The organism is Candidatus Gastranaerophilales bacterium (assembly GCA_028696075.1).
Lineage (GTDB): Bacteria > Cyanobacteriota > Vampirovibrionia > Gastranaerophilales > JAILCC01 > JAQVHS01.
Genome location: JAQVHS010000003.1, coordinates 57,672 through 115,342, shown reverse-complemented (window position 1 = coordinate 115,342; position 57,671 = coordinate 57,672). Strand labels below are relative to the sequence as shown.

General features: G+C 35.9%; 57 protein-coding genes (2 of these 57 cut by a window edge). 35 read left to right on the top strand and 22 right to left on the bottom strand.

Annotation, left to right across the window (positions count from 1 at the left end):
• From PHX18_03170 to PHX18_03130, 9 genes are all read right to left on the bottom strand, one after another.
• Positions 1 to 1,308, bottom strand: the 5' portion of a protein-coding gene (locus tag PHX18_03170) for an MlaD family protein (protein ID MDD3593609.1). 72 nt of this gene lie to the left of the window's left edge; the window shows 1,308 of its 1,380 coding nt (coding positions 1–1,308); the start codon lies at positions 1,306 to 1,308; its stop codon lies beyond the left edge, outside the window.
• A 17-nt stretch (positions 1,309 to 1,325) separates the two neighbouring features.
• Positions 1,326 to 2,048: an ATP-binding cassette domain-containing protein gene (locus tag PHX18_03165; protein MDD3593608.1), complete on the bottom strand. Its 723-nt coding sequence runs from the start codon at positions 2,046 to 2,048 to the stop codon at positions 1,326 to 1,328.
• Positions 2,049 to 2,057: 9 nt separating this feature from the next.
• Entirely contained in the window at positions 2,058 to 2,873 is an 816-nt protein-coding gene (locus tag PHX18_03160) for an ABC transporter permease (GenBank protein MDD3593607.1), read from the bottom strand.
• 92 nt (positions 2,874 to 2,965) lie between these two features.
• Positions 2,966 to 3,319: a 50S ribosomal protein L20 gene (gene rplT, locus PHX18_03155; GenBank protein MDD3593606.1), complete on the bottom strand. Its 354-nt coding sequence runs from the start codon at positions 3,317 to 3,319 to the stop codon at positions 2,966 to 2,968.
• Positions 3,320 to 3,328: 9 nt separating this feature from the next.
• Positions 3,329 to 3,538: a 50S ribosomal protein L35 gene (gene rpmI / locus PHX18_03150; GenBank protein MDD3593605.1), complete on the bottom strand. Its 210-nt coding sequence runs from the start codon at positions 3,536 to 3,538 to the stop codon at positions 3,329 to 3,331.
• 30 nt (positions 3,539 to 3,568) lie between these two features.
• Positions 3,569 to 4,066, bottom strand: a complete 498-nt coding sequence (gene infC / locus PHX18_03145) for a translation initiation factor IF-3 (GenBank protein MDD3593604.1) — start codon at positions 4,064 to 4,066, stop codon at positions 3,569 to 3,571.
• A 99-nt stretch (positions 4,067 to 4,165) separates the two neighbouring features.
• On the bottom strand, positions 4,166 to 5,665 hold the full coding sequence (gene purH, locus PHX18_03140; protein ID MDD3593603.1) for a bifunctional phosphoribosylaminoimidazolecarboxamide formyltransferase/IMP cyclohydrolase: 1,500 nt from the start codon (positions 5,663 to 5,665) through the stop codon (positions 4,166 to 4,168).
• A gap of 59 nt (positions 5,666 to 5,724) precedes the next feature.
• Positions 5,725 to 9,609, bottom strand: a complete 3,885-nt coding sequence (locus PHX18_03135; protein MDD3593602.1) for an ATP-dependent helicase — start codon at positions 9,607 to 9,609, stop codon at positions 5,725 to 5,727.
• Positions 9,610 to 9,652: 43 nt separating this feature from the next.
• On the bottom strand, positions 9,653 to 11,962 hold the full coding sequence (locus tag PHX18_03130) for a DEAD/DEAH box helicase (GenBank protein MDD3593601.1): 2,310 nt from the start codon (positions 11,960 to 11,962) through the stop codon (positions 9,653 to 9,655).
• A 190-nt stretch (positions 11,963 to 12,152) separates the two neighbouring features.
• Between PHX18_03130 and der the strand changes: the two genes are divergently transcribed.
• The 19 genes from der (at position 12,153) to eno (ending at position 31,720) form a co-directional block, all read left to right on the top strand.
• On the top strand, positions 12,153 to 13,490 hold the full coding sequence (der, locus tag PHX18_03125; GenBank protein MDD3593600.1) for a ribosome biogenesis GTPase Der: 1,338 nt from the start codon (positions 12,153 to 12,155) through the stop codon (positions 13,488 to 13,490).
• Between the two features lie 7 nt (positions 13,491 to 13,497).
• Complete coding sequence (gene plsY, locus PHX18_03120) at positions 13,498 to 14,121, top strand: glycerol-3-phosphate 1-O-acyltransferase PlsY (GenBank protein ID MDD3593599.1); 624 nt, start codon at positions 13,498 to 13,500, stop codon at positions 14,119 to 14,121.
• 16 nt (positions 14,122 to 14,137) lie between these two features.
• Positions 14,138 to 15,142, top strand: a complete 1,005-nt coding sequence (locus PHX18_03115; GenBank protein ID MDD3593598.1) for an NAD(P)-dependent glycerol-3-phosphate dehydrogenase — start codon at positions 14,138 to 14,140, stop codon at positions 15,140 to 15,142.
• An 11-nt stretch (positions 15,143 to 15,153) separates the two neighbouring features.
• The gene (locus tag PHX18_03110; protein MDD3593597.1) at positions 15,154 to 17,748 is read left to right on the top strand and encodes a TIGR03960 family B12-binding radical SAM protein; all 2,595 of its coding nucleotides are present in this window, start codon (positions 15,154 to 15,156) and stop codon (positions 17,746 to 17,748) included.
• 33 nt (positions 17,749 to 17,781) lie between these two features.
• Positions 17,782 to 19,593, top strand: coding sequence for an Rne/Rng family ribonuclease (locus tag PHX18_03105; protein MDD3593596.1), 1,812 nt, complete (start codon positions 17,782 to 17,784; stop codon positions 19,591 to 19,593).
• Between the two features lie 14 nt (positions 19,594 to 19,607).
• A complete protein-coding gene (locus tag PHX18_03100) occupies positions 19,608 to 20,012 on the top strand; it encodes a hypothetical protein (protein ID MDD3593595.1) in 405 nt (134 codons plus the stop codon).
• 2 nt (positions 20,013 to 20,014) lie between these two features.
• Complete coding sequence (locus PHX18_03095; GenBank protein ID MDD3593594.1) at positions 20,015 to 20,947, top strand: glycosyltransferase family 2 protein; 933 nt, start codon at positions 20,015 to 20,017, stop codon at positions 20,945 to 20,947.
• A gap of 35 nt (positions 20,948 to 20,982) precedes the next feature.
• Entirely contained in the window at positions 20,983 to 21,387 is a 405-nt protein-coding gene (locus PHX18_03090) for a hypothetical protein (GenBank protein ID MDD3593593.1), read from the top strand.
• Entirely contained in the window at positions 21,377 to 22,567 is a 1,191-nt protein-coding gene (gene coaBC, locus PHX18_03085) for a bifunctional phosphopantothenoylcysteine decarboxylase/phosphopantothenate--cysteine ligase CoaBC (protein MDD3593592.1), read from the top strand. The genes PHX18_03090 and coaBC overlap by 11 nt, the downstream gene beginning before the upstream one ends.
• Complete coding sequence (locus PHX18_03080; protein MDD3593591.1) at positions 22,564 to 23,310, top strand: Nif3-like dinuclear metal center hexameric protein; 747 nt, start codon at positions 22,564 to 22,566, stop codon at positions 23,308 to 23,310. The genes coaBC and PHX18_03080 overlap by 4 nt, the downstream gene beginning before the upstream one ends.
• The gene (locus PHX18_03075) at positions 23,295 to 24,263 is read left to right on the top strand and encodes an ROK family protein (GenBank protein ID MDD3593590.1); all 969 of its coding nucleotides are present in this window, start codon (positions 23,295 to 23,297) and stop codon (positions 24,261 to 24,263) included. Before PHX18_03080 ends, PHX18_03075 begins: the two co-directional genes overlap by 16 nt.
• 129 nt (positions 24,264 to 24,392) lie before the next feature.
• Entirely contained in the window at positions 24,393 to 24,932 is a 540-nt protein-coding gene (locus tag PHX18_03070) for a LysM domain-containing protein (protein MDD3593589.1), read from the top strand.
• Between the two features lie 8 nt (positions 24,933 to 24,940).
• Positions 24,941 to 26,722, top strand: a complete 1,782-nt coding sequence (locus PHX18_03065; protein MDD3593588.1) for a diguanylate cyclase — start codon at positions 24,941 to 24,943, stop codon at positions 26,720 to 26,722.
• 73 nt (positions 26,723 to 26,795) lie between these two features.
• Complete coding sequence (locus PHX18_03060; GenBank protein MDD3593587.1) at positions 26,796 to 27,044, top strand: hypothetical protein; 249 nt, start codon at positions 26,796 to 26,798, stop codon at positions 27,042 to 27,044.
• A gap of 87 nt (positions 27,045 to 27,131) precedes the next feature.
• Positions 27,132 to 28,280 (top strand): class A beta-lactamase-related serine hydrolase, encoded by a 1,149-nt coding sequence (locus PHX18_03055; protein ID MDD3593586.1) that lies wholly within the window; start codon positions 27,132 to 27,134, stop codon positions 28,278 to 28,280.
• Between the two features lie 14 nt (positions 28,281 to 28,294).
• Positions 28,295 to 29,707 carry a mannose-1-phosphate guanylyltransferase/mannose-6-phosphate isomerase gene (locus PHX18_03050; GenBank protein MDD3593585.1) on the top strand — a complete coding sequence of 471 codons (1,413 nt, stop codon included), beginning with the start codon at positions 28,295 to 28,297 and terminating at the stop codon, positions 29,705 to 29,707.
• Between the two features lie 81 nt (positions 29,708 to 29,788).
• The gene (gene raiA, locus PHX18_03045; protein ID MDD3593584.1) at positions 29,789 to 30,172 is read left to right on the top strand and encodes a ribosome-associated translation inhibitor RaiA; all 384 of its coding nucleotides are present in this window, start codon (positions 29,789 to 29,791) and stop codon (positions 30,170 to 30,172) included.
• 3 nt (positions 30,173 to 30,175) lie between these two features.
• Positions 30,176 to 30,439, top strand: a complete 264-nt coding sequence (locus PHX18_03040; GenBank protein ID MDD3593583.1) for an RNA-binding S4 domain-containing protein — start codon at positions 30,176 to 30,178, stop codon at positions 30,437 to 30,439.
• A 9-nt stretch (positions 30,440 to 30,448) separates the two neighbouring features.
• On the top strand, positions 30,449 to 31,720 hold the full coding sequence (gene eno, locus PHX18_03035) for a phosphopyruvate hydratase (protein MDD3593582.1): 1,272 nt from the start codon (positions 30,449 to 30,451) through the stop codon (positions 31,718 to 31,720).
• 7 nt (positions 31,721 to 31,727) lie between these two features.
• On the opposite strand, the gene PHX18_03030 is transcribed toward eno, so the two are convergent.
• From PHX18_03030 to PHX18_03020, 3 genes are read right to left on the bottom strand one after another with little or no spacing between them, the layout of a single operon-like run.
• Positions 31,728 to 31,991, bottom strand: coding sequence for a YtxH domain-containing protein (locus tag PHX18_03030; GenBank protein MDD3593581.1), 264 nt, complete (start codon positions 31,989 to 31,991; stop codon positions 31,728 to 31,730).
• Between the two features lie 29 nt (positions 31,992 to 32,020).
• Positions 32,021 to 32,377, bottom strand: coding sequence for a DUF948 domain-containing protein (locus PHX18_03025; GenBank protein MDD3593580.1), 357 nt, complete (start codon positions 32,375 to 32,377; stop codon positions 32,021 to 32,023).
• A gap of 19 nt (positions 32,378 to 32,396) precedes the next feature.
• Entirely contained in the window at positions 32,397 to 32,714 is a 318-nt protein-coding gene (locus PHX18_03020; GenBank protein MDD3593579.1) for a YtxH domain-containing protein, read from the bottom strand.
• Positions 32,715 to 32,866: 152 nt separating this feature from the next.
• Between PHX18_03020 and PHX18_03015 the strand changes: the two genes are divergently transcribed.
• Both PHX18_03015 and PHX18_03010 read left to right on the top strand, forming a co-directional pair.
• A complete protein-coding gene (locus tag PHX18_03015) occupies positions 32,867 to 36,349 on the top strand; it encodes a DEAD/DEAH box helicase (GenBank protein ID MDD3593578.1) in 3,483 nt (1,160 codons plus the stop codon).
• A gap of 142 nt (positions 36,350 to 36,491) precedes the next feature.
• Positions 36,492 to 38,024, top strand: coding sequence for a hypothetical protein (locus tag PHX18_03010; GenBank protein MDD3593577.1), 1,533 nt, complete (start codon positions 36,492 to 36,494; stop codon positions 38,022 to 38,024).
• Positions 38,025 to 38,178: 154 nt separating this feature from the next.
• On the opposite strand, the gene PHX18_03005 is transcribed toward PHX18_03010, so the two are convergent.
• Together PHX18_03005 and PHX18_03000 are read right to left on the bottom strand one after the other, a co-directional pair.
• A complete protein-coding gene (locus PHX18_03005) occupies positions 38,179 to 38,835 on the bottom strand; it encodes a response regulator transcription factor (GenBank protein ID MDD3593576.1) in 657 nt (218 codons plus the stop codon).
• 252 nt (positions 38,836 to 39,087) lie between these two features.
• Positions 39,088 to 39,390 carry a hypothetical protein gene (locus PHX18_03000; GenBank protein MDD3593575.1) on the bottom strand — a complete coding sequence of 101 codons (303 nt, stop codon included), beginning with the start codon at positions 39,388 to 39,390 and terminating at the stop codon, positions 39,088 to 39,090.
• A gap of 93 nt (positions 39,391 to 39,483) precedes the next feature.
• Here PHX18_03000 and gmk point away from each other — a divergent pair, with 93 nt between their 5' ends.
• Together gmk and PHX18_02990 are read left to right on the top strand one after the other, a co-directional pair.
• Complete coding sequence (gmk, locus tag PHX18_02995) at positions 39,484 to 40,041, top strand: guanylate kinase (GenBank protein ID MDD3593574.1); 558 nt, start codon at positions 39,484 to 39,486, stop codon at positions 40,039 to 40,041.
• Between the two features lie 59 nt (positions 40,042 to 40,100).
• Positions 40,101 to 40,358: a hypothetical protein gene (locus PHX18_02990; protein MDD3593573.1), complete on the top strand. Its 258-nt coding sequence runs from the start codon at positions 40,101 to 40,103 to the stop codon at positions 40,356 to 40,358.
• A gap of 305 nt (positions 40,359 to 40,663) precedes the next feature.
• On the opposite strand, the gene PHX18_02985 is transcribed toward PHX18_02990, so the two are convergent.
• On the bottom strand, positions 40,664 to 40,897 hold the full coding sequence (locus PHX18_02985) for a DUF5320 domain-containing protein (GenBank protein ID MDD3593572.1): 234 nt from the start codon (positions 40,895 to 40,897) through the stop codon (positions 40,664 to 40,666).
• Positions 40,898 to 41,048: 151 nt separating this feature from the next.
• On the opposite strand from PHX18_02985, the gene PHX18_02980 reads away from it, so the two are divergent.
• The 7 genes from PHX18_02980 to PHX18_02950 all read left to right on the top strand — a co-directional run bounded on the left by PHX18_02980 (position 41,049) and on the right by PHX18_02950 (position 48,000).
• Complete coding sequence (locus PHX18_02980; GenBank protein MDD3593571.1) at positions 41,049 to 41,429, top strand: MerR family transcriptional regulator; 381 nt, start codon at positions 41,049 to 41,051, stop codon at positions 41,427 to 41,429.
• An 86-nt stretch (positions 41,430 to 41,515) separates the two neighbouring features.
• Positions 41,516 to 41,836 carry a thioredoxin gene (gene trxA, locus PHX18_02975; GenBank protein ID MDD3593570.1) on the top strand — a complete coding sequence of 107 codons (321 nt, stop codon included), beginning with the start codon at positions 41,516 to 41,518 and terminating at the stop codon, positions 41,834 to 41,836.
• Positions 41,837 to 41,844: 8 nt separating this feature from the next.
• Positions 41,845 to 42,123 (top strand): metalloregulator ArsR/SmtB family transcription factor, encoded by a 279-nt coding sequence (locus PHX18_02970; GenBank protein MDD3593569.1) that lies wholly within the window; start codon positions 41,845 to 41,847, stop codon positions 42,121 to 42,123.
• A 12-nt stretch (positions 42,124 to 42,135) separates the two neighbouring features.
• Positions 42,136 to 43,500, top strand: a complete 1,365-nt coding sequence (locus PHX18_02965) for a TolC family protein (GenBank protein MDD3593568.1) — start codon at positions 42,136 to 42,138, stop codon at positions 43,498 to 43,500.
• A gap of 14 nt (positions 43,501 to 43,514) precedes the next feature.
• On the top strand, positions 43,515 to 44,597 hold the full coding sequence (locus tag PHX18_02960; protein ID MDD3593567.1) for an efflux RND transporter periplasmic adaptor subunit: 1,083 nt from the start codon (positions 43,515 to 43,517) through the stop codon (positions 44,595 to 44,597).
• Positions 44,587 to 47,775, top strand: coding sequence for an efflux RND transporter permease subunit (locus tag PHX18_02955; GenBank protein MDD3593566.1), 3,189 nt, complete (start codon positions 44,587 to 44,589; stop codon positions 47,773 to 47,775). The genes PHX18_02960 and PHX18_02955 overlap by 11 nt, the downstream gene beginning before the upstream one ends.
• Before the next feature lie 3 nt (positions 47,776 to 47,778).
• Entirely contained in the window at positions 47,779 to 48,000 is a 222-nt protein-coding gene (locus PHX18_02950; GenBank protein ID MDD3593565.1) for a DUF2892 domain-containing protein, read from the top strand.
• A 58-nt stretch (positions 48,001 to 48,058) separates the two neighbouring features.
• On the opposite strand, the gene PHX18_02945 is transcribed toward PHX18_02950, so the two are convergent.
• Together PHX18_02945 and PHX18_02940 are read right to left on the bottom strand one after the other, a co-directional pair.
• Positions 48,059 to 48,808: a peroxiredoxin gene (locus PHX18_02945; protein ID MDD3593564.1), complete on the bottom strand. Its 750-nt coding sequence runs from the start codon at positions 48,806 to 48,808 to the stop codon at positions 48,059 to 48,061.
• 15 nt (positions 48,809 to 48,823) lie between these two features.
• Positions 48,824 to 49,105 carry a metalloregulator ArsR/SmtB family transcription factor gene (locus tag PHX18_02940; protein MDD3593563.1) on the bottom strand — a complete coding sequence of 94 codons (282 nt, stop codon included), beginning with the start codon at positions 49,103 to 49,105 and terminating at the stop codon, positions 48,824 to 48,826.
• 84 nt (positions 49,106 to 49,189) lie between these two features.
• Here PHX18_02940 and PHX18_02935 point away from each other — a divergent pair, with 84 nt between their 5' ends.
• Entirely contained in the window at positions 49,190 to 51,565 is a 2,376-nt protein-coding gene (locus PHX18_02935) for an FAD-dependent oxidoreductase (protein ID MDD3593562.1), read from the top strand.
• A gap of 8 nt (positions 51,566 to 51,573) precedes the next feature.
• Here the strand turns inward: PHX18_02935 and PHX18_02930 are convergent, their stop codons facing one another.
• From PHX18_02930 to PHX18_02920, 3 genes are all read right to left on the bottom strand, one after another.
• A complete protein-coding gene (locus tag PHX18_02930; GenBank protein ID MDD3593561.1) occupies positions 51,574 to 51,777 on the bottom strand; it encodes a hypothetical protein in 204 nt (67 codons plus the stop codon).
• Between the two features lie 99 nt (positions 51,778 to 51,876).
• Entirely contained in the window at positions 51,877 to 52,278 is a 402-nt protein-coding gene (locus PHX18_02925) for a bacteriohemerythrin (protein MDD3593560.1), read from the bottom strand.
• A gap of 76 nt (positions 52,279 to 52,354) precedes the next feature.
• Positions 52,355 to 52,762 carry a hemerythrin family protein gene (locus tag PHX18_02920; protein ID MDD3593559.1) on the bottom strand — a complete coding sequence of 136 codons (408 nt, stop codon included), beginning with the start codon at positions 52,760 to 52,762 and terminating at the stop codon, positions 52,355 to 52,357.
• Positions 52,763 to 52,924: 162 nt separating this feature from the next.
• Between PHX18_02920 and PHX18_02915 the strand changes: the two genes are divergently transcribed.
• Complete coding sequence (locus tag PHX18_02915) at positions 52,925 to 53,488, top strand: DUF308 domain-containing protein (protein ID MDD3593558.1); 564 nt, start codon at positions 52,925 to 52,927, stop codon at positions 53,486 to 53,488.
• Between the two features lie 2 nt (positions 53,489 to 53,490).
• On the opposite strand, the gene PHX18_02910 is transcribed toward PHX18_02915, so the two are convergent.
• Positions 53,491 to 54,768, bottom strand: coding sequence for a LicD family protein (locus PHX18_02910; protein MDD3593557.1), 1,278 nt, complete (start codon positions 54,766 to 54,768; stop codon positions 53,491 to 53,493).
• A 120-nt stretch (positions 54,769 to 54,888) separates the two neighbouring features.
• Between PHX18_02910 and PHX18_02905 the strand changes: the two genes are divergently transcribed.
• Genes PHX18_02905 through PHX18_02895 form a run of 3 tightly spaced genes read left to right on the top strand, consistent with a single transcriptional unit; the run spans position 54,889 to position 57,578 of the window.
• A complete protein-coding gene (locus PHX18_02905; GenBank protein ID MDD3593556.1) occupies positions 54,889 to 55,293 on the top strand; it encodes a hypothetical protein in 405 nt (134 codons plus the stop codon).
• Entirely contained in the window at positions 55,294 to 56,583 is a 1,290-nt protein-coding gene (locus PHX18_02900) for a CDP-glycerol glycerophosphotransferase family protein (GenBank protein ID MDD3593555.1), read from the top strand. It abuts the gene before it with no gap.
• Positions 56,580 to 57,578, top strand: a complete 999-nt coding sequence (locus tag PHX18_02895) for a glycosyltransferase family 2 protein (GenBank protein ID MDD3593554.1) — start codon at positions 56,580 to 56,582, stop codon at positions 57,576 to 57,578. The genes PHX18_02900 and PHX18_02895 overlap by 4 nt, the downstream gene beginning before the upstream one ends.
• Positions 57,579 to 57,617: 39 nt before the next feature.
• On the opposite strand, the gene PHX18_02890 is transcribed toward PHX18_02895, so the two are convergent.
• A protein-coding gene (locus PHX18_02890) for an FkbM family methyltransferase (GenBank protein ID MDD3593553.1) crosses the window boundary here: on the bottom strand, positions 57,618 to 57,671 show its 3' end. The gene runs 1,095 nt beyond the window's last position; 54 of the gene's 1,149 nt are visible here — the last part of the coding sequence; the start codon falls outside the window, past its right edge; it ends in the stop codon at positions 57,618 to 57,620.

Here is a 57,671-nt window from a genome sequence, read left to right as displayed (position 1 = left end):
ATCTTTTGTATCATCTATTATACTTTTAATTTTTGCCTGGTCTTCACAGGACATATTGTCTACTTTTGCAAGGACGCTTGATAAAGATGACATTGATTTATTCATATTATCAACCGTAAGGTTCACTTTTTTCTTGATATCGTCGTCTTTTGAAAGCTCATTAACTGTAGCTGAAATTTCAGATAAGTTCTTGGCGGTTTCGTTTAAGTAATCAAGAGTTTGTTGGGTTTTATCATCTTTTAAGAGCTTGCAAATTTGTTTTGACGACTCGTTTACTGATTTTGTTGTTTCGATAACTGATTTTTTAAATTCAGGGTCGCCTGCTATAGAATTAACATTATTTGCAAGAATAGCAAGTTCTTCCGAGAGCTTGTTAGCCATTTTTAAGAGTTTGTCTATATCGTTCCTTGAACCCTCTACAAGAATTGTTGTTTTATCAATAAGTTCAGAGGTTTTAAGCGATATATCTTTAACGTTGCTTAATGCAATTCTCACGTCGTTAACAACTTCATCGCTTAAAATAGAATTTATTTTGTTATTTGTTTCGTTCAAGGCTCTTGCAGCTTCAATCTGCATATCTAAAAATTCTTTTATTCTCACAGGCTCAATAACAGTAAATTGTTGGCCGGTTTCTTCATAATAAATGCTTTTTGAGTAAGTGTTCAAAAGCAATTTGTTTACATTACTATGATAAGCAACAGACGGAGTAAGGTTCTCAGGTAATGTCAGCCCGGGCGTTGTTACAATATAAGAGATTTTATACAATGTTTTGCAGCAAAACTGTTTCTGAAGAGAAATAGGTAACAACCTTATATCAATCATTTCTATTGCTTTTATATTACCTATATCCTTTAATACCACTTTATCATCGATATTAGCATATATTTGTACGGCATCGCCTTTAGAAATGGGTAATTTTCCGTTTTTAAGGTCTGATAGCGGAATATAAGCTTCTCTCAGCACAGGAGGAGTTATCTCAATAAATTTTTCACCTATAATCCCTGATTGCTGTATGGAAATTTCCGCACCCAAAGGCACTTCTACCCCGGGTTCTGTTATTACAAATTTTACTTTTACATAGCTTAAATCGGTAGAAATAAAAGGAGTAATTTCTTCTACCTGCCCGACACGAAGCCCCATTATTTGAACGCCCGAACCTGCTCTCATACCGTCAACGTCTTTAAAAATAACGTCAATCCGATTAGCGCCTGTCAAAGCCCGTCCTTTTAACCACATAATAGACATTATTAATATCATTAAAGATAGTATCGTTATTATTCCTACTTTTAGTGCCGGTGTAAATTTCATATATTATAACTCCTTGATTATATCCCTGCTGCGGTTCTCATCGGACCTTCTTTTTCCGCTTTTACGAACTGCTTTGTGTAAGGTGAATTGCAAAGCAGCATTTCCTGGGGTGTTCCCTCCCAAACTATATTTGCGTTATATAACATTATTACTCTGTCAGCCGTTCTTGTAATTGTTGACATCTGGTGTGTTACAACAATTGAGGCGGCTTTTAGTTCCTGTTTCAATACTACCATATAATCTTCTATAACGGTTGAAGAAATAGGGTCTAGCCCTGAAGTAGGTTCATCGTATAAAATTATTTTCGGGTTTGTAATAATGGCACGTGCAAAGCTTATACGTTTCTGCATTCCGCCCGATAATTCGCTCGGCATATCATCTTCAATCCCAGATAACCCTACAATTTTTAGTTTTTCTTTTACCAAATTTTCTATTTGTTCTTTTTTATAAAGCGTTTTGTATTTATCGCTTTCATTCAGAGCAAAGGCAATATTTTCAGAAATATCCAAACTGTCAAATAATGCGGAATATTGAAAAATCATCGCTAAATTATGGTCCGATAAAATAATTTTGCCTTTATCGGGAGCTAATAACCCGCTTATTATATTAAGTATTGTACTTTTGCCTGAACCGCTAAAGCCGACTATTGCAAGGGTTTCCCCCTCATTAACAGCGAAGGAGATATTTTTGAGTACCTCTTTGTCATCAAATTTTTTGTATATATTTTTTACTTCAATCATCGAAATTTCCTAGTCTATAAATATTGCCGAAATAATATAGTCAAAAATTGCCGCAGCAACTATCGACCATACTACTGCTTTTGTAGTTGATTTCCCTACGTCAATTGCACCGCCTTTTGTTTGATACCCTATAGAGCTGCAAATTATCGCAATCAAACAGCCAAAAACAGCCCCTTTAGTTAAGCTGGCAACGATGTCTTTTATGCTCAATCCAAGTCTTATGGATTCTAAATAGGCAGGGACTGCAAGCTCGGTATTGGTAACACTTGTAAAAAGCCCTCCGAGTATTCCCACTGTATTCGCTATAACCGTAATAAACGGCATAATTAATATTGCTCCTGCAACTTTTGGCGCAATCAAATATGCCAACGGATTGACTTGAAGGGTTTTCATTGCATCAACCTGATTGGATATTTTCATAGAGGCTATTTCAGCTGCCATAGATGAGCCTTCCATAAAAACTACGGCAAATGCCGCCATAATGGGACCGAGTTCTTTCAGCATAACCAGAGTTACAAAAGCACCTACAAATTCTCCCCCGCCCTGTTTGACCATTTCTATAGCAAGCTGCAGAGCTATAATCATGCCTGCAAGCCAGGAAATCATCATGGTAAGAGGGAGTGAATCCACCCCTATCCTGTTCGCTTCAATTATTATTCTTTTAAATTTGATTTTGCCACTGAAGAAAAGAAATAAAACTTCTTTGAAGGTTATGCCTATATGTCCGACACATTCTAAAAAGTCGGATAAATTCCTGAAATTATGACTTATACCTTTAAAAAGCAGAGAGTCTTGAATAATATTTTTCAATTTTGTATTTTGCATGGTTTTATTATACCAAATAAAGCTTTTTCTTTAGCAATTGTAAAAAAAATGAGGGCAAAAACCCTCATTTTTTTAATAACTTTTTGAGCCGACTAAACAGCTTTTTTTGCTGTGTCGACAATTTTAGTAAAAGCAACGGCATCTTTAACCGCAACATCAGCCAACATTTTTCTGTTAAGTATTATGTTCGCTTTTTTAAGAGCATTGGTCAATCTGCTGTAGCTAATACCGTTTATTCTTGCAGCAGCGTTAATTCTTGCAATCCAAAGTCTTCTCATTACTCTTTTTCTGACCCGACGGTCGCGATATTGGTATTTCAACGACTTCATAACTGCTTGGTTAGCAACTTTGAATATACGGCTTCTTGCGCCGATAAAGCTTTTAGCTAATTTTAAAATCTTTTTATGTCTTTTTCTTAAAACATTTCCGCGTTTAACTCTTGCCATGTTCCTCTCCTATCGGAATTTTTTAATGTATGGTAACTCTAATTTAATTTTTTCAAGATTAGCAGGAGAAACTTCCCTTGTTCCTGTTAACCTTCTTTTTCTGTCAGCTCCTTTGTGAGCTAAAAGGTGTTTTTTACCGGCTTTTTCACGAAGAATTTTGCCACTTGCAGTAACTTTGTATCTTTTTGCGCCGGCTTTATGCGTTTTCATTTTTGGCATGCCATGAACTCCTAAATATAATAATTTAATCTAACTTGACGGGGCTAAAATTGTTAAAAGATTTTTGCCTTCCAGCGATGGTTGTCTTTCAACTGTATGAGGTAATTCAGCTAAATCAGCAAGTATTCTGTTTGCCAGATCAAATGCCAATTGACTGTGCTGCATTTCTCTTCCCCTTAACATTACCACGACCTTAACTTTATTTCCAGCCTCAATAAATTTCTTGATGCTTCTTATCCTAACGTTGTAGTCATGGGTGTCTATTTTATAACGAAGTTTAATTTCTTTCAACTCAACTACGTGTTGTTTTTTCTTCGCTTCTTTGGCTTTTTTTTCAGTTTCAAACTTAAATTTGCCGTAATCTAAAATTTTTGCAACCGGAGGGGCTTGGTTGGGGCTGATTATTACAAGGTCTAAATTTCTGTCGTTTGCCATTTCCTGAGCTTTTTGCGTAGCAATAACGCCTAAATTTTCGCCATTTTCATCTATCAGTCTTACTTCTTTGGCTCTGATTCTTTCATTTATCAGATTTTGAGCCTGTGTTTTATTTTCGCTAATGGTTTTCCCTCCAAATTGTAAAAATTCTCAAGTTTAATTATTCAATAAATATACCTTTTGGTCAAGCTTCTAGTGGAAAAAGTGTCTTATACCCGTAAAAATCATCGCAATATTATATCTGTTGCACTCATCAATTACGTCTTGGTCTTTTATACTTCCGCCCGGCTGAATTATAGCGGATATTCTTGATTGACCCGCTATTTGAATATTGTCTGTAGCGGGGAAAAATCCGTCGCTTGCTATAACAGCATCTTTTGCTTCATCACAAGCTTGAGCAAGTGCTATTTCCATAGATGCTATTCTGCTTGTTTGACCTGCACCTATACCTATTGTTCGTTTATCTTTTGCGATTACAACAGCGTTTGATTTTACGTGTTTTGCTACCTTCCACGCAAAAATCATATCTTCTACCATTCTTGCATCGGGCTTTGTTTCTGTAACAACCTTAAAGTTATCTTTTGTAAGTTCTTTATTTTCATTCATTTGGACAAGCGTACCGAAGCCTGTATTTTTAATATCTAAAAGTTTTTTGTTTTTAAATTTTGCAGGCGCTTCAAAAACTTTTACCAAACGAAGATTTTTCTTTTCTTTAAGGATTTCAATAGCTTTGTCTTCAAAATCAGGGGCTATGATAACTTCTAAAAAGATTTCTTTCATCAACTTGGCTGTTTTCTCATCCACTGTATTGTTAAACGCAACTATTCCGCCGAAAGCGCTTATCGGGTCGCACTCAAGCGCTTTTTGATAAGCTTCTGCCACAGTTTCACCTAACGCAGCTCCGCAAGGATTGTTGTGTTTAATTATGCAGGCACAATCAACGTCGATAAATTCGCTTACTATTTTGTAACCGGCATTCATATCAGCAATATTGTTAAAAGACAGTTCTTTGCCGTTCAGAAGTTCAAATGAGGCTCTCTGCCCGTTGTCGTACAATCCGGCCTGTTGATGAGGATTTTCCCCGTATCTTAATTCTTGAAGCAAATTAAGGTCTATAGCGATATTATCGTCAAGGTTTTTTTCAAAAAGAGTTGCAAAAATTTCTTTGTCGTACTTAAAGGTAAGTTCAAACGCTTTTTTTGCGAGGTCTTTTCTGTACGCTTCTGTGGTGATACCGTTATTTTCTTCAAGTTCTTTAATCAGGCTGACGTACTGTTCAGGTGATGTAATAACGGTTTTAAACTTGTAATTTTTCGCTGCTGCTCTTATAAGTGTAACCCCGCCGATATCGATAAAATCTACCGTTTTTTCCGCTGAAAACGGGTAAAGATTAACAACCACAATATCTATAGATTCAATGTCATTTGCTTTAAGGTCTTCGATATCGGATTGGACATCGTTTCTTGCCAAAATTGCACCTGCGATTTTGGGGTGAAGGGTCTTTACTCTCCCGCCTAAAATCTCATCAGCGCCTGTATATTTGCTGATTTCTGTGCAGCTTATGCTGTTTTCTTGCAAAAATTTATAAGTACCGCCGCTTGCAAGTATTTCGTAACCTGATTTTATAAGTGTTTCAGCTAATTGTACAACATTTATTTTGTCATATACACTGATTAAAGCTCTTTTCTTCAATTTTTTAACCCTCTTGAAATATCAATCTTATAATCAGCATAAGGCAAAAAGATTGAAGTTCAATCCTCCTGTCTGAAAAATTCAAGCAAAGCAGAAGGAGTATTTTTCTTTGTAAAGCAGCTGAAAGTCAAGTACGCCTTGGCTCTTGTTATAGCAACATATATTAACCTTAGGGTTTCTTCGATTTCTTCTTTTGCTATAGAACTTGGCAAAATATTCTTTTTGCCCGATAGAGCGTCCAATTTATTCAAAAGCGGTTTTTTCCTGTTCTTGATTTTTTTTACCAGTTTTACAAAGTCTGTTTGATAATTAAAATCACTGAATTCAGGGATATATACGGAGCTGAATTCGTCCCCTTTTGCTTTGTGAATAGTCATAATTTGTACATATCCCGAGAGGTCTGAGCTTTCGTCTTCTTTTGAGAAAAGATTGAGGTTTCTGATTGAGCCTTTTGTAAGCAGATTTTTGAAATATTTAATGACCTGCGGAAGTTTATTCAGGGAAAATTTCTCATCCACATCAAGCGAATTGATATAACGCTTGATTAAAATCGAAAACAGATGGGCGTTGGATTTATCCGTTACGTCTTCAAAATGCGAGTTTGCTACCCTTATTATAAGTTCCTGAATTGAGTTACAAGGATTTTCCGCTATTTCAAATACCGCCCACCAAAATTCTTCCAAATCAGGGGTTTTTATAGGGAAGTTTTTAATATATTCGGGGTTGATAAAGCTCTGCTGTCTTTCTTTTTCTATCAGGTTAAAAATTTCTTCATTAAATCTGAATTTTTCTATTTCACAAAAAAGCTTGTATAGTTTTGCTATAGCTTTATTATCGTAAGGATTGAGATAAACTTCAAAACAGCCCAGTATAAACAAAAAAGATTTCTTTTGCTTGATATTATCACCCCTAAAGATTACCTTTAGGTTGTTTTTTTCAAGATATTGCGCCCATTCCAGCACCTGTTTGTTGCGTCGTAACAAGATACCGAAAGTATGGCTTTTATTTTCTTCCAGTTTTCTTTTTATGTCATTCAGGACAAACTCTTTTTCCATAAAATTTTCTTCAAACTTCTTTATAGAAATCGGGTTTTGTACTTTTGGGTTTTTACCTTTTACCGGCGCCATTTTAATATTGTAGAAGGCATCTTGGTATACGGGGATAGTTTTTGAATAGTTTATAAAATTATTGGCAAGTTCGTATATTTGTTTTGTACATCTTTGAGAACGGTGCATTTCAACTTTTTTACTTTTGGAAATAAAATCTTTGAACCCTGTAATATCAGCCTCGCTAAAAGTCCCTGTTATTGCTTGGTTTATATCACCGCAGCGTATGAGATTTTTGTATTTACCGCTTAAAAGGGTTATAAATTCCTGCTGGATTGCACTTGAATCTTGGGCTTCATCTTCAATTACGTACATGAATTTTTCCTGATAAAATTCTCTGACGTCTTTGAAGTCGCGAAGCAGCTTTATAGCTAAAATCAAAAGGTCATCATAATCAACGAGTTCAAGCTCTCTCAACATTTTTTGGTATTCATCATATATTATTTTAAATTCTTTTACAGTCAGGTCTGAATTATCAAGGCTGATTTGCCTTGTTTTAGCTTTTGAAATACCTGTGCTTTGCAAGTTCATCCAATCTTCAAAATCAGGCTCGCCAATGGGAAAACACCTTACACATATATCTCTGATTATTGAAGAGCGCAGGCTGTCATCACAAATTGAAAAATTACTGCTTAAATTTACGAGAGTAAAATGGTCATTTTCAAGCAGGATTTTGTAGGCTAAAGCATGGATAGTGCTTATATTGGGCAAATTAGCGGCGTTGTTGGTTATTTTCTTTATTTTAGCGAGGAAATTTCTTGCGGCGGATTCCATATAGGTAAGAATGAGTAGATTTTTGGCATTGATGCCTTCTTGCATCAGTTTAATTGTTAAAGCCAGCATAACGGTGGTTTTGCCTGCCCCGGGTACCGCAGGAACCGCAAGGGAACCTTCTTTGTAGTTGAATATTTCTTTCTGGTCATCTCTCGGAACAAAGTTAAACTCATAACGGTTAATATCTTCAGGAAGAATATATTCTATAATCCCCGAGTTATTTTCTCTTCCTTGCGAATCAAAATCACTCGTGTATACAAATATTTTTTCTTTAGCACAAAGGGTTAGTTTTCTCATAGTATGAGCTGTTTTTTTGATGGTCAATTCGGCGTTTAATTCACTTGTGTAATTTTTAATATCGGAATTTTTCTGAAAAACCCATGCATTGTAGATAGTTCCCGTGTCTTCTTTTACCCAGTTTCTTGATGAAGCGTCAAGCCAAATTTGATAATCTGACGTAAGGTTATAATCAATTATTTTTTGCGGTGTTGCAATAATTACACTGTCAGGCTGGATTTGAGCGGGTTTTGACGGGGTTTCAGATACTATAGAGCTTTTTATATGGTTAAGCCAGTCTAAATCCGTTAAATTTAAACTCTCTTTTATTTTTTCATATTCTTCTATGGACTTTAAAAGCAGGTTAATACATTCAAAGTCGTGAGGTATAGGGGCATTGGGGGCTAAAAGAGTTTCAAATATTTTTATAAATTGTTCGGAGAGTTTTTGGGTTTTAACTTCATCATCCGTAATGAGATTTAAAAGCGTATTGTAAGAGTTATAAATATCACCTTCCATAGCGGGTAATTTGTGATGTTTGGCAAAATATTTTACGATTTCTCCGCATTTAAAAATTGGTATGTTCAGCAGTCCATTCAAAAGTCTTCGTATTTCAAAAATACCCGGGTCAATTCCCTGCTCCGGATTTATAAGAGAAAGAACGCTAAGCGTTGCAGATACCAAAATATCATCGGTTATTTTTTCATTCCCCGCAAATACCTGTGTATTTATGTGATGTTTATGCAGGGCGGTTTGCAGAGAATAAATACTTACCTCGTCAAAATCAGGGATGACAACAATTATTTCGCAAGGTGCGGCTTTTGTTTTTGTGATAAGTTTTGTTATTTTTACCGAAGCTTCATCAAGCATTTCGAGCTTTAGACGAGCTGAAGCTGTTTCAAAATTTTCTAAAATATTATGTTCGGTATTTATTATATTTTCAAAGAGCTTTTGAGCGTCATCTCGGGTTTTAGACTTATTTTTAAATTCAATTATTTCAGGATTAAAGCTTTTCATTATATCATCTGTGAAATTTTCATACCCGCAGAGATACCCCATTCTGGAGCAGCCTTTCGGGTCTGCTAAAATACAATACTTTACGGGTTTAGAGAGCATATATTCGCAAAATTTATATGCGGCATAGTTATATTCATCAGCCCCCTGTACAAAAAAGTATTCAATCCCATCAAAATCATTAATTAAATTATTCTCTATTAAATAAGCAAAAGCGCTCATTTGTTTGAGGTTGTCAAAAATCCTTGCCTTGGAAGATATATTTTTATAGGTATTTAGGGTTGACTTTGCACTTTTGGCGAAGGACTCGTTTAATATGATTGATTTTTCATCAACTTCTTTTGGCGAAAGCCGGTTTTCTATAATAAGCTTATACCTTCTTAAAAGCTGGTGCATAAGATTATTTTTTGAAAAATAATCGTTGAAGTCTTCTTCTTTTATAATATTTTTAAGAAAATATTGAGCGCTGTCCAATCCGCATAAAAGCGGCATAGGGTAAAAATTGTCCTTTGATAAGATTTTTTCCAGTGTAATCCAGTTTTTTGCTATCGAGTTATATACTATTCCCGAAAAAGAATACACTTTTAGAGTGGAAATGCCGCATTCTTTGGAGAAAATCTCCTCATTAATTTGGGTCAGAATTTTTTCTTTTATAAAGCTGTTTTGAGCCAGCACAAGGATTTTTGAACTTTGCACTCCGTTGTTTAAAAGTTCAATTACATTTTTTGCAATGTAATCAATTTGCTGCTGCGGTTCGTTTGAAAATATTAACATTATTTCTTATCAATTTTATGCCTGTTTTTATACTAGCAAAAAATCAGATAATGGGTGGTTGTGTTAACAATTCGAGTGATTTTTGGCACAAAATGTTCATATTTCCGTAATATTCAATGCCTGCTTCATCTTTTACAAGGTCAAGAGCTTTAGCTGATATTTCCTGCAGCTGTTTAAGTAAATCTATAGTTTGGGCAATTTCTCTAAACAGTGTCCCTTCGTCCCGTATTGTCGAATTCGATTCGCCGAAGAACATTCTGCCCCAGTTTTTATATTGTTCTGTAGTGTTAGTTTTATTCAGGTGCGCCCATTCATAAACATGCGTTGCAACACTGTTGTTAGGTGCAATGGGGATATATCCTTTTGTAGAATTAGCTATTTTTTTGTTATAGTCATCTACGGTTGAAAACAGAGTTTTTACAAAATCACTCAGCCTCGTGCTTTCGTGGTAAAACTCCGATGCCTTCGGCATAGTAGCGGGAGCATTAAAAGTTTGATTTTTGTCCATAAATTCGGTAATGTTTGCCATTAAACCAACCGCAGCTGCAAATTCGAATTCATCCATATTTGCAAGATTTTTCGAATAAACGGTATTTATCACGGGGATTTGGTAGTAACCCTTCAGGCTGCTTAGAAGATTTCCCTTATTTGTTACGTTATTGTCCTTGTCTATAAAGTTAAACATTTTTAGGATATTTTTCTTTTGGTCAAAAATATTCTTTAATTCGGTTGATTTTTCACCTGCTTGAAATTCATCTTCATCATAGCTGAACAACGATTTATCAATTAACTCAAGCATTACGTCATCATTTTTTGTATGTTTATAATATTCAGCTATAAAAGCATAATCAGGAGTGAAACTGCTTTTTAATGCATTAGGCGGTGATTTGACAAGAGTTTGAAATTTTTTACTTTGAGTTTCATCACTGCTTAATGTGTAAGCGTAACCGATTTTATCAATACCGCGTCTGCCGGCTCTGCCTGCCATCTGATGAAATTCATTAGGAGTTAATTCACGTTTGCCGTCCGCATCATCAGCTGTGCCGAGCGAAGTTGGTTTGCGCGAAGAGGTTATAACAACGCTCCTGGCAGGCATATTAATTCCTGCTGACAGCGTTTCTGTTGCAAGGACTACTTTTACGAGTTTTTTCTGAAACAGTTCTTCAATAAGTTCTTTTTGGGTGGGCAATAAACCTGCATTATGTATTGCAAAACCTCTTTTTAAAGCTTCCCTGTCTAACGTAACTCCAAGATACTTTCCTTCTTTTCTATATCTTCCTATTATTTTATCTATTTCTTGTGATTCAGAAGCAGTGTTCAATCTTATGCCGCTTGCCGATAATTTTTCCAATAGCCGTTTACATTGTTTTTTGCTGAATATAAAGAATATTGCGGGTAATTTGTTTTGTTGTTGAAGCATGCCTACTGTTTCAAAATAACTTTCATCGCTTATTACGGATGTACCTTTCATCGAACCGCTGCTTCCCGGTGAAATATATTTTGAGTGTCTGCCTGATTTGATAAATTTCCCGGATTTGCTGCTTTTACTGTTAATCATTTTTGACGTAACCGTTAAATCTTCAAAAACCAAAGGAACATGCCTTTTTGATGAAGGAACATCAACCAATTTGCTTTCTTTTTGTTTTACACTTGACATCCAGTCGTTAATTTCTTTGTTATTACCTATAGTTGCAGACAATGATAACATCTGCGTTTTGGGGTCAGAGAGCAAAATTGCCAGTTCCCAAACTCCGCCCCTGTCTACATCTCCTAAATAGTGAAGCTCATCAAATATTACTGTCTTTAAGTTATCAAGCATATCTGATTGCTGCTCAAATTTATTTGCAAAAAGCATATTTCTGTAAATTTCGGTGGTCATAAGAATTATCGGAGCATGCGGGTTAATTTTAACGTCGCCTGTTAATAACCCTACGTTTTCTTTGCCGTAGGTTTTTTGAAATGCTCTGAATTTTTCATTGCTTAATGCTTTTAAAGGTGCGGTATAGAATGTTTTTTTACCTTCTTTAAGATTTTTTGTAATCACATAATGCGCTATAGCTGTTTTACCGGTACCGGTAGGGGCTGTTACCAAAACATCATTGTTATTGAACAGTTTTGATGCTGCGCTTAATTGATATTCATCGGGATTTGCTTTTTCGGGGAGCTGAAAATAATTGTCTTTTAATGTTTGAAAAAACTCAACGCCTTTAAAGGATATCAAATCTTTATATCCGCCCCTGAGCTCTTGTATTTTAAAGTCAGGAGCGCTTAGCTCATGCTTACGAGTATTTTGCTGAACAGGAGAAGTATTGTGAATTCTTAACCCCGTAGAAATGGGTAGAATATGGTTCATTATGACCTCAAATCTTACTTCCGTAGTCTCAATAACAAAAAATCATGCTATCCACGTTTGCTTTAAAACCATTATTGTCTTTTTTTTTATACTTTTTGAAAAGTTTTTAACATTTTTTTACAAAACACGTCATTTCTTACAACTTGTAAAAATCTACCATAATGAAAATTTTTAATTTATACTTGTTTATATGAAGAAGAAAAAATTACCAACAGTTGCTGTAATCGGACGCCCTAATGTCGGAAAATCAACATTTACAAACAGACTTCTCGGGGCAAGAGAGTCCATAGTTGATGACATGCCCGGCGTTACAAGAGACAGGATATATTTCAAAGCCGAATGGACGGGACGAAGCTTTACCCTGATTGATACGGGCGGAATTATCCCCTCGGGTGAGGGCGAAATAATGGTTTCAATTCTTGAGCAGGCTAGTATTGCTATGGAAGAAGCCGATGCAATAATATTTATTACCGACGCAAAAAGCGGCGTAAATCCTGTTGATATTGATATTGCCAATCTTTTACGGCGCAGCGAAAAAAAGGTATTTTTAGCCGTAAATAAGGTTGATGCTCCTGAAAAAACAGCCTTAATCCATGAGTTCTATGAACTTGGATTGGGAGAACCTTATCCTGTATCAGCTCTGCATGGTTCCGGCGGAGTGGGTGATTTACTCGATGATGTTTTAAAGGTGCTTCCCGAGTGTGAAGAAGTTGAAGAAGAAAAGGTTATAAAAGTAGCTATAGTCGGTAAACCCAATGCAGGCAAGTCTTCTCTTATAAATACCCTGCTTGGTGAACAAAGAGTTATAGTAAGCGAAAAAGCGGGAACTACCAGAGATACCATTGATTCCAAGCTCAAAATCAACGGTAAAGATTATATCCTTGTAGATACTGCAGGTATCAGAAAAAAATCAAGGGTTGAATACGGAGTTGAAAGATTTGCCGTTACAAGAGCCATAAAAGCTGTCAATTCTGCCGATGTGGTTTTAGTGGTGGTAGATGTTGCAGAAGGGTTTAGCGAACAGGATAAAAAAATCATTGCTTTAGCTCAAGACTCGGGTAAAGCCGTTATTATCGCTATGAATAAGTGGGATTTGATAGAAAATAAACATTCTGCAACCATAAATGAATATACAAACAGAGTCAGAAAAGATGCGCCGTACTTTGATTATATACCTATGATTTTTATAAGCGCACTGGAAAGGCAAAGGGTTACGAAGATTTTTGAGCTTGTAGACAGCGCTTATGAGCAAACCTCTAAAAGATTGCCTACAGCGCTATTTAACAAAGTTTTGCTTGAAGCCTATGCTCTAAATCCTCCGTTGAGCATTAAAGGCAAAAGGTTAAAGGTATACTATGCCACACAGGTAGGTATTGCACCTCCGCATTTTGTAATCTTTGTTAATGACTATAAACTTGCAAAAGATTCTTATACGAGGTATTTGGATAAAAAAATAAGAGAAGCATTCGGTTTTGGAGGAACGCCGTTAAGATTGTTCTTCAAAAACAGAAAAGACAAAGGAGATTAAGAAAAAGATGGATTTGATGTCGATTGTTTGGATTTTTGTAATTACGTTAGCCGCATACATAATAGGTTCTTTTCCCACAGGTTATTTGCTGGTTAAACTTACTAAAGGAACTGATATCAGAGAGGTAGGCTCAGGCGGCATAGGTGCAACCAATGTAAAGCGTGTTCTTGGCAAAAAGGGCTTTTTTCTTGTTATGTTTCTTGATGCAATGAAAGGTTTTTTGCCCGTGCTTTTGGCGCAGTATCTTGAAGTGAAGTTTAACCTTTATCCTTCTTTACATATACTGCCTGTACTTGTGGCATTTGCTCTTGTTATAGGACACAGCAAATCGATTTTCCTTGGTTTTGTCGGTGGAAAATCAGTTGCAACAGGCGGGGGGGCTATTTTAGCGATGAACTACCCAGCCGCACTTATAGGTTTGGTTATATGGAGTGTAATTTGCTATACATCAAAGTATATCTCACTTGGTTCAATAGCGGGGATGTTCCTTATTCCGTTTTTAATGTATTTTGCAAAAGCGCCGTTAAGTTATGTGATATTCTGTGCAATTACCGCAATTTATGTTATATTTTTACATAGAGAAAATATTAAAAGGCTGTTTAACGGCACCGAAAATAAAGTAAGACAATAAAAGAGTGGAGAACTATATGAAATTAGCTGTTTTAGGAGCAGGAAGCTGGGGTTTAACACTTGCCTGGCTTTTATCTAAAAATTTTGATACTGTATCCGTTTGGGGCAGACAGGAAGATATGACCCCTGATTTTATGGAAACAAAAATAAAAAAATATCCTTTAGAAGTAACACTTCCTCAAAAGGTAGAGTTAACAACAAATTTGACCGAAGCTATTCAAGATGCAAAAATTATACTTATGGTTGTATCAACCGCAGGTACACGTCCTGTTTGTGAATTGCTTGCAAACTCCGGACTGAAAGATAACCAAGTTATAGTTAATGCTTCAAAAGGGATTGAACTTCCTTCTTTAAAGACTTTAAGCAAAGTTATAGCAGAAGTTCTGCCCGATAACCCTATTGCGGTATTATCAGGTCCAACCTTGGCGGGCGAAGTTTTAAAAGGGCTGCCCACTGCGGCAAGTATAGCTTGTAAAGATATAGAAGTAGCGGACAAATTACAAGAACTCTTAAGCGTAAACAATAAGTTCAGAATTTACACAAATACTGACGTTACCGGCGTAGAGCTTGGCGGCAGTTTGAAAAACGTTGTTGCTATCGCTTCCGGATTTGTGGATGCGTGCGGCTTTGGCGCTAATGCAAGAGGGGCTATCCTTACAAGAGGGCTGGCTGAAATAGTCAGGGTCGGGATGGAACTGGGTGCTAATCCTTCAACTTTATACGGTTTATCAGGTATAGGCGATTTGATTGCTACCTGCTCCAGCCCTTTAAGCCGAAACTATCAGGTAGGCTACAGGCTGGGTCAGGGTAAAAAACTTGATGACATCCTTAGAGAACTGGGAGCTATCGCAGAAGGAGTTAAAACATCTAAAGCCTTATGTGAACTGTCTGATAAGCTTAATATTGAAACTCCGCTTTCAGAAACCGTATATGAAGCGGTATTCACCGATATCTCAATAGACCAGATAATATTTAAGCTTATGAACAGGAAGCTTAAAAGGGAAGAAATCTACACAAACTAGTTCAGGAAAAAATGTCAATATCAGAATTTGAAAGTAAAATACATTCTCTTTTGAAAAATGTTACAAAACCATACCGTTTTGTGGGCGCAGAACAGGGAAGTATAACCAAAGACCCTGCAAATGTAGAGCTTTTTACATGTATAGTTTTTCCTGATATGTACGAAGTCGCGATTTCAAACCTCGGGCATAGGATTTTGTACCATATACTTAATGCTAACCCTAAAATCCTGTGTGATCGTGCTTATGCGCCAAGCGCGGATTTTTTGCAACTAATGCAGGCTAATAATATACCGCTTTATGCTGTGGATACTTTCAAGCCTTTGGGCGAATTTGACGCTTTGGCTTTTTCGTTATCTTATGAGTTAAGTTATCCCACTGTTTTAAAAATGCTTGAATTATCTGATGTTCCTGTCAAGTCAAAAGAGCGTGGCGAAAACTCGCCTATTATTTTAGCGGGCGGACAAGGAGCTTATAATCCCGAACCTATGGCTGATTTTATCGATGTTTTTGTAATCGGAGACGGAGAAGATTCCATAAAAGAAGTATTTGAAAAGATTCTGGAGCTGAAAAAACAAGGCATAAACCGCAAAGGAATTATTACAGCTTTGTCCCAAATAGAGGGAGTTTATGTTCCTGCTTTATATTCATCAAATTACGATTTCTCAAAGCCAATACCCCTTGACGATGGAGCTCCTGCGGTTGTAAAAAAGCGCAATGCCGTTTTTTGCGATGAAACATTTCCCGTTGATTTTCCCGTTCCGTTATCACCTTGCGTTCATGACAGGGTTGTGGTTGAAATCAGAAGAGGCTGCGGCAGGATGTGCCGTTTTTGCCAGTCCTGTTTTGTCAATTTGCCCGTCAGAGAACGCGACAGCGCTGATATAGTAAGATTGGTTGATAAATCCCTTAAAAATACAGGATATGAGGAATATTCTCTTTTATCACTCTCTTCTAACGATTATAACGGCATAGAACCTTTAATTGCATGCTTAAACTCACACCATTCCAAAAACGGTATCTCTGTTTCTTTGCCAAGCCAAAGAGCGGATAAATTCAACATTAACCTTGCTAATTTAGTCCAATCGGTCAGAAAAAGCACTATTACCATTGCAATTGAGGCAGGAAGCCAAAGACTGCGTGATGCAATAAACAAAAATCTGACCGAAGAGCAGGTCATATCGGGTGTTCTTGATGCTTACAAGGCAGGATGGCACAGCGTAAAATTGTATTTTATCCTGGGTCTTCCAACGGAAACTTTTGAGGATTTGGACGAAACAGCGGCACTTTTATCACGATTAAAATATCAGGCAAAAGAGCTTAAATCAGAGTTGAATTTACCTAAACATTTGTCGCTCACTGCAACCGTTTCTATTTTTGTACCTAAAGCTTTTACCCCGTTTCAGTGGTGTGCGCAAAATTCACCCGAACTTATAAAAGAAAAAATCACTTATTTGAAAGAAAAAACTAAATTCTTAAAGGGCGTAAGGTTAAATTTTCACAGTATATTTTTATCTCAGATTGAGGCTGTATTTGCAAGAGGCGACAGAAGTTTATGCAAATTTATGGAGAAGCTGTGGCAAAACGGCTCTTATCTTGATGCCTGGAATGAAAATTTTAACAGGGATGTTTGGATAAGAAGCGCAGAAGAATCAGGCATTAACCTCGATGATTATTCTTGCAGGGAAATTGATACAAACGTTGAATTACCGTGGGATTTTATTGATATAGGGGTTTCAAAAGACTTCTTATTGAAAGAATACGAAGATTCAAAATCAAATAAACAAAACCCTGCCTGCGACGAAAAATGTGTGCAATGCGGCGTTTGTTCAGGTGCAATAAAAAAAACTATTAACAAGAATATTCCGGAAATTAACCCTGAGCAAAAAGAGTATAATTTTACACAGGAAAACGCTAAAAAAGAAGTCTTCAGATACAGAATCAAGTTGACTAAAAAAGGAAAATTGAAGTTTATATCTCATTTGGACTTTTTAGGGATTATATACAAAGCGGTGAAAATGGCTGATTTAAGAGTAGCCTATTCTCTGGGTTTTAACCCTACCCCAAAGATTTCTTTGGCTGTAGCGCTGCCTTTGTTTCTTGAAGGTGAGGCGGAATTAGCTGATATTGAGTTATATGAGGATATTACTCCCGAAGAATTGGTGCGCAGAATAAATTTGGTTTTGCATAAAGATTCAAGGGTTTTAAAAGCCCAAAAACTCGATAAATCATCAGACAGCATAGACAAGACAGTCCATTGGGCAGAATACGAAGCTTTTGTTCCTAAAAAAAATAACTTGATTAAAAATGACTTAGAAGGTAAAATAAATCATGTTCTCTCAAGCGAAAGTATACTCGTTGAGAAAACGAACAAAAAAAGCTTAAAAAAACAAATTGAAATCAGAAAATCCATTGATTCGATTGTACTAGAGAAAGACGATGATTTTTACAGAGTAAAATTTGTATTGAGAGCCGCCCAGGGTGATAAGGATGGATTGAACACTCCGTCTTTCAGGGCAGATGAGTTTATGAAACTGCTGTTGGGTAACGCAGATTATCAGGCAGTAAGACTAAGGTTATTAGACGAAAATAAAAAAAGTTTATTATAGGTTTATGAAATTTTATACGAGGAAAAATTAAATATGACAAAATCAATTATTATCTCAGAAAGAGATAACATCGGTGCTGTGATTGAAAACGGCAAAGTTTCGGAATTTTTTGTACAAAGAGGTGATATCCTCTTAAATGATGTTTATTTGGCAACCGTGGAGAACATCCTGCCAAGTATTGATGCGGCATTTGTGAACGTAGGTTCGGATAAAATGGGCTTTTTGCATGCTTCTGATGTTGTGGGCAAAGGCAGTTTGGAAGAAAAGTTAAAACCAAAGCAAAGGATTTTGGTACAGGTTGTTAAAGAACCGACAGGACACAAAGGCCCGAGGGTAACAATGTCAATTTCTTTACCCGGAAGATTTTTAGTTTTGATGCCTGATGAAAAAGGTATTAACGTAAGTAAAAAGATTGAATCCGCTAAAGAAAGAGCCAGATTAAAATCAGTTGTAAGTTTACTTAAACCCGCAGGACTGGGCGTTATTATAAGAACCGAAGCAGAAGGACAATCGGAATCTGAAATTCAGGAAGATTTAGAACTTTTGCTTGAAAAATGGAATGATATAGTAACAGCAACCGATACGGTCAATCCGCCGGCACTTGTCGCCCGTGATCAGGATTTGCTTTATAAAATCATCAGAGAATCCTGCAGCGAAGATACGGACGAAATTGTTGTCGATACTTCATTTGCCTTGCACAGAACCAATCAGCTGTTACAAAGCTGGAATATGAACCAAAATATCAACGTAAGCGTTCATAAAGGAAATGATTCCCTGCTTGTTAATAAAGGTATCGATAAAGAGATAAAAACAGCGCTTCAAACCAAAGTTAACCTCCCTTGCGGCGGATATCTATTTATCCAGCAGACAGAAGCTTTAACCGTTATTGACGTAAACAGCGGTAAGTTTACATCAGGCGGCACACAAAATGAAACCATCAGAAAAACCAACCTGGAATCAATAGATGAAATTGCCCGTCAGCTTAAATTAAGAAATATCGGCGGTATGATTATTGTCGATTTTATCGATATGGATAACAGAGCCGATAAAATTAAAATTTTAGAATACCTGGAAGAAGCTCTTGAACCTGACAAATCACGCCCTCAAGTCGGTCAAATATCCGATTTGGGATTGGTTGAGCTTACAAGACACAGACAAGGGCAAAGCCTGCAGGAAATCTTCTCCAAAAAATGCCCTGCCTGTAACGGTACAGGTTATATTTTGGATGCTTTCAATTTTGCAAGTTCACCGGCAGAGGGTGAATATAAAGCTAAGGGAACCAAGATTAAACTTACTTCCATTAAGCCGCAGAATAATAACGATAATAAAAAACAAAACCATAAAAATTCACAACAACAAGTACAAGAACCGCAGGCAGCTGCCGAAGAACCTAAAAAGCAAACCAAAATAGAAACATCACCCTCTTTGAATGCTTCACTGCAAAAGACACAAAATAAAAAAGAACAAACAAGGAAATTTGTTTTTAACCAGGAAGTGATAAAAACCTTCATAGGTGAAACAGGGGTTATGCTGCCTTTGGCTAATATTGTCCGTTCAGCCAGGATACCTGTTAATACTGTGAATAACAAATTCCCTCATTGGATGAACAGAGACACATTTATGAAGCTTACAGAGCTTGAAACTGTAGTTGCAAATCCAAATTTAACTGCTAAAATTAAAACACATGAGGGAAAAGTTGAAGCGCTAAAGGCAGAAAAAGCGGCTTCTAAATTCGATTTAGAAGTTGAAACGCCTGACCAACAGAAAAAAATAATCAAGCCAAGAAAAACTACATCTAAACCCAGAGTCCGTAAGGCGCCTTCAACTGTTAAAAAATCCAAATAGAAGGGTAAAAAAATATGTTTAAAAAAGTATTAAATATTTTTCTTATACTTTTAGTAACAATTTCAGTGAATTATGCGTTTAATGTTCATTACGCTATAGCTGCCGAAGAAAAATCAATTGATGAAATGGTTCAACAGCAGACTGCTAAAGTTGATGATAAAACAAACGATGTATTGCAAAAACCTTTTCCCAAAGAGGAACAACCTGAGAAAGAACCCGGCAAAATCAGCAGTTTGTTTATTAAAGGGATTGCTGCTATTCTAATATTTTTGTTTATTGCAGTTATATTTTCTTTTGTTTTCATTGCAAAATTGCAGCGCACTAAAGAAGAAAGACAAAAAAAATTGAAAAACAATTCCGATTTAACACATGCAACCGATGATTTTGCAAGACACAGAATGAAGAATATCAGGAAGTAAATTTGAAAAAATTAGCTGTTATAGTTCCTTGTTACAACGAAGAAGAGGTTTTTTTATTAACCCAAAAAGCTTTGAGCGATTTGCTTAACAGACTTATATCTTTGGGCAAGATAAGTAACGATAGTTTTGTATGCTTTGTTAATGACGGCAGCAAAGATACCACCTGGGAGTTGATATCCGGCGCAGCTCAAAATTCAAGCATTATTAAAGGTATTAATCTCTCCAGGAATTTCGGTCATCAAGGTGCGCTGATTGCCGGTTTGTTTAATTTAGATGCCGACTATTACGTTTCTATAGATGCGGATTTGCAGGACGATGAAAATGCTATTGAACAAATGGTTGATTTGGCTGATGAAGGCTCTGAGATTGTATATGGGGTCAGAAAAGAGAGAAAAACGGATTCCGTCTTTAAAAGAGAAACAGCGTTAATGTTTTATAGAGTTATGGGATTTTTAGGGGTCGAAATTGTTCACAATCATGCAGATTACAGGCTTTTGACTAAAAGAGCCGTTGAGACATTGAAACAATTTCAGGAAAAAAATCTTTTTATAAGAGCGATGATACCGCTTTTGGGGTATAAATCCGCCAAGGTGTTTTACGACAGGAAAAAACGTTTACTTGGCGAGTCTAAATATCCGCTTAAAAAAATGCTTTCATTTGCCTGGGAAGGTATAACAAGTTTTTCGGTTAAACCGTTGAGATTGGTTACAACTTTTGGAATGCTTACCTGTCTTTTGAGTTTAGCATTGATTGTTTATTCCGTTGTTCGCTATGTAGTGCATGATGTTATATCGGGCTGGTCATCTTTGATAATTGCAATAAGCCTTTTTAGCGGAGTGCAGCTGCTTTGTTTGGGTATAATAGGTGAATACATAGGCAAATTATACAAAGAAGCCAAAAACAGACCGTCTTATATAATTTCTGAAATCATATAATTTTTTTGTGATAAGATTGTACCTGCGAGGTAAAAATGGAAAAAATTACTGTTGTAACGGTAGATGATACAAAAGAATGGCTGTTTTTTCATAAAAAAATCCTAACTTATCTGCTTGCGAATTATGATGTTGATTATATTACTTTCAGCAGTGCAAAAGACTGTCATGAGTTTTTGACTTCTTATGACGGCAATGTGGATTTATTTATAACAGACCTTGAGATGGAGCCGATGGAAATTTTAGCCGGAGAATGGCTTCTTTTAAATACCAAAGATTTACCTTGCCTTAAAAATACGATAAAGTTGATTATTTCCGCCTCACCTTCTATAAAACGGGTCTCAAAAACCACCGATACACCTTACTTGTCTAAGGTTAATTACCATGCAAACCCTATGTTGCTAAAATATAAGTTGGAAAGAAGGTTTGCAAATGTCAAATAACATTTTAAACGGTAAAAATATTTTATTGGGCGTAACAGGCGGCATAGCTGCCTATAAGGTTTGTGAATTAATCAGAATGTATAAAAAAAACGGCGCAAATGTAAAAGTTCTTCTGACCCCTGCTGCCAAAGAATTTGTTACAGAAGTTACTCTTGCCACATTATCTCAAAACCCTGTTTATATCGAGCAATTTGATGCAAAAAACTGGAAGCCGGAGCATATATCTCTTGCTGATGAAGCTGATATTTTTGTAATTGCTCCTGTTAGTGCCAACACTATTTCAAAAATAGCAAACGGTATTGCCGATAATCTTTTGACCTCAATCGCCTGCGCTTTTAGAAAACCTTTTATTATCGCTCCTGCAATGAATTGCGGTATGTATAAGAACAATTTTATACAGGAGAATTTAGATAAACTACGAACGTCCGGCTTTAACATTCTTGAACCTGAAGAAGGTTTTTTGGCTTGCGGTTATGAAGGCAAAGGCAGATTGGCAAAGATTGAAACAATTTTTGATAAAACAGTCGAAATCCTGACTGCCCAAACTTTAAACCTGCAAGGCAAAAAGATATTAATTACAGCCGGCGGAAGCAAAGAACCTATAGACCCTGTAAGATATATAGGCAACCACAGTTCCGGCAAAATGGGGCTGGCATTAGCTGACCAAGCGTTTGCAGCCGGGGCGGAGGTTACCCTTGTTTCTACCTTTGAGGTGAATAAGCCTTATAAAACCCTTGTCGCACCTACAGCTATTAAAATGCTTGAAGCGGTTAAACAGGAATTTCTCCTGAATGATTGTTTGATAATGGCGGCGGCCGTAGCCGATTTCAGAGTTGAAACACCGGGCAAAAACAAAATTAAAAAGACCCAAAGTGATACATTAACTTTAAATCTGGTAAAAAACCCCGATATACTGTTTGAAATTTCTAAAATTAAAACAGATAATCAAATAGTAGCGGGCTTTTGCGCAGAAAGTGAAAACTTGATTGAAAATGCAAAATCAAAACTTATAAGCAAAAAGGCTGATTATATAATTGCTAACGATATTTCAAAAAATGACACAGGTTTTAATTCGGCTTATAATGAAGTAGTTCTTATAGACAAACACGGAATAAGAAAAGAATTTCAAAAAGATACAAAAGAAAATATTGCATACAAAATCCTGAAGGAAATTTTATGATTAAGGTAAGTGAAATAATAAACCAAATCGAAGAATTTGCCCCGCTTACATTAGCTGAAGAATGGGATAATTCAGGCTGGCAAATTAACCTTGATAACGAATTTGCAAATAAAATAATGATATGCCTTAGCGTCGATTTAAACGTGATTAATCAGGCTGTTATACAGGGCTGTGATTTGATTATCTCTCACCATCCCTTAATATTTAAACCTATTAAAAAAATTCAAAATGCGACTTTAACCGATAAAACTATAGTGGAAGCCGTTAAACATAATATTCAGATTTACAGCGCGCATACGAATTTAGATGCCGCAGAAGGCGGAATTAATGATATTCTTTGTGAACGCTTGGGACTCGAAGTTATTAACGGCGATAATAAGTTTGTAAAAATAGGCGCTTTGTCTGAACCAATGAATCTTGAAAGTTTTATTTTAAAACTTAAAATTTCTCTGAATTGTTCAAAAGTGAAACTCATAAACCCCGATAATATTACAGAAATCAAGACCGTAGCGGTGTCTTCGGGGGCAGGAGCAGAATTTATAAACGAGCTGCCTCAGGTTGATGCGTTTATAACAGGTGATGTCAAATACCACAGCGCAATGGAAGTCCAAAATATGGCGCTTATTGATGCAGGGCATTTTGAAACCGAAAAAATCATATTACAAACCATAAAAACATTGCTTGAAAAAACTGCTAAAGATATCGTAATAGCTAAAGAAAAAAATCCATGGATAATAGTATAGCGGAGAATAAAATGCCTAATATTGCGGGAATAGACATTGGCGGAACTAAAATTTCAGGAGCTGTTATTAATGACGGCAAAATTGTAAGCGAGGTGCTTAGCGCCAAAACACCTTACACCACTCAGGCGATTTTCAATGAAGTTTTTCAAATAGTTGAAAAATTCAAGCGGGATTATGAACTCTCAGCAATTGCCGTAGCCACTGCCGGCGCCGTTAACAATGAAAACTCCAAAATTATAAGCTCAACAGGCAATTTGCCCAGCGGTTATCCTGACTTTCCAATTAAAGAAGAGTTTGAAAAGAAATTCGATTTATTCACATTTGTTGAAAATGACGCAAATGCGGCGGCTTACGCGGAATACAAGGTCGGTGCAGCCCAAGGTTACCCGAATACCGTGGCCGTAACTTTAGGAACAGGTATAGGCGGCGGTATTATTGTAAACGGCAGGCTTTTAAGAGGGAAATCCGGTGCAGCGGCAGAAATAGGACATCTTATTTTCGGAGTTAACAAAAAACGTCCCTGTACTTGCGGCTATTATGATTGTTTTGAGTGTTTGGCATCAGGCACGGGGTATTTAATTACCGCAAAAGAAATGGCAGGAAGCGAAAAAAGCTTTGCAGGCAGTATTTTAAAGGATAAAAACATCGAAGATTTAACAACTTACGATATTATTTCAGAGCTGAAAAAAGAAGACGAGTTTTGCACAGCCGTACATAACCGATGGGAACTTTATTTAACGGCAGGGTTTATAAGCCTTGCTAATATTTTCGACCCTGATGTAATAGTTTTGTCCGGCGGGATGGGACAATTTGTAAATATAAAAAAAATTGAAACAGAGGTTAATAAACAAATTGTTACAACTCCTTTAAAAATATTACCTGCAAAAGCCGGTAACTATGCTGGCATGATAGGAGCTTCGCTTTTAGCGGAAGAAAAATTATTAACAAAATGATACGTATTTGAAAATAAATATTTTATTGTGGTAAAATATTTATATTAGGTGAGGGTCAGTACAGGTATAAAGAAACAGTGTAACAAAAACCATTATAGATTAGGGTCTATACAGGAAGGCTGAGGAATAATGAAGAATACTGCACAATATAAATCTAATATTTCAAGAGAGAAATTAGCTGTTTTGGAAGAATTGTTAAGTGAAAAACAAAGAGAATACGAACAGACAGCATCTGCTTATAATGATCAAAATCGTGACAGAGAACTGGATATCCTTTGGCAGGAGTTAAAAACACAGAATAAAGAGGAACGCTCACCAGGTGTTTACCTTTCTGTCGGGTTTGTTGTAGGTGCATTGGCTATGTTTTTAATGACCTCTATCATAAACTTTGGTGTCCAGACAGAAAACACTTCTGAATTTAATTTATGGAAAAAGGGTACTATATCCTCCAAAAAGACTGATATTAACGTTACACCGGCAGGAGCCGATGTTAATATAAAAAACATGAAGTATAAAATAAAGCCGGGCGATACTTTAGAGTCAATCGCTTTGAGGTACTATGGCGTAACAAGCCCGGAAAAAGTACGTCATATCCAAAATGCTAATGCTATAACTAATCCGCACAGTATTTACGTAGGACAAGAGATTACTATTCCTTTGGCTGAATAATTTCTGTTATGAAATCTAAAAAACTGTTAAATATATTTCTATATCTTATTTTAACCCTGTTTATGTTGTTCTCGATGACTTTGATATTCAGGGAGTTAAGAATTGACAATTTTATTAACGACATTGAAGCTAAAAGTTTTGATTTAAGACAAATTATCTTAAAGAATAATTCTTTTGATGGCTCAAAAATAGCCCTTATAACCATTGATGACGATTCTTTGGATAAGTTGGCGTCAAAATACGGTACCTGGCCCTGGCATCGCGGCGCTTACGCTGATTTAATAAGGTATTTGGAAAAAGAAAAAGCTGACTCCGTAATTTTTGATTTAATGTTTATGGGCTACCAAAACGGCAATTTTGATAAAGACAAAGATTTAATCAATGAAATAACCAAAAACAATAATGTATACATCTCTATGAATTTTGACTACAGAGATAACGAAAATCCTCAGCAATTGCCCTTAGAATTGATTGCTAATCTTGATAACAAAAGCAGTGTAGACTACAAGGATTTTACGTTTACGAATGTGCGCTCTACCATCCCCGAAATTCTTCATGGAACAGATAAAATAGGGTTTATAAATTTTATGCGTGATAATGACGGTATCGCAAGGCGCGCACCGACATTTTTTATATACAAGGAAAATTACTACCCTTATATCTCAATTAAAGTAGTCCAAGAGTATATGCTCAGGCATAATCTTATAAATTCAAAAAAATTCGTTATTACGCCTGACAGACATCTGATAATGGGCGACAGAAAAATCCCTCTGGACCACGAAGGGCTGATGATTTTGAATTGGTATGCCAAACAGGATATTAAAGAAATACCGTTCTGGAAAATTATAGAAAATAACAATTATAAATACTTACCTAAAGGATATTTTAACGACAAAATCGTTTATATAGGCGCAAGCGCAGTTTCTTTATATGACACAAAAAGTACACCTTTTTATAAACATTATCCGGGTGTAAAAATTCATACAACTGTCTTGAAAAATATATTTGATAATATTGTCATCAAAAGGGCAGAACCGGAAATAAATATAGCTGTCACAATAGCACTTATAGTTTTGACCTGGATTTTGTTGTTTAGAATAACCTCAAATATGATTAACGCTCTGACCGTCTTTGGTATTGTAGCGGTTTACTTTGCGTTCTCTTTATTTCTGTTATCTAAATTCTACATTTGGATAGATGTTGTTTATCCTATATTCCTCGTACTAATAACATATACAATAGCTTACGTTATAAAGTTTGTTAATAAATCAAGGGATTTTGAACAAACTTATAAACTTGCAACTACAGACGGTTTAACAGAATTATACAATCACAGATATTTTCAGGAACAAATGCAGGCAAATATTGCTAATTCTAAAAGATATAATTCCAATTTCAGTTTAATACTTATAGACATAGACTTCTTTAAAAAGTTTAACGATACTTACGGTCATCAATCAGGAGATGCTGTTTTAAAACAAGTTGCGCAGCTCCTTAAAAAGATGGTACGCTCCACCGATATAGTAGCCAGATACGGCGGTGAAGAGATGGCTATTATTTTAACCAATACAAATTATGACGAAGCCCTTATCGCCGCGGGTAAAATTTGCGAAGCTGTCGCAGCAAGACCATTCAGGCTTATGAATGATATAGAGAAAAATGTAACAATAAGCCTAGGTGTAGCTTCATATCCGCAGCACGGTGAAACGCCGGGGGAAATGATATCTTACGCAGACAAGTGTTTATACGCCGCCAAAGAAAAGGGCAGAAATCAGGTTGGAAAAATTTAACCTAAAAGACTGATAGACAAGCAATCAAATATTGTGGAATAATTAATAGACGATTAGATGCAGGAGGTTTTTTATGACAACAATTGTAGGTATCAAATTAGAAAACAGAGTTGAAGGTTCTGAAAATCTTCAAAAAATATTAACTAAACATGGCTGCTCTATTAAAACAAGAATAGGGTTACATTCGGTTGCTGATAATGTTTGTGCGCCTGACGGTATAATAATTTTAGAAGTAATTAATGACGAAGCAGCACAACTTTTAGGTGAAGAATTGGCTAATATTAGAGGATTAATCTTAAAAACCATGGTGTTTCCTTCATAATTTGCTTAAAAAAGTTTACAAATTTTACTAGCCGCAATTAACGGCTATAATGTTATTAAATGTATATCACATAATGTTTGGGAAGATATGAGTAGAAGCTATATGCATGAGTATGCATTGCATGAAACTGACTACAAGAGGTTTGGGAAGCCGGTTTATGCAACTGAAAAAGATATAGAAAAGAGAAAAATAAAAAAAATAAAAAAGATTAATTACTTTTCTCTTTTATTGCTTGTTGTGCTGTTCTTTACTGTATGTTTACCGGTTTGTAAAGGCATGTATAACTACTTGTTTTTATACAAAGCAAAAAATTCTAAATTAAAATATAACCATGAAAGTTTTATCAACAAAACACCTTCCCTGCTTGCTAATGCCAGAATGCTGGACAGGAATATCTTAGCGCCGCCGGAACTGAAAAAAACGTTAATGGCACAAATGGAACTGAATACCCAGATGCCGCGACTCCAAAAATCTCTTGAAAATTTGTCCGCGCTTTACCCTAATTTGCAGCCCGGCATCTTTGTATATGATTTTCAAACCAAAAACTATGTATCAATAGCTGGCGATAAACAAATGGCAACAGCCAGTATTATAAAAGTGCCTATTTTAGTTCAAATGTTTCGCCGTATTGAAGACGGACAAATCAGCCTGTATGATGAATTTCAAATGACACCATACTACAGAACGGGCGGTTCGGGGCATCTTCAATTTAAGGCTGATAAGACACGTTTTGATATGGACTTTCTGGCAAAGATGATGATAAGAGAAAGCGACAACAGCGCGACGAACATGATTTTGTCCGCCATAGGCGGAGCAGATGAATTTAACAGCGCTATGCGCCGTTGGGGGCTAAAATCTACCTATATTAAAAACTGGCTTCCCGATTTATACGGCGAAAATACTACTACACCCAGGGATATGGCAACTATTTTGTATAATGCCGATAACCCTGAATTTTTAAATTTAGAAAGCCGGTCTAAAATTATAGAAATAATGAGCAAGGTAAAAAACCGCAGTTTATTAAAACAAGGTATCCCCGACAGTGCACAGCTTGTTCATAAAACAGGTGATATAGGTGAAATGCTGGGCGATACGGGAATCGTTACAATGCCTGACGGCAGAAGATATATAGTTGTTGTCATGGTGAAAAGAAGATGGAATGATTATAGTGCAAGGACATTTGTAAATCAGGCTTCTTCTGTAATATATAACTCTTTCGCAATTAATAGTTTATAACATAAGGAGATAATATGTACGCAATTATATTAGCAGGCGGCAGCGGTTCAAGATTATGGCCTTTAAGCAGGGAGCTGTACCCCAAGCAATTGCTTAATGTTATTGATGATGAAAGTTTACTCCAATCAACCTTTAACAGATTATCTTCATTTATTGACAAAGATAATATAGTTTCTATTACTAATATTCAACACTATGCAAGCGTTAAATTTCAACTGGGTAATTTAAGCAAAGGTTCAAATATATTAGCCGAACCTGTATCTAAAAATACGGCGCCTGCAATAGCTTGCGCTGCAAAATTTATCGAACGTATTAATATAGACGAAGACCCCGTTATTTTAGTTGTTCCTTCCGACCATATGATTAAAGACGTAACCAAGTTTAAAAATTGTGTTTTAAGCGCACAAAAACTTGCACAGGAAGGCAAAATTGTAACTTTCGGCATAAGACCTAAATATCCTGAAACCGGTTATGGCTACATTAATACGGTTCAGGATGAAGAGTTAAGCTCGCTTTGTTCTATGGGCTTAAGAGTGATTGAATTTAAAGAAAAACCTAATGAAAGACAGGCGGCTGAATATATCAAAGACGGCAATTTTTATTGGAATAGCGGGATATTTATGTTCAAAGCTTCCGTTATGATGAAAGAGCTTGCAAAGTATTGTGCTGATATCTCTAAAAGCCTTATGAATATAGACTTTGCAACGTCTAATGATATAGATTTTATGCTTTATGAAAAAATGCCTAATATTTCTATTGACTATGCGGTAATGGAGCATTCCGATAAAATAGCGTTAGTGCCTCTAACCAGTGATTGGAATGATTTAGGCTCCTGGCAGTCTATTTATGACGTTGAGCAAAAAGATGAAAACCAAAACGTAATTACAGGCAATGTAATCGCCAAAAATTGCAAAAACTCGCTAATATACAGCAGTTCAAAGCTTGTCAGCGCAATAGGACTGGAGAATGTTATTTTAGTGGAAACATCAGATGCGGTTTTGGCTTGCAGCAAAGATTCTACACAGCTCGTAAAAGATGTATATGAGGATTTGAAAAAATCAAATAATGAAGTTTACCTGATACACAAAAAAGTTCACCGTCCCTGGGGGTATTATATCTCCATGGAACAGGACGAAGGATACCTTGTCAAAATTATATTTGTTGCACCAAGGCAAAAATTGAGCTTACAATCACATAACCATAGAAGCGAACATTGGGTTGTTTTAAGCGGTAAGGCGAAAATAATTATTGAAGATAAAGAACATGATTTGATACCAGGGGAAAGCATTGATATCCCTCTAAAAGCCAAACATTCACTTCAGAACCCTTATGACTATGATTTAAAAATAATGGAAGTTCAAAAAGGTGAAATCCTGCTTGAAGATGATATTATTCGATATGAAGATATGTATGGCAGAGTGGAGTAATATAATTTTTATTCATTTTTATACTTTAAATTTGCATAGATATAAGTTATAATAACAAGGCTAGTCATGAAAGGAGATTATATGCAAATAATTGTTAACGGCAGAAATATAGAAATTACACCTGCAATTAAAGCTTATGTTAAAGAAAAAATGGGTAAAGTTGTTGAGCATTATGACCAGCTTATTGATTTAGAAGTTATCTTAACTGTAATAAAAAACCCCAGTGTGCCGGATAGCCACATTGCCGAGGCAAAATCCAATTTAGCCGGCGCACGTATTCATATCGAAGAAAAGGGTGAATCCATGTATGCGAGTATAGACCTTTTAGCTGACAAATTAAACAGACAGGTGCAAAAACACAAAGATAAAAGCATTAAGGGTAAATTTAAAGCAGAATCTATCAGAACAACCGCTGTTCCTATGCCTGAGGGAGAAGAACCTGAAGCGGAAACTGTTGAAGAATAGTGTATGCGCCTTGACAAATTTCTTAAAGTATCACGGTTAATAAAACGAAGAACCGTAGCCAAGGAGGTTTCTTCCAAGGCAAGGGTTTTCGTTAATGATAATCCTGCAAAACCCGCTAAAATCCTCAAAGTAGGAGATAAGGTTTGTATCGAATATTTTAACAAGTCTGTAGTCGTTGAGGTGATGAAAATTCCGGCTAATAATGTTTCTATACAAGAAGCAAAAGATTTATATAAAATTATCGAAGAAGTTGACCACTCAAAATAGGAGAATAATATGGAGAGAATAATAAGCCGTATTAAAGCAAGACAAATTTTTGATTCAAGAGGAGTACCTACTATTGAAACGGAAGTTTTGCTCACTAACGGGATAAAAGCTTGTGCGGCTGTGCCTTCAGGTGCTTCTACAGGTAAATTTGAAGCTTATGAACTCAGGGATGGTGATGATAACAATTATTTCGGCAAAGGGGTTCTGCAAGCGGTAAGAAATGTCAATGACATTATTTCCCACGAACTAAGCGGCAAAGACGTAACAAAACAGCTGAAGATTGATGATTTAATGATAGCCCTTGACGGCAGCGAAAACAAAAGTAACCTGGGGGCTAATGCGATTTTAAGCGTTTCTCTGGCTTGTGCAAGAGCTGCTGCCAACTCGTTTAATATTCCCTTGTATAAATATCTCGGCGGGATAAATGCCACCTATCTGCCATGCCCTATGATGAATATTTTAAATGGCGGTGCTCATGCGGATAATAAGCTTACTTTTCAGGAATTTATGATTGTACCTTTAGGTGCAAAAACTTTTTTTGAAGCAATGAAATTCGGGGTAGAAATATTCCATTCTTTAAAACTGCTGTTAAAATCCAAAGGGCTGAATACCTCAGTGGGTGATGAAGGAGGCTTTGCTCCTGATTTAGCCTCTGATGTACAGGCAATAGAGCTTTTAATGAAAGCTATCGAGGATACTTCTTTAACGACAGATAAAGTCAGTATCGCTATTGACGCAGCTGCCAGCGAGTTTTACAGTGACGGCCAATACTTCTTTGAATACGAAAATAAAGCGCTGGATACCCGGCAAATGGTCAGTCATTGGGAAAATATAGTTAATAATTATCCTGTAGTGTCCATTGAAGATGCTTTGGATGAAGAAGATTATTCAGGCTGGAAAACATTGACGGAAGTGTTAGGAGACAAATGCCAGCTGGTAGGTGATGATTTATTTACTACAAATCCCCAAAGATTAAAAAAAGGTATCGAAGAAGGCTGGGCGAATAGTATTTTAATCAAGCCAAACCAAATAGGAACCTTAAGCGAAACCATTGACACTGTTAATATTGCGCAAGACGCAGGCTATACAACGGTCATGTCGCACCGCTCCGGTGAAACCGAGGATACCTTTATAGCAGACTTGGCAGTAGCGTTAAATTGCGGACAGATAAAAACAGGCTCTCTTTCAAGGAGCGAAAGAATGTGTAAATACAACAGACTTTTGAAAATTGAAGAAGAACTTTGCACAGAAGCTGAATATAAAAATCCTTTTAGTTTGTAAAAAAAATTTAATTTTCGCTGACTTCTTTTTTCATCATATCCTGAATTTTGGATACAAGTTCGTCACCTTTTTTTTGCAAATCTTCAACAACATTTTCTGCCTTAGATTTGATTTCTTTAAGTGAATCTTCTGTTTTATCATAGATTTCAGCTGAAGCTTTTGATATCATTTCACGAGTTTCTTCACCTGATTTAGGTGCAAGTAAAATACCTGCCAAAGCTCCTACGGCTCCCCCTACAATAAAACCTGCTAAAAATTTTCCTGCTGACATAATTAATACTCCTATTTTCTACATTTTGTTTACTTTTTTAAAAATAATTTTAATCCTGCCAAAAACCCGCTTAAAAGGCTAAAAGCGCCGCCTGTTACCTTTGTGCCTACGGCGTATGCAAGGTTATAGGCACTGCCTAGGGACGTTTTTATGGCAGAGAACTGTTTATCTGTGGCTAACGCCAGTGAATTAATATTATCCAGTGCCTTTTTAAGCTCTGTCAAAGTTGGTTCAAGTTCTTCGTTTATAGTGTCGGCCAATTCCCTGTAGGATTTTATTAATCCCATCAAATCAACTGCCAGCTTAATAATAAAGCCGGTCAAAAGTGTAAATAGAATCACACAGGTGTAAGCCAGGAATGTTAATGCTGTATCTAAGCCATTCATAAATTGTTCCCTTCTTGTATTAATAATTGGTGTTGTATACTTTTTCTTCTTCTCGTTTTGCTTTTGCCATTTGTTTGGCTTTGAGTGAATCATTAATATTATCAATAATTTTTTCAGTTTTTATTTTCAATAATTCAACAAGAGTAAGCCCGTTTTTTTTAGCTTTTTCCAAATCATCAGGAAAATTTTCCTTGATTTGCTTTGCTTTGCATATTAAATCTTCTCTTGTTTCTTCACCTGATTTAGGGGCATATACTATACCTGCCACAATACCAGCTACAACTCCGGCAAGTAACCCCAGACCGAAAGCTATAGAAGAATCTTCTTTTTTTGCCATGATACGCTCCAAATTTGTCTGCTTTTTTAGTATACCAGATTATGCGGATTTTTCCACTACTTAAGTTCACTTACAAGGCTATTTTAAAATAATATGCTTAAAATTTAATATTTATAATATAATTAAAATTAAGGGTTGTTGAAAGAAAAATTGTGATTGAAGAAAAATTCGTAAAAACAGGAGAAAACCAAATTACCGCATATGAGATTTCTGACGGTGAAATAGTTTTGCAGTATCTGTTTGAAGGGCAAAATAAATCTCTAACCGTTAATTTTGAAATGTTTAGCGAGGATGAAAAATCATTTATCAAAAATTCGGTTAAAAAAAATCCTATATTAAAAGAAGATTTTGTCAATTCCAAGCTGAACTATTATTTCTTTTTGTACTTAAACAGTCATAATATCCCAATTCCTTTAGAAGAGGATATCTATACCCTTTTTGCTCCCGTCGAAAATGAGAAGGAAAAAGAATTTTTAGCGTTGACCTTTGCTGTTTTAATTAAACAGGACCCGCTTTTGATATTAGATGTAAAAGGGTTCGAAACAGATGATTTCAGGGAAGAGTTAGCGAAAGAATTGCTGCATGTAGAAAAAGCATCCGTTGATTATATAGACATTGATAAAGTGACCGTAGCTTCATCAGAGAGGCAAGAGCCGGAATATTTCAGGCTGAAAAAGTTATATTCTGACGAAATTTTTGTAAATTTTCCCGAAAACCCTAAACACTTTGAAAAAAAAGACTTTAAATCCCATTTGATTGAAATTTATGACCTTATAAGAGATGAGTTTGATAATGTTTTCGGTTATGAGAGTAACTTTTTTGCCCGTAATTGTGATTTTTACTGCCAATTTGGTAAAAAAGATTTTACGTTTTTTGTATCACCTACAATAAATTTTGAAATTTATCTTAAATCTAAAGGCTCTATGTACCGTATTAACAAGGAATTAAGCAATGTTCCTGTTATTGAAGAAGACAAACTTTTTATTAAAAAACTTACAGGACTTGTTGTTCCTAAATATATAATTTATGACTACTTTTTAAGCTTTCAGTCCTTGATAGAAAATGACAGCATTTCTCACAGTACAAGATTCTACAACTATTTGACCCTTCTTGCAAAAGATATTGTGCAGACGCTTAATTTCAGACCTTCTATCAGGACTAACCCTGACAACACTTTTTCTGTTTATTACAGTGTTGATTTTGAAAATCCTAAGTTAAAACTGCTTTTAACCTCAATAATCAACTATGCAAGTGAAAATTTTGGCTATAACCCTAATACAATGCAGCTTGTACCAAAGAGCCAGATTAAAGAACTTTTAAATGACATTATAAACTATATGATATATAAAATATTGTCTTTAAAAGCTGCAAAACTTAAATCCAACGCTACTGCGGCTATGTTTATACAAAACCTTCCGATTAAAGCCGTTAAAAACAATAAAAACTATGCTATAGCCATAAAAGAATGGCTGAATTGCTTTAATATAACCCAAAACCCTGTTAAATTAATGCTTACATTCGATAAAGACGGAGAATTTGATTATAAGGCAATGCTTTCTTTTAATTACCAAGGTGAAATGTTAGAAATAAAAAAAATATTTGAACGTGAATTTGAAGACAACATTGCATTGAGAATATCATCACAGCTGACTTCTGCATCAGAGTATATGCCTGCATTATCAGATATATTTGCTTCTTTTGGTGTTTATCGCCCTGCGCTAAACGCTATTGATATTATAAAAAATCTTTCAAAAATCTGCTCCTCATTAAATGATTTTAATATAGACGTCTTTATGCCTTCGGAATTAAACAGTATTTTAAGACCAAAACTCTCTATTAAATCGAAATTAAAATCAACGGCAAAGAGTGATTTTATCAACAGCTTGGGTTCGGGCGCCTCAGATATTATGTATTCCTTAAATGACATTATGGATTTTTCATATGAGATTTCCATAGGTGATGAAAAACTGTCTAAGGAAGAATTCCTGAACCTAATCAAGAATTCCGATGAATTAATTAAATTTAAAGATAAGTTCGTGCTGCTTAATGAGGAACAAATTAAAAAAATCCTTGAAAATCTTGATAAACCTATAGATAAAAAACTAAATAAACTTGAGCTTATACACAGTGTATTTTCTAACGAAATAGATGACTTTGAGCTGAACTTTGAAGATGCTATAAGAGATGCAGTCAAAGCTCATTTGAATATATCCGAAATAACAACGCCCCAAGAACTTAATGATGTCCTGAGACCCTATCAGCAATATGGTTTTAAGTGGCTTTATTCAAACATTTCAAAAGGTTTCGGATGCTGTATCGCCGATGATATGGGGCTGGGTAAAACAGTGCAAATATTGGCGCTAGTTGCAAAATTAAAACAAGACGGATTATTAACCAAACCTGCGTTGGTAGTTTGTCCTACAACTTTAGTCGGTAACTGGAAAAAAGAAGTAGAAAAATTCACACCCTCACTTCAAACCAGCATTTACCATGGTTTAAACCGCCGGCTGGATTTAAAAACAGATATCATTATTACTACCTACGGACATTTAAGGATAGATTTGAACGATATTAAAAAACATGACTGGGGAATGTTAATCATTGACGAAGCTCAAAGTATTAAAAATCCCTCAACAGCACAGGCAAAAGCTATTAAATCAATTTCTACCGTCTGTAAAATAGCTGTTACCGGCACTCCGATAGAAAACAGATTAAGTGAGTTATGGAGTATTTTTGATTTTATTAACAAAGGCTATTTAGGCACAATGAGTGATTTTCAGTCCAAATATGCTTTTAATATAGAAAAAATGAAACAAACCGATACCGCGCAAAAACTGCAGCTTGTAACATCCCCGTTTATATTAAGGCGTCTTAAAACCGATAAAAAAATAATAGACGACCTGCCTGAAAAAATTGTATTTGACGAATACTGTTACTTAACCCCTCAGCAGGCAAGCTTATATGAGTCTACATTAAACTCCACAATGAAGCTTATAAGCGATTCTACAGGTATTAACAGACGTGGTATGGTTCTAAAGCTTATTACTTCTCTTAAACAAATATGTAACCACCCTGCAAATTATTTGAAAAACCACGATTTAACCTATGATTTATCCGGTAAAACCAAAAAAATAATTGCGATTATGGATAATATTCTCCAGGCGAATGAAAAAGTCCTTATCTTTACCCAGTATAAGGAAATGGGAGATATTTTGAATAAGATTATAAAAGAAGAATTGCATGATAAGGTTTTATTTTTCCATGGTTCGCTCTCAAGGACTGAAAGGGAAGATATGATTGAGAAATTTCAATCAGACCTTGAAACCAAAGTTATGATTTTATCTTTAAAAGCCGGTGGAACAGGTTTAAATCTTACAGCGGCAACAAGCGTAATCCACTTCGACTTATGGTGGAATCCTGCCGTCGAAATGCAGGCAACAGACAGAACCTACAGAATAGGTCAGGACAAGAACGTAACGGTTCACAGGCTTATTACGTTAGGCACTTTTGAGGAAAAGATTGATGAAATCCTCAAAAGTAAACAAAAACTTGTAGACATGTCACTTTATACCGGCGAAACCATGCTTGGCGATTTGTCTGATGAAGAAATTCTTGAAATATTCAAATTAAGGTAAAAACCTTTTCTACCAACATAAATACTCTTTTTTGAAATCCTTTGCTTTTAAAGAAGCAATTTATTTTTATATTTTGTTTTTATTAAAATACGGGATATTTATATTACTTTACATTGAGAAATTACGAACAGGGGAATATATTATGGGAATTGAAGCTGTATCAGGAGCAGAAGGAACAAACTTAAAAGTTGTTACTCTTGAGGAATTACAAAAAAGACAACAATCGGAAAAGACTGCACAGGCGCAAGAGCGTAAGCAAGTAGTAGTCTTAAAAGGAAATACAGATACAAATAACGAAGGTTACGTTGCCGGCCTAAACCGTATCGAACATGAAATCGCATCGGATGAGTGTACTGACGGTGTAGATGATGGTAAAATAGGCTTGAAAGAAGGCGCAAAACACTTTGGTAAAGGAGCCTTAAAATTAGTAACAGGTATTGCAAAACGCCCTATTTTGGCTGGAGCAGTAATCGCAGCAGGCGCAGTAGCCTGTGCTCTTGGCGGTGCTCCTGTAGCTGTCGGATTATTGGCTATAGGTATCGGCATGGGTCTTTGGAAACTGGGTAAAGGTATATATAATATTTGTAATGCTAAAACAGATAAAGCAGCTAAATTAGCGTGCCAGGATATGGGTGAAGGTACCACTACATTAGTATTATCGGCAGTAGGTGCTAAAAAGATAGTCAATACAGCAGCTCAACAAGGGGTTAAAACAAGCGCAAGCTTCAACCCTGATAGTACAAGAAATTGTATGATAGAATCATTTAGAATGACAGGCCGTGCATTTAAATCGGACGGTTTAATAGCTGCCGGTAAAGCTCATTATAAAGGTGTTGGCGGACTTTCAGGTCTTGGAGGCAAGGTAGGCAGATTTGTTACAGGGGCTAAAAATCCTAACGCTCCTGCACAAGCAGAAGCCGCCTCTAAAACTGCTGCAGCGGTAGAAAGTAGTACTGCAAGTACCGGTCAAACAGTAGAAACGGCTAAAAAAGCAGGAATTCTTAAATCAACTTGGAATTATACTAAGAACTTATTCAGAAAGAAAAATACAGCGCAGCCACAAGCTAATGCTCAACCTCAAGTAAGTTCAGCGACTGCTTCTAATAATACTCCGGCTACAGCAAACAATATTGTTATTAAACCTGATGTGTCCGCTTCTCAATCACCATATACTCTAACTACAGATAAGGCTAGATTAAATATGACGATTTCAGGCAATACTCAATCTTCAGAAATGGTTCTATGGAATGTCGGCTCTGCTGTTAAACAAGCTAAAACACTAGTATCAAACGGAAAAATTGCAGAAGCTAACGCATATATTAATGAACAAATTGCCATACTTCAAAGATCAGGCAGAAGTTGTGATATTGAGATACTTAAAATTTACCAAAACAATATTCCAAATCCGGGCAGTCCTTATATTATTAGCACTGATGCTTCAAAGACAAGTATGAATATTTCGGCTTCATCTGCTAACGCCGGCCCCACCGTAACCGCAAGTAATCCTACACCGGTTGCAAGCACAGCGGCGACAACTGCTAAACAAGCTACAGAAGCAGCAATAGCACAATCCCTTACAGCTTCTCTATCTAAAAAAGATGCATTTAGACAAATACTTATTGCTAACAACGTAGTTGATAATGCAAGATTAACAATAACAGGAGAAAAAAGATAAAAAGACATTTTATATAGCAAAAATAAAAACGGGCTGGTATTTCAGAGATGGAAACAGTCCGTTCTTATTTGACATAAGTAATCTTTATTGAATATATCGAAGCGATAATAAAATTTTATAAAAGTTCAACAATCTCATTTAAACAAGATAAGGTTTAGATGAGATTTTCTTTTATTGCCTTGACTGCAACCTGTGTTCTGTCGTCAACAAGCATTTTTTGAATAATATTGCAAACATGTGCTTTTGCCGTATGTTCAGAGATATTAAGGGTTTTTGCTATTTCCATATTTGACATCCCGTCAACTATGAGTTTCAAAACCTCATATTCTCTCTCTGTAAGGTTAGCATGGTTTTCTTTAAATTCTTTTTTTGAATTAAATTTTGAACCTACGGATTTATTTTTAATAAGATGTGCAATGTTAGGGTCAAACCAAATAGCACCTTCGTTGACAGTTTTTATAACCATAATCAGATATTCAGTCTTAATATCTTTCAGTGCGTAAGCATTTACTCCGGCTTCTATCGCATTATTTACATCGTTAGGGTCTTGGTGAGAGGTCAGAATTATTATTTTTATATTATTGTCAAATTCTTTAATCTTCCTGGCAGCCTGAATACCATCCATTTCGGGCAGGCCTATATCCATAAGCACGATATCAGGGTGAGTTTCCATAGATTGTTTAACAGCATCTTTGCCGTTTTCAGCTTCCCCTATAACTTCTAAATCCTCATGATCATCCAAAATAGCCTTTAATCCTACCCTTAAAAGCTTATGGTCTTCTGCTATAAGTATTTTAGTTGTATCACTCATATTCTCTCTCCTTTAATCATAGTCTAAAGTGATTGATTCGTATTTTCATTACCCTATGTTGTAGACATTGTATTAAATATTGTTAAAATGTGTATATTAAGTTTGACAATTAAGGATAAACCTCACGAAATATCTATTTGCCTTAAAATCCTATATGCAAACACAAGCAAACGGGTTTAATTTTCGCTTTTGTACATAATATATATTATCAGACCCTAATAAATATCTAAAAAATAAAAATAAACCACTTTCTTAATGAATTTTTAACCTCATCGGCTGGTTATAATAGGGGTATTTTGCATAATCGATATTAAGGGTTGTCATATAATCACTTACAGCACGGGCAACAGGGTGTTTTTTCTCCGGTTTAACCACCGTAGCATGGAGTTTTGGCTTAACAAGTCCTGCTTTAGCTATAGCCGATGTATCAGTTATGCCAAAAACAGCCCTTCTGTTTATTGTCGAAACATCTGTATTTTCTAAAACTTTTTGGTTTTTGCCAAATTGACGAAGTTGTGTGAATTTATTTATTAAACTTTTAAACATTTTACCCATGATACACATCTTACCTTATTATAGTCCAATAAAAACTAAATATTATTATTTATTGCTATTTTTTGCTAAAATAAATAAAAGTATGGAGAATCTATGGATAAAAAAGGTAAACTATTTATAATAGCCGGTCCATCCGGTGTGGGCAAAGGTACGATAGTAAAAGAAATTCTGTCCGCTAATCCTGATATAGAGCTTTCTGTTTCAGCTACAACAAGAGCGCCAAGAGAAGGTGAAATAGAAGGGGTTTCTTATTATTTTTTAACCAAAGAAGATTTTCGTAAGAAAATTGAAAATAATGAGCTTATAGAGTGGGCGGAGTTTGCAGGAAACTATTACGGGACTTTAAAATCCACCGTAGATAAAGCCTTGAATGAGGGGCAAAATCTTATTCTTGAAATAGAAGTACAGGGCGCCCTGCAGGTTAAACAAGTTTTTCCTGATGTAAAAATGATATTTATTTTGCCTCCTGATATTGAAGAGCTAAAATCAAGATTGATTAACCGTAATACAGAAACTCAAGAAGCCCTTGATTTACGCCTTGCACAGGTAGATAGAGAGCTTAAAATTTCTAAAATTTTTGATGTAAGACTTATTAACGACGACTTAAACAAAGCTGTTGAGGATGTAACAAACTTTATAAAAAACAACTAGCAAAATATTTTTTGTACGTATTTATTATAAGTATGAATGGCGTATAAGGAGTATAAAAGATGATTGGTGCTGTAACAAGAAGCGTTTATAAGTATGCAAACAATATAAGACCGGGTAATAATTTTAACAGAGCAAACAGATTGAACCCTGAAGTTGTGCGGGAATTGGACCAAAGGCTTGCTGTTCTTAAGCAAAAACATGCTGTTTTGAGCGAAAGAACAGATGCAGGCGATCAAACAGCTTATGCTCCTTTATTTGATGTTGTTCAGGAAATAATTAATATCAGAGAAAAATTTAAACCTAAAACCAGTTGGTAGCGGAATTCTGCTAAGGTGAACCCGTCCGGAGCGGCTCCGATGAAGGTTGAGGAATTACAATACAAGCCACTGTTTGAGGCGTGTTGAAGCACATCGTATTGTTGCCTGATTTTAGAGCATTATATGCTAACCATTGTGGGCTAAACCCAATCCAGCACGTAAGTCAGAAACGATTAATTTTCCGACGAGTCGCATAACCCAAGACAGCATTTTAGAGGTGAAGAATACGGCTCTTTTGTTAAATTTATTTTAAATAAATATCGTTTCGATATATTCAATAAAGATTACTTATGTAAAAAATGGTCTTATTGAGAAGAATTATTATTGTTGTTATCGGTTGTGGTATCGGGCTTATTACAGCCATGTCTAAAACTCTTACCTAAACCTTGACAAGCGCCCCTACCGCTACCTTGTCCTTGTCCTTGTCTTCTTCCCTGTCTTCCAACGGTTGTGTCTTGTCCGCTTGCTTCACAGCAGCCCAGCCCTCTGCCTGTTCTTGCTCCTTGGCCCATAGGACCTGTTCCGTTACGTCTTGGCATAATAACCTCCTTTTTTATCAAATCCAATGTATTTAGGATTATATTATAGACTTGACAATTCAAATTGTCAAGTTGAATAAATTATTAAATTTGCAACTCACAAAAAGATAATATATACTTACTTATAAGATAGTTTAACCATGAGGATAAAATGCAGGTTGATGATGATTTACCCGTATATTCAATAGGTGTTGCTTCTCAAATTTTAAATCTACATCCCAGAACATTACGGATTTATGAAGCAGAAGGTTTAATCTCCACACAAAGAAGCGGGGGGAAACGTTTTTATTCAAAAAATGATTTAATCAGAATAGAATGTTTAAGAAAATTAATACATGATGAAAATATAAGTATTCCGGGGATTAAAAAATTGCTTGAATTCACTCCATGTTGGAAACTAAAAGACTGCAACCCCGAAAAACGCAAACAATGTAAAGAACTGAACGGAAGAAAAAGAAGATGCTGGGAATTTTCGCAACGCACTTGTGAGAAAACTTGCTCTCATTGTGAAGTATTTTTAAGAGAAAAGTAAGAGCAGGTATTGACTTTTTTAGAAAATATGGTAATATTCTAATATTAGCATATTAGAATATACTTATATAATAAAGGAGATTAATTATGAACGCAATTTTGTTAAACGATTCAACTTTCGACTCAGAAGTAAAAAACAGCAGCATGCCTGTCCTGGTTGATTTTTATGCAGACTGGTGCGGACCATGCAGAAAACAACTTCCCGTTATGGAAGAAATGGCAAGCGCCTACGCAGGCAAAGCTAAAATAGCAAAAATGAATGTAGATGAAAGCCGCGATAAAGCTGCAGAATACGGTATATCCAGCATTCCTGCTCTTTTGGTTTTCAAAAACGGCGAAATTGTAGAACGACTTGTCGGGCTGCATTCCAAAGGTCAGCTTGACCAAATTCTCAGCAAGTACATTTAGGCGATATCATGGACACTGATTTAGACCAAATAGTGAATATTTTCAAAGCACTTGCCTGCGAAACAAGGCTGAAAATAGTCCTGGGACTGCTTGAAAAGAAGGAGTGCAACGTCAATCTTATGGCAGAAAAACTTGGACTGGCACAGCCTAATGTTTCGCAGCATCTTGCTGTTTTAAAAAATGCTAAAGTAATTGAAGGCTACAGGCACGGTACGCAAATATGCTACCGTGTTGTGGACGAAGAAACTAAAAATATACTTAAAGCTTTAAACGTCATAAATCGTTGAGGATTTGAAAAAATGAAGAAGATATTTGGAATAATTTTAGCTTTAGCGGTGATTTTTATAAGCACAACGGTTTTTGCAGAGGAGTTAGGCGCTGTGCAGAAACCCGTTGATTTTAATGAGGCTATCCTCATTGCGCTTGAAAACAACAAAGAACTTATGGCTATGAAAGCAGCGCTGTCGGCTTCTGAAAAAGATATCGGTATTTCAAGAAGCTATCTTTTGCCGAGGGTCAGTTTTGGCGAAGATTTTGCTTCTACAAACAACCCTGCTCAGGTATTCGGGCTAAAATTAAACCAAAGACGCTTAACCTCCGCTGATTTCGCAGGTGCGCCCGGCTCCTTCAACAACCCCGGTAATATAACGAATTTTATGACTTACGGGTTGGTACAGGTTCCTGTTTTTAACAAAACTTCTTTGGTAGCGCTAAAAATATCAAAAACACAATATAGTGCAAATGCCCACGTGTATTTGAGGAAACAGGATGAATTAATTAAAAACGTTGCCCAAAACTACCTTCAAACAGGAACGGCGCAAGAGTACGTTAAAGCCGCTCAGCAGGGCGTAAAGGATGCACAGGAGCATTTAAGAATTGCGCAATTGCGCTACAAAAGTGAGTTGGGGCTTTATTCGGATGTATTGAGGGCGAAAACAGAACTATCGGAAGCACAGCAGCGTTTAGTCAGTGCGAATAAAAATCTGGAAGTTGCCAAACGTTCGTTGGGAATGTTATTGGGCAGAAAAACAAATGTTGAAATATCTAATAATACTCCTGTTTTGGATTTAAAAACCATTGATTATTACAAAGATTTTATGCTGCAAAGAAACGACTTAAAAGCGTTGGAAATTAACGTACAAAATGCCAAAAACGGCGTAAGATTGGCGCAAGCGGACTGGTTCCCCACTCTAAATCTCAATGCTTCGTACAATTTATATCAAAATAACTATCCGTTCGGGGCAGAAGGCAACAACTACGTAATGGGCGCTTATCTTCATTGGGATGCTTTTGACGGTATGAAAAGGAACTACGAAACAAAAAAAGCCAAAGATAAGGTTCAGGAAGCGGAATTTTATTTAGAAGCCCTCAAAAACGCAATTGATTTTAAAGTTTTCGAGGCCTTTAGCGGTGTAGAGGAGAGCAATAAAAATTTTGAACTGGCTCAAATCGCATTACTAACGGCACAGGAAGGCAACAGGCTTGTCACAAAAAGGTGGCAAAGTTCCTTGTCGCCGTTTGTGGATGTATTGGACTCTCAAACCAATTTAGACAGAGCAAGAGCCAATCTTGTGAAAAGCAATAACGAGCTAAAAGCCCAATTAATCAATCTGTACTTTGAAAGCGGAGTATTAAACGAAGAATTGGCACTTAATACAAAATAAAGAGGAAATAAAAAATGAGAAAACTATTACTGATAATAGCATTAAGCACAATAGTTTCGGCAGGCTGTTCGCACCACTCCGAAAAACCCCTGCAGCCTTTAGTATCAGGAGTACAGATTGAAACAGTAACCAAGAAAAGCGCAGATAGTTTTTATACAACGTCAGGAACCGTTAAATCCAAGACAAACAGCGTTGTATCAGCAATGCTTAACGGCAGGGTTACTTCAACAGCTGTGCAGGAGGGTGATACCGTTAAGTCGGGGCAGCTGCTCTTAACTATTGACGCAAGAGATTTAGCTCAAAAAGCATCAGGGGCAAATGCGGGAATTAAAGCCGCACAAATGACTGCGGATTCTGCCTATCAAAATATGAAAATGGCGGAAAAAACTTACCAAAGGTATAAAACCCTTTATGACGAAAAAGTTATAAGCAAACAAGAGTTTGACCAATACTCAACCCAAAAAAATATTGCCGCTTCCGAATATCAACGTGCTTTGGCAGGAGTTCAGCAAGCACAGGCAGGGTTGGGGGAAGTTAAAGTTTACCAGGGTTATTCACGAGTAACAGCGCCTGTTTCAGGCATAGTAACGCAAAAATATATAGACGCAGGAACAACAGCGCTTCAAGGTCAGCCGCTGATTGCTATTGAAGCTCCCGGCGAAAAAGAGCTTGTGGCAAATATAGACGAGAGTTATTTGGACAAGGTAAAAGAAGGTATTTCGGTTTCCTTGGAAATCGGAGACAAGACCCTGCAGCGCAAAATTACAAAAGTAGTTAAATATATTGACCCTTCAACAAGGACTTTTAAAGCGAAAATAGATGCTGCAGGCTTAACAGGCGGACAATTTGCAAAAATAAATATTCCCATAGCCACAAAAACCGCCATTTTTGTACCAAAAACTGCGGTTATTCAAAAAGGCGAACTCACCGGAGTTTACACCGTTGATGATGAAAATACTATTTCCTACAGACTCATAAGAACAGGGAAAACTTACGGCGAAAACATAGAAGTACTGTCAGGGTTGAATGACGGAGATAAAATAATCACTGTTGGAGCAGTTAAAGCAATAGATGGCGGAAAAATAAATGACAAATAATGAAGAAAATAAAGACAAAATAGGAGTTTCGGGCAAAATAGCCCAAATGTTTATACAGTCAAAGTTAACACCTTTGATAATTCTGGCATCAATAATCCTGGGAGTTTTTGCTACAGTTGTTACGCCCAGAGAAGAAGAGCCGCAAATAGTTGTACCGATGGCAGATGTGTTTGTGCAATATCCCGGCGCAACGGCTCAGGAAGTAGAAGCACGTGTTACAAGACCTATGGAGCAGCTTATTTCCGAGATTCCGGGTGTAGAATATGTATACTCTATAATCAAACCCGGCATGAATTTAACCATTGTACGTTATCAGGTAGGTCAAAACGCCGAAGACAGCACCATCAAGCTTTATAATAAACTGTATTCCAATTTTGACAGAATACCCCAAGGTGTATCACAGCCGTTAATTAAAATCCGCTCCATTGACGACGTGCCTATTTTGGCTTTGACAATGTCAAGTAATAACAAGCATTTTACAGGCTACGAGCTGCGGCGTGTGGCAGCTGAAATAGCCGATGAGCTGAAAAAAGACGGTGATGTATCAGAAGTAAGCGTTACCGGAGGGCAAAAAAGGCAGGTGAAAGTAACCTTTGACCCTGCAAAATTGCAAGGGTATAACCTTAGTACTTTTCAGATAATGCAGGCTATTCAAAAGTCGAATTTTTTACTCAATTCAGGCAGGGTACAGTCTGACAATAAAGAATTTATAGTAGATACAGGCGGATTTATAAAAGACTCTACAGAACTGGGAAACCTTGTAGTAGGTGTGAACAACAATATGCCTGTTTATCTCAAAAATGTTGCCGAAGTGGAAGATACAGCAGAAGAACCGGTTAATTATGTATTTAATTATGACCACAAAACCGGCTCAAACGAAGCTGTTACAATATCTTTGTCAAAGAAAAAAGGTACTAATGCAACCAATGTTTCTCACAGGGCTTTGGCAAAAATTGAAAACATGAAAAGTTATCTAATCCCAAACGATATCAATATAACAGTTACAAGAAACTACGGTGAAACCGCCAAAGAAAAGTCTGACGAGCTTTTGAGCCATATGCTTATTGCAACCATTTCCGTAATAGCTTTAATTGCATTTTTTCTGGGGCGCAAAGAAGCTCTTGTTGTGGCGGTTGCGGTTCCTGTAACTCTTTCTCTTACATTATTAATAAGTTTTTTGATGGGCTATACCCTCAACAGGGTTACGCTTTTTGCTTTGATATTTTCGATAGGAATTTTGGTAGATGACGCAATTGTTGTCGTTGAAAACATACACAGGCACTTCAAACTTGAAGGTGCAAGCATAAAAACAGCCGTTAAAGCCGTTAACGAGGTCGGCAATCCCACTATTTTAGCAACGTTCACTGTAGTAGCGGCTTTGCTTCCTATGGCATTCGTATCCGGACTGATGGGACCTTATATGCGCCCTATACCGATAGGAGCTTCTGCAGCAATGATATTTTCTTTGCTCGTAGCCTTCATTGTAAGCCCATGGCTAAGCTATATAGTCCTGAAAGATGAAAAGCACGAAGGCGAAGACCATGAAGAACATCAAGACGGTAAAATGGTTGAAATTTACAAACACATTTTAACCCCGCTTGTTGAAAACAGAGGCAAGCGCCTCAATTCAATGAAAATTATCGCGGGTTTGCTAATCCTTGCATTTATGTTAGTTCCGCTTAAGTTGGTTCAATTTAAAATGCTTCCTTTTGATAACAAAAGCGAAATTCAAATAATTGTTGATATGCCGGAAGGCTCTACCTTAGAAGAAACTGCCGCGGTAACACAAGCTTTGGGCAAATATATAAATACAATCCCGGAAGTCATAAATTATCAAACTTATGTAGGTTCATCAGCTCCACATAATTTCAACGGACTGGTGAGGCACTATTTTTTACGCTCAAACAGTAACGAAGCTGATATTCAGGTCAACTTAAAGCCAAAACACGACAGACACAAACAAAGCCATGATTTGGCAAAAATGATGCGCCCCGAACTTCAAAAAATAGGTGTAAAATACAATGCTAACGTTAAATTAGCGGAAATTCCGCCCGGTCCTCCCGTCATAAGCACGCTTGTAGCAGAGGTTTACGGTCCTGACCCTGAGAAACAGGTAGAAATTGCGGGCAAAATAAAGGATATCTTTACTAAGGTAAAAGGAATTGTAGATGTAGACTGGTATGTCGAAGACCCTCAGACAAAAATCACCTTTATACCCGATAAAGAAAAAGCGGCCCTAAACGGAGTCAGTACGGATATTATTTCGCAGGCAATTAAAACCTCGCTTGGCGGAACTTCTGCAGGTCTGGTGCATTTTGATAAAGAAAAAGAACCTGTCGAAATATTTTTAAGAATGCCGCTATCAGAGCGCAGTGATATCAATGCTTTAACCAGTATAACTGTTCCGGCACAAACAGGCAGGTTAATTCCTGTTTCAGGACTTGTTAAACAAGAAACAGGCGAACAGGAACAAACTATCTATCATAAAAACATGAGAAGAGTAACTTATGTAACAGGAGATGTTGCGAAAGAGATAGAAAGCCCTGTCTATGCTGTTCTTGATATGAATAACATAATTTCTAAACTGAAACTTGATAACGACAAAAAACTAAAGCAATTAAATATTGCAATGCCTGATAATGAAAGTGAATATTCCGTGAAGTGGGATGGTGAGTGGCATATTACACTTGAAGTTTTCAGGGATATGGGTATAGCTTTTGCAGCCGTGCTGGTGTTGATTTATGTACTTGTTGTGGCCTGGTTTAAGGACTTTGTAACTCCGCTTGTAATTATGGCGCCTATACCGCTTACACTTGTGGGAATACTGCCGGGACATTTGATATTTCAGGCGTTTTTCACGGCAACCTCTATGATAGGATTCATAGCGCTTTCTGGAATTATTGTAAGAAACTCTATCCTGTTGGTTGACTTCATACACCTTGAAACGCAAGAAGGTACAGCGCTTAAAGAAGCTGTTATAAAAGCCGGACTGGTAAGATTTCGACCAATACTTTTAACGGCTCTGGCGGTTGTTGTAGGCTCGTTTGTAATGCTTTTTGACCCAATATTTCAGGGGCTTGCTATTGCTATGATGTTCGGCGCTGTTGTGGCTACGATTTTAACTCTTATAGTTGTTCCTGTTCTTTACTATGAAATATTTTCAAAAAAGGAGAATTAAATTATGTATATGGCAAAAACCGACAGTTGGTATTTAGAAAGAATTATTTATCTTATCGCAGGTGTAATGGTTCTGTTAAGCTTGGCTTTGGCTTACTTTTTCAGCGAGTATTGGCTTATTTTAACGGCTCTTGTAGGCATAAATCTTATTATTTTTGCGCTGAGCGGCTTTTGTATAATGGCAAATATTCTTGTTAAACTGGGTGTTAAGCCTAAAGACAATTAAATATACGGATAAAAAAAGAGGGTTTAAAAACCCTCTTTGAAGTATTAGAAAAGTTGTTTTATTTTTTCAATAACTTTTGTGAAATAGTTTCTTTAGGCAATTTTTTGAAGCACATAAACCAGTCGTTACATGTTACTGCCGGGTCAGGTTTTGCGTTTCTTTCTTTAATAACGCCGCAAGAGTTTGGCGGAGGAACAATTACAGGGTCGCCGGGCTGCCAATCGGCAGGAGTTGCCACTCCAAACGCATCAGAAGTCTGTAAAGCAATAAGCAACCGTTTAATTTCCTGGAAGTTTCTTCCCGCAGAAGCAGGGTAGTACATAATCGCTCTTACTTTTGCATTAGGGTCAATTATAAAAACAGCACGCACTGCCTGCGTTGTTGATACATTGGGCTGAACCATACCGTACTTAGCTGAAACATCCATCTTAATGTCTTCAATTAAAGGAAAAGTAATCTCCATGTTTTTCATGTCTTTGTATTCAATTTTTTCTTTGATTGTCCTAAACCAAGCCATATGAGCATAAAGACTGTCAATAGAAAGCCCGATAATCTCTGTGTTTAGAGCTTTAAATTCAGGCATCATTTTTTGAAAAGTCATAAACTCCGTTGTACACACAGGGGTAAAATCAGCAGGATGAGAAAATAAAATGACCCACTTACCCTTGTAGTCTTGAGGGAAATTCACCACACCTTGTGTAGTTTTCGCCGTAAATGCAGGAGCATCATCACCTATTAAAGGCATTGCATTTGCACCAAGCATTAAAAACGACATAACGCATAAAGATAGAATAATTTTTTTAAACATAGTGTCTCCTTTCATCTAGTTTTCATCACATATATTAATTTCTATATTTGTCAAAAGTTTTCTCGCCAAATCATTCTCAAGTTTATACCAGATTACATTCCCTTCTCTGTAGCCCTTAATAATTTCAGCATTTTTTAAAATATTCACATGCTGTGAAATCAAAGACTGCGATACCCCGAGTCTTTGGCTCATTGTACCTACATTACAACGTTCTGCATGCACAAGCCCGCAAACAATCTTTAGCCTTATAGGATGTGAAAGTGCATCAAATATTTTCACATAATCATTAACTTGCATATTTTTATTTCCTTGTTTATAATATTAGGTTATTATAATATTATAAAATATGAATATTGGCAAGCATGTAATTAGGAGAAATATATGAAAACAGTAATAATAGGCGGCGGGGCTTGCGGGGCAAGCTGTGCGGCAAGATTAAGAAGATTGGATGAAACCTTCGAAATTCTAATTTTAGAAAAAACTAACGAAATCTCCATAGCAAATTGCGGTTTACCCTATTATTGCTCGGATGTTATTAATGACAGGGGCAAAATACTTGTATCAAACCCTAAAAAATTCAAAGATTGGTTTAATATTGATGTTAAATTAAACTCGGAAGTTGTAAAAATCAACCGTGAAGCCAAAAATGTGGAACTGCAAAACGGAGAATTGATTTCTTACGACAAGCTCGTTCTTGCATTAGGTGCAAACCCCATAGTTCCGCCGTTTGAAGGTATGGATAGAAGCAAGGTTTTTACGGTAAGGACTTTGGCTGACGCAGATGGGATAAAAAACTTTATCAAGAACAACAATGTGAAAAAAGCAGTGGTTATAGGCGGCGGCTTTATAGGGATTGAAATGGCGGAAAACCTTGCTGAAATGAGTCTTGATACAACGCTTATAGAGCTTCAAAATCAAATTTTAGCGCCCGTAGACTACGAAGCAGCTGCAGTTGCCCAAAATGAAATGAGAGATAACGGGGTTGAACTTATACTCTCTGACGGTGTAGCACGTTTTTATGAAAATAAAATTGTTTTAAACTCAGGTAATGAGGTTGAATTTGATATTGTAATTATGGCTATAGGCGTTAGCCCCGAAACGACTTTGGCTAAAGAAGCAGGGCTGGCAGTGAACAAGGGACTGAAAGTTAACGAATTTATGCAAACTGCGGACCCTGATATTTACGCAGGCGGTGACAGCGTGGAAGTGCGGGATTTTGTTTCAGGGGATGAAACTTTAATCCCTCTGGCAGGACCTGCAAACCGTCAGGGAAGAATTATTGCCGACAATATTTCGGGAGGCAATTCTACATACAAAAATTCTCAGGGAACTGCCGTACTAAAAGTTTTTGACCTTACCGTAGCTTCTTGCGGTAACAACGAAAAACAATTAAAAGCTAAAAATATCCCTTATCTTAAGAGTATTATTTACAGCCGTTCTTTTGCGGGATATTATCCGAATTCCACACAGACTCTTTTTAAACTTTTATTCACGCAAGAGGGCAAAATTCTTGGCGCACAGGCAGCAGGGCAGGAAGGGGTAGAAAAAAGAATTGATGTTATAGCGACAGTTATGAGAAACAACGGCACAGTGCAGGAAATGCTCGATAGTGAACTTTGTTATGCTCCGCCTTATTCATCCGCAAAAGACCCTGTAAACGTACTTGGAATGAATGCCGAGAATATACTGAACGATTATATCAAACCTGCTTTTGATGAAGATTTAGATGGAGCATATTTAATTGATATAAGACCTTCCGCCATATTTAATATAAGCACCGTTGAAGGAGCTGTAAATATCCCCATAGATGAATTAAGAAGCAGATACAACGAGGTGCCGAAAGATAAAAAAGTGATTTTATTCTGTAATACAGGCTACACAAGCTATGTAGCCGAAAGAATTCTTAATCAAAAAGGTTTTGATAATATTTATTCTTTGGCAGGCGGCGTTGAACTATACAAAGAACTTACAAAAAATAGCAAAGCAATCGTTAAAAAAAAAGAAGATAAATGTTTAACTACATACTGTTGTGATCAATCAACAGTAAAAATAGATGCTACGGGTCTGCAATGCCCCGGACCTATTGTAAGACTTGCTTCTAAAATAAATGAGCTGCAGGATAATGAACTTTTAGAAATAACCTCAACCGACAAAGGTTTCAAGTCCGATGTTGAAGCCTGGTGCGAAATGACGGGGAATACCCTTTTAAGCCTGGAGCAAAAAGATAAGGTGATTAAGGCAATTATCCAAAAAGGCAATGCCTGTCCTGTTGCCCTACATAATGAAAAATCCAACAGTCAAACTATAGTTGTTTTTTCTAACGATTTAGACAAGGCTTTAGCAGCATTTATAATAGCAAACGGAGCCAAAGCAAGCGGGTGTGATGTAACACTGTTTTTCACTTTTTGGGGGCTGAATATATTAAGAAAATCCAACGTAAATGTAAAAAAAGGGTTGATAGACAAAATGTTTTCTATGATGATGCCGCAAGGCGCCGACAAACTTACCCTGTCCAAGATGAATATGGGCGGAGCCGGTTCAATTATGATGAAATGGGTTATGAAAAATAAAAACATCTCAACATTAAATGAACTTATAGAACAAGCTCAACAATCAGGGGTCAAGTTCATTGCCTGCAATATGTCTATGGACGTAATGGGTATTAAACGGGAAGAACTTATAGATGGTGTAGAAATCGGCGGCGTGGCTAAATACGTATCAAAAAGCATTGGCGCCGGCTCAAACTTGTTTATATAAAACTAACATTAATCACATCCACAACTAGGACTAAGTGTACCGTCGCAGCACTGAGCTCTGCCTTTAAAACAGCCGCATACTCCGCCATGGTGCGAGCAACATCCCGACCTGTTTTCAATAACAGGTACGTTTTGTGCATTGGATTCAAAAACAAACATTCCAAAACCGGTTAATAACATCAAAATTCCAAGCAAAAAGATAAACGTTCTCATGCTTACTCCCCTGGTTAGTTTATGTTTAAATACTAACACAAGCAGGTCAATAAAACATACAAATATAATATTAGTGTTTAATAAATATTTACAAATGAACTAGCGAACTCTTGCATTTAAATCAGCATACCTTCTGTCAACGTTTTGAATATGAGAAACCCACCAGTTAACTAAAAAGTCAGAAATTTCTTTTGCTGCCGCTCTTGTAATACCCATTTTTCTGTGTTTATCTTTAAGCTCGCCCAGCTTAGCTTCAAATGCTCTGTGCAACCTAATATGATATTCTTTTTCGGGGTAGTTTAATTTGCCGAAATAAAATTCTTCCGCCTGAAAGTGCTTTTTAACATACTCTTCAAGGAAACAAATAGCATCATAAGCCTGATCTTGCCCGCTTCCTCGCTTAAAAGCGTCAAGCAGGTTATTCGTTACAACAAAAATCTGCTTATGCTGCTCATCTATCATATCTATGCCTAATTTAAGCCTGTTATTCCACTGAAGCATAATTCCCTCAACCGTCTAATACACTAAAGCAATAAGTTATCTTATTTTGAAGATTTTGTCAAACAGTAATTAACAATTAGCGATAACGAATTCTGGCTTGAAGGTCAGCGTATTTTCTGTCAACATTTTCAATGTGATAAACCCACCAATCCAAAAGATATGAGGAAATTTCTTTTGCTGCCACAGGCGTAATACCTGTTTTAAAGTGCCTGTTTTTAAAATCTTCAATCTTTCTTTGAAATTCTTTGTGCAGCCTGATATGGTTATCTTTATCAGGATACGGCAATTTGCTGAAATAAAATTCTTCCGCTCTAAAATGCTTGATTACATATTCTTCAAGAAAACAAATTGCTTCATAAGCTTGGTCTTGGGCGTTATTTTTTTTAAATGCTTCAAGCAACCTGTTTGTTACAACAAAAAGTTCTTTGTGCTGTTCATCTAAAATATCTATACCTAATTTAAGTCTTTCACTCCATTGTATCATGCGGTTACTACCTCAATTACCTGTACAGAGTAATAAATTAGCGTATTTTTCAATTTTTGTCAATTTTCTTTTGTATTAACTGCTCTTTTGTTCCTATCTTAGAGGATATACCCATATATTTTATAAGCGCTTAAAATCAATAAGAGAACAAAAGGAGAAAATATGAATAACATAATAGAAAATTTCAGCGAAAAAGTTTTAACTTTTATTTTAATTGAAGGTATTTTATTTTTATTGTTGGGGATATTAGATTTGGTATTGCCGGTTTTCAGCACTTTGGCATTGTCTATGCTAATCAGTGTAATTTTTATAATCCTGGGTATAGCGAAGTTTGTGAACGCCGTAGCCTCTTTTAAATACCTGCACCATGTTTTTCTTGATATGGGGATAGGGATACTTGCCATAGTTATAGGCAGCTACTTATTTATGCACCCTGCGTTGAATTTAATGCTGCTGACAATTATGGTGGCGTTATATTTTATACTGGAGAGTGCAAGCTCTTTTTCTTTCGCTATTCAAGTCAAAAACATCTTTAAATACTGGTGGGTAAACTTCTTTGCAGCCGCGATACAGCTGGGGCTGGGAGTATACATAATCGCTGCACTGCCTGAATCTTCACTTTGGGTTTTAGGTATATTGGTCGGTGTAAGTTTGGTATTTACGGGTGTATCTTTAATAACAATCTACAGCACTTCTTTGGGGGTGAAAAACACCCTGCGGAAATAGAATTAATTTTTAATATATTTTTTTCTGTTGAGTTTATGAACCAAAAACCTCATATCTTCAGGCATCTCCATATAATTCGGATATTGAAGACTCATATACGCATGGTAATCATTAGGCACATAAAGCAGTTCGCCTTCGAACTCAAGCTGCTTAAGGGGAAAAATCATGTCTTTGGTGAAAAATCCTCTCATAGGGAAAAAATAAGAAAGCCAGTCGTCTATACTGTAGTATATTTTATTGCTTGACTGAACAATATCAGGATTATTTTTCATTTCTTTTTGCAAGAAATCATACATCAGTTGATAATTTTCCAAAATTTGTGTATCTCTGTTAATTTTTTGCAAATAATTTGAGTGTTCTTTTTCGTAATAATCCTCTGCATAATAATCATGGCAAAATATATCTATATTTTCATAATTTTCAATAGATTTTCCTCTGAAAATTTGGATATGATGTTGATCTATGGAATATATAATTTGTTTTGGGTATTCTTTGAAATATTTTTGCCAAAGAGGATATAAATTTTTATCTTTAATACTAACTGTACTTAAATCCATCTTAATAAAATTCTTTTCGCAGAAAAGTTTTGTTTTTTCATAATCTTCTCGCATCATTCCTATGTCAAAATCATCATCCCATGGAACAAAACCTCTATGCCTTATAGCGCCCAGTAAAGAACCGCAAGTTAGAAAATATTTTATATCATTTTGTTCAAAATCTTTTAGCATATTATGACAAAATTTAAAAGTTTTAAGTTGAAATTCTCTAATCTCACCGCCTGCGGGCTTTAAGTACTCGGGTTGTATTATGCTTTGTAAAAATTTTAGCTGTAGAGTATTAGTCTGATACATTTCAAAAAGTTTTTTTTCTTTATTTTCATGTTTTTTAGTTAAGGAGCTAAGTAAATTTGACCAAAAAGAATTTTTTAATATAGGAATAATTTCTATATTATAGTTAGAACCGCCTGCAAGGATGACATATCTCAGGTGATCTATAATTGTTTCGCTTTCTAATACAGCCGTAAGAATAATATCACAATCAAAATTGTATAATTCTTTTGGTGAAATTGTCTTATACGTGGAGTCTTGGATACCTTTATTACTAAATTTTCTGTCACACAGCGCTATAATATTTAGCGCAGACAAGTCGCAGTGTTTTTGTAACTCGCTAAAATACAACCCGGCACCATAAATTACTATTTTTTTGTCAGCATATTTTTTTGATAGTTTTTTTATTTGCTTTTCAGCATTAATTTTTTTAAAATGTTTTTTATAATCCATATTAATCTTTGAATTTTACTGACCAGTTGAATTATCTTATAATATAAAATATTTTTCAAGATTATTAAGAAGTTGTTGAATGTTATAAGATTTGATATGATAGTAGCAAGAGGATAATATATGGAAGATGAATTTAAAGAGTATTTAAAAGAAGTAAAATTTGATAAACATTTTTCTCGTTTAAAAAAGAAATTTAAAAATAAAAGTATTATTATCTACGGAACAGGTAAACTCTTTCAGTTTATTAAAGACAACTACAACATTTCGAGTCTTAATATAATCGGTATTTCTGATAAAAAATTTTCCCCGGAAGAAGAGGGAGAAATGCATCTTGGGTATAAAATAATTCCAAAAGACAAAATACCGAAATATAACCCTGATTATGTAATCGTTGCAGCGCTGGAGTATTCGGAAATTATAGAAGATTTTTATCATACAGAATTTAACCGTTCAAAAATAAAAATTATTCCGTTGGTAAAAATACCTATACTTAAGTTATTGGAAAAAATTTGGTCAAAGAATTAAATGTATATTCCTTATGATAAAATCGGCAAAACAATAGAGCTTTTTACCCCGTATGGGTTTAAAAGACAAATAAGAACTTTTTTTGAAGGATTTAGAGTTCATCAAAATTGCAGGTATATTGAAAGCAATTCAAAAAAAGTCCTAAAAAGACTACAGACAGAAGCTAAAAAACGTCCTTTAAAGGTGGTTTTCCACGTTTATGATGAATCAAAATGGAAGTGCCAATCTTTGTACGATTTGATGGAACAAGACAAGAATTTTGAACCCGTCATTATCGCTACCAAGAATTGTGCAAAAAAAGAATACATACTAAGCTATATGCCGCCTTGGTATACTCAAAAAGTATATAATTTTTTCAGAAATAAGAATATGCGGCTTGAAATAGGATATGATTGGCAAAAGGATGAATTTATTCCTCTTGAGAAATTCAATCCTGACATAATAATTTATCAAGCGCCTTGGTATGTACATAAAAATCAGGGTCCTGTTATGTGTTCAGCATTTGCATTAACTTATTATGTCCCTTATTTTGTGGCTACTGCTTTAGGTGAGAATGAATATTATTTAAGATTTCATAGATATATCCATGCACATTATGTTTTAAACCAGCTTATTCACAATTACTATGCACAGAATATGTCAAATAAGGGCAAAAATCTCAGAGTAGCAGGTCATCCTCAACTGGATTATTTTTATTTAAATAAAAATAAATTTGAAGAAAAAAAATACGTCATATATGCCCCGCATTGGTCATTTTTAGAAAACAAAATGTTACGATGGGGAACATTCAAAGAAACCGGGCAATTCATGCTCCAATATGCAAAAAAACACCCTGAAATAACTTGGATATTTAAACCTCACCCCGGTTTAAAAGGTACTTTAACTAAAATTATGTCTAAAGAAGAAATTGCAGACTACTACAATGAATGGGCAAAAATAGGAATGTGTTATGAAACAGGCGATTATCTGGATTTATTTATGCAATCTTCTGCCCTGATAACCGATTGCGGCTCATTTTTAACTGAGTATTTTATGACCGGGCAGCCTGTTATTCATCTCGCTTCAAAATACGCAAAAGAATATAATTCTTCTGTTGAAAAGATTTTAGGAACTTACTATAGAGTATGGAATAATGACGAGCTTAAAGAATCGTTGGATAAAATCCTTATCGACAAAGAAGACCCGCTAAAGGATAAACGACTGGAACTTCTTGAAGAGCTTGATTTTAAAAATTCTTATGCAGCAAAAAATATACTGGATGATATTAAAAAAGAATTAGGAATATTATGAACAATATAATAAAAATTTCTATTATAATGCCGATATTTAATTCCGCTAAATATTTAGCTCAGGCAATAGAATCTGTTTTAAATCAATCTCTAAATGAGTTCGAGTTGATTTGTATAAATGACGGTTCAACGGACAATTCTTTAGAGATTCTGGAAAAATATTCAGCGCGCGACAGCCGCATAAAAATTATCAGTAAAGAAAATGAGGGACAGGGTGTAGCAAGGAATTTAGCGCTAAAAAAAGCTGAAGGAGAATACATATTTTACCTAGACAGTGATGACTGGTTAGAGCCTAATGCTTTGGAGTTAATGTATAATAAAATTTCAGGTGACGGTAGTGACATAACTATTTTTAATACATATCGTTTTTATGAAAGTGATAATGCAAGAATGCCCGTTGAATACATAACATCGATGTATTCAATGTTCGGCGAAGACACTTTTTCTCCTTTAGATGCCCAAGATATTATTTTTTCAACCACCGCCCTTCCTTTCAAAATCTACAGGAAAGAGTTTTTAATAAGAGAAAATATTAAATATTCAAGTCATAAATTTATTGAAGATTCATTATTCTATATAAAAGCAATGATTAGTGCAAAAAAAATCAGTTGTTTAAATAAATATCTCTACAATTACAGGGTACATCCTAATAGTGTTTCATATTCCGCAGGCAAAAATATTCATGCATTTATAGAAATATTTTATATGTGTGAAGATATACTGAAAGAATCTACTACTTGCGATGATTTTATGTATTCATATCTGGATTATAAAATAATGCAAGGTCTTTGTTACTACAAAAAAGCAACCAATGATAAGAAAAAATGTTATCATTATTCTATACAAAAATTATTTAGACATATTTATAATACCTACCCAAAATATTTTACTGAAAGGAAGAATATTCCAGCGAGATTTTATTTTATTTTAAATTTATCATATTTAATGTTTAAAATAAAGTTGATAAGTATTGCAATTAAATCTCATATTAATTAATTTTTTCAGATAATATAATAAAAATTATGCGACAGGCGTTCATGCCTTATACAATTCTTTTGGAATAGCATACATAACTGTTTCGCAATAATT

Coding starts and splice junctions, on each gene's coding strand:
- trxA (MDD3593570.1), top strand. CDS start 41,516: ATGAACGCAATTTTGTTAAACGATTCAACTTTCGACTCAGAAGTAAAA.
- PHX18_02980 (MDD3593571.1), top strand. CDS start 41,049: ATGCAGGTTGATGATGATTTACCCGTATATTCAATAGGTGTTGCTTCT.
- PHX18_02970 (MDD3593569.1), top strand. CDS start 41,845: ATGGACACTGATTTAGACCAAATAGTGAATATTTTCAAAGCACTTGCC.
- PHX18_02945 (MDD3593564.1), bottom strand. CDS start 48,808: ATGTTTAAAAAAATTATTCTATCTTTATGCGTTATGTCGTTTTTAATG.
- PHX18_03025 (MDD3593580.1), bottom strand. CDS start 32,377: ATGAATGGCTTAGATACAGCATTAACATTCCTGGCTTACACCTGTGTG.
- gmk (MDD3593574.1), top strand. CDS start 39,484: ATGGATAAAAAAGGTAAACTATTTATAATAGCCGGTCCATCCGGTGTG.
- PHX18_02915 (MDD3593558.1), top strand. CDS start 52,925: ATGAATAACATAATAGAAAATTTCAGCGAAAAAGTTTTAACTTTTATT.
- raiA (MDD3593584.1), top strand. CDS start 29,789: ATGCAAATAATTGTTAACGGCAGAAATATAGAAATTACACCTGCAATT.
- PHX18_02955 (MDD3593566.1), top strand. CDS start 44,587: ATGACAAATAATGAAGAAAATAAAGACAAAATAGGAGTTTCGGGCAAA.
- PHX18_03115 (MDD3593598.1), top strand. CDS start 14,138: ATGAAATTAGCTGTTTTAGGAGCAGGAAGCTGGGGTTTAACACTTGCC.
- PHX18_03070 (MDD3593589.1), top strand. CDS start 24,393: ATGAAGAATACTGCACAATATAAATCTAATATTTCAAGAGAGAAATTA.
- eno (MDD3593582.1), top strand. CDS start 30,449: ATGGAGAGAATAATAAGCCGTATTAAAGCAAGACAAATTTTTGATTCA.
- PHX18_02935 (MDD3593562.1), top strand. CDS start 49,190: ATGAAAACAGTAATAATAGGCGGCGGGGCTTGCGGGGCAAGCTGTGCG.
- PHX18_03165 (MDD3593608.1), bottom strand. CDS start 2,048: ATGATTGAAGTAAAAAATATATACAAAAAATTTGATGACAAAGAGGTA.
- PHX18_02920 (MDD3593559.1), bottom strand. CDS start 52,762: ATGATACAATGGAGTGAAAGACTTAAATTAGGTATAGATATTTTAGAT.
- PHX18_03100 (MDD3593595.1), top strand. CDS start 19,608: ATGTTTAAAAAAGTATTAAATATTTTTCTTATACTTTTAGTAACAATT.
- PHX18_02940 (MDD3593563.1), bottom strand. CDS start 49,105: ATGCAAGTTAATGATTATGTGAAAATATTTGATGCACTTTCACATCCT.
- PHX18_02910 (MDD3593557.1), bottom strand. CDS start 54,768: ATGGATTATAAAAAACATTTTAAAAAAATTAATGCTGAAAAGCAAATA.
- PHX18_03065 (MDD3593588.1), top strand. CDS start 24,941: ATGAAATCTAAAAAACTGTTAAATATATTTCTATATCTTATTTTAACC.
- PHX18_03030 (MDD3593581.1), bottom strand. CDS start 31,991: ATGTCAGCAGGAAAATTTTTAGCAGGTTTTATTGTAGGGGGAGCCGTA.
- PHX18_03055 (MDD3593586.1), top strand. CDS start 27,132: ATGAGTAGAAGCTATATGCATGAGTATGCATTGCATGAAACTGACTAC.
- PHX18_03090 (MDD3593593.1), top strand. CDS start 20,983: ATGGAAAAAATTACTGTTGTAACGGTAGATGATACAAAAGAATGGCTG.
- PHX18_02925 (MDD3593560.1), bottom strand. CDS start 52,278: ATGCTTCAGTGGAATAACAGGCTTAAATTAGGCATAGATATGATAGAT.
- PHX18_03080 (MDD3593591.1), top strand. CDS start 22,564: ATGATTAAGGTAAGTGAAATAATAAACCAAATCGAAGAATTTGCCCCG.
- PHX18_03160 (MDD3593607.1), bottom strand. CDS start 2,873: ATGCAAAATACAAAATTGAAAAATATTATTCAAGACTCTCTGCTTTTT.
- PHX18_02965 (MDD3593568.1), top strand. CDS start 42,136: ATGAAGAAGATATTTGGAATAATTTTAGCTTTAGCGGTGATTTTTATA.
- PHX18_03135 (MDD3593602.1), bottom strand. CDS start 9,609: ATGTTAATATTTTCAAACGAACCGCAGCAGCAAATTGATTACATTGCA.
- PHX18_03005 (MDD3593576.1), bottom strand. CDS start 38,835: ATGAGTGATACAACTAAAATACTTATAGCAGAAGACCATAAGCTTTTA.
- PHX18_03040 (MDD3593583.1), top strand. CDS start 30,176: ATGCGCCTTGACAAATTTCTTAAAGTATCACGGTTAATAAAACGAAGA.
- PHX18_03110 (MDD3593597.1), top strand. CDS start 15,154: ATGTCAATATCAGAATTTGAAAGTAAAATACATTCTCTTTTGAAAAAT.
- PHX18_02895 (MDD3593554.1), top strand. CDS start 56,580: ATGAACAATATAATAAAAATTTCTATTATAATGCCGATATTTAATTCC.
- PHX18_03130 (MDD3593601.1), bottom strand. CDS start 11,962: ATGAACCATATTCTACCCATTTCTACGGGGTTAAGAATTCACAATACT.
- PHX18_03075 (MDD3593590.1), top strand. CDS start 23,295: ATGGATAATAGTATAGCGGAGAATAAAATGCCTAATATTGCGGGAATA.
- PHX18_03105 (MDD3593596.1), top strand. CDS start 17,782: ATGACAAAATCAATTATTATCTCAGAAAGAGATAACATCGGTGCTGTG.
- coaBC (MDD3593592.1), top strand. CDS start 21,377: ATGTCAAATAACATTTTAAACGGTAAAAATATTTTATTGGGCGTAACA.
- der (MDD3593600.1), top strand. CDS start 12,153: ATGAAGAAGAAAAAATTACCAACAGTTGCTGTAATCGGACGCCCTAAT.
- PHX18_02985 (MDD3593572.1), bottom strand. CDS start 40,897: ATGCCAAGACGTAACGGAACAGGTCCTATGGGCCAAGGAGCAAGAACA.
- PHX18_02900 (MDD3593555.1), top strand. CDS start 55,294: ATGTATATTCCTTATGATAAAATCGGCAAAACAATAGAGCTTTTTACC.
- PHX18_02930 (MDD3593561.1), bottom strand. CDS start 51,777: ATGAGAACGTTTATCTTTTTGCTTGGAATTTTGATGTTATTAACCGGT.
- rpmI (MDD3593605.1), bottom strand. CDS start 3,538: ATGCCAAAAATGAAAACGCATAAAGCCGGCGCAAAAAGATACAAAGTT.
- PHX18_03020 (MDD3593579.1), bottom strand. CDS start 32,714: ATGGCAAAAAAAGAAGATTCTTCTATAGCTTTCGGTCTGGGGTTACTT.
- PHX18_03060 (MDD3593587.1), top strand. CDS start 26,796: ATGACAACAATTGTAGGTATCAAATTAGAAAACAGAGTTGAAGGTTCT.
- PHX18_03010 (MDD3593577.1), top strand. CDS start 36,492: ATGGGAATTGAAGCTGTATCAGGAGCAGAAGGAACAAACTTAAAAGTT.
- rplT (MDD3593606.1), bottom strand. CDS start 3,319: ATGGCAAGAGTTAAACGCGGAAATGTTTTAAGAAAAAGACATAAAAAG.
- PHX18_03000 (MDD3593575.1), bottom strand. CDS start 39,390: ATGGGTAAAATGTTTAAAAGTTTAATAAATAAATTCACACAACTTCGT.
- PHX18_02905 (MDD3593556.1), top strand. CDS start 54,889: ATGGAAGATGAATTTAAAGAGTATTTAAAAGAAGTAAAATTTGATAAA.
- plsY (MDD3593599.1), top strand. CDS start 13,498: ATGGATTTGATGTCGATTGTTTGGATTTTTGTAATTACGTTAGCCGCA.
- PHX18_02990 (MDD3593573.1), top strand. CDS start 40,101: ATGATTGGTGCTGTAACAAGAAGCGTTTATAAGTATGCAAACAATATA.
- PHX18_03050 (MDD3593585.1), top strand. CDS start 28,295: ATGTACGCAATTATATTAGCAGGCGGCAGCGGTTCAAGATTATGGCCT.
- PHX18_02950 (MDD3593565.1), top strand. CDS start 47,779: ATGTATATGGCAAAAACCGACAGTTGGTATTTAGAAAGAATTATTTAT.
- PHX18_02960 (MDD3593567.1), top strand. CDS start 43,515: ATGAGAAAACTATTACTGATAATAGCATTAAGCACAATAGTTTCGGCA.